Below are 57671 nucleotides of genomic sequence, written 5' to 3'. Positions count from 1 at the left end.
GGAACTGGTGGTGTCGCTGTTGGCGGTGATGAAGTGCGCTGCCGCCTACCTGCCGCTGGACCCGCAATACCCGCAGGAACGCCTGCGCTACATGATGGCCAACAGCGACATGCGCTTGCTGCTGACCCAGGAGCGGCTGCGCGATTCGGCGCAGCTTGATCCCGGCACGGTCATGGTCGCGGTGGACGGCCTGGACCTCGACATCGCCGTGCCGACGCCGCAATGCGCCGTGCACGCCGAGCAACTGGCCTACCTGATCTACACCTCCGGTTCGACCGGCAAACCAAAAAGCGTCGCCGTGGCCCACGGGCCTTTGAGCATGCACGTGCAAGCCATCGCCGAGTTGTACGAGATGGACCCGGACAATCGCGAACTGCATTTCATGTCGTTCGCCTTCGATGGCGCCCACGAACGCTGGATCACCGCGCTGATCAGCGGCTCGACGCTGGTGATCCGCGACAATACGTTGTGGACCGCCGAGCAGACCCTGACGGTGCTGCACCGTCAGCGCATCAGCGTCGCCTGCTTCCCGCCGGCGTACCTGCTGCAACTGGCCGAGCACGCCGAGTTGCAGGGCGGTGATCCGCCGCCGGTACGCATCTATTGCTTCGGTGGCGATGCGGTGCCGGACGCGACGTTCGAGCGGGTCAAACACAGGCTCAAGCCGCAATATCTGGTCAATGGCTACGGGCCGACGGAAACCGTGGTCACGCCGCTGCTATGGAAAATCGCCGCCGACGGCCATTGCCAGGCGATGTACGCGCCGATTGGTCAACGCGTCGGCAGCCGCAGCCTGCATGTGCTGGACATGGACCTCAACCCGCTGCCGGTGGGCATGGTCGGTGAGCTGTACATTGGCGGACGGGGTGTCGCGCGCGGCTACCATCGTCACCCGTGGCAGAGCGCCGAGCGCTTCGTCGCCGATCCTTTCAGCACCGAAGGCGGGCGCCTGTACCGCACTGGCGACCTGGTGCGCCGCCGCGAGGATGGCGTGTTCGATTACGTCGGGCGCATCGACCATCAGGTCAAGGTGCGCGGCTTTCGCATCGAGCTGGGCGAAATCGAAGCCCGCTTGCGCGAGCAGGCCGGGGTCAACGATGCGCTGGCGGTGGTGCGTGACAACGGGCAGGGGTCGCAACTGGTGGGCTATGTGGTGGCGGCGCAAGACGATGGCCTTGGCCCGCGTTGCCAGGCGGCATTGCGCGAGAGCCTGCCCGACTACATGGTGCCCACTCAGGTCGTGGTGCTGCCGCGTTTCCCGCTGACCCCCAATGGCAAGCTCGACCGCAAGGCCTTGCCGGATCCGGCCTTCAGCGGTCGCGACTACGTGGCACCGCGCACGCCACTGGAATGGGCGCTGGCGGACATCTGGCAACAGGTGCTGGGCATCGAGAAGGTCGGCATCACCGACAACTTCTTCGAGCTGGGTGGCGATTCGCTGCGCACCCTCAAGGTGATCTCGAAAGTGCGTGCCCTGAATGAGCCGGGCTTCCAGTTGAAATTGCGCGACATGATGGCCAAACCGACGATTGCCGGGCTGTCCGGTGTCGATGAGCAGCCGCTGCGGCAGCGCCCGCAACCGCTGTTGCTGCTCAATCAGGTGGTGGATGATCAGCCGGCACTGTTCTGCCTGCACGCCGGTTTCGGCACGGTGTTCGATTACGAGCCATTGGCCCGGCGCCTGGAGGGCGAGCGCACGGTGTACGGCGTGCAATGCCGGATGCTGCTCGATCGGCAGTGGCACGACACCTCGCTTGCGCAGATGGCCGCCGACTACGTCGAGGCGATTCGAGCCAGGCAACCTCAGGGGCCGTACCACGTGCTGGGCTGGTCGCTGGGCGGGGCGTTGGCGTTGCTGGTGAGTGACCTGTTCGAACAGCAAGGCCAGCGTGTGGCATTCGTCGGCCTGGTGGACAGTTTTGTACCGACCCAGGCCAATGCCGTCGCCAGCCCGGATGAGTGGCGTGTGGATCTGGCCGGGTTCCTCGGCGCAACGTTGGGCATGGATGGCGAGGTGATTGACCGGGCGTTGAGTAGTGAATCGGCGGGAGACCACGACGCGGTGGCGCGGATCATTCGCGCGGTGATCGACAGCGAAAGCGATCAGGCCAGCGGGTACGCGCTGCTCGGTGCCGATGAATTGGCCCAGACGTTCATGGTCAGCACGCGCTTGAAGGCGCTGTCGCGGCAGGTCGAGACCTTGCCGATTCCTCAGGCCGAGCTGCATTGCTGGTGGGCCGATGGCAACCCGACGGCCGAACGTGCGACCCTGGAGCGTCAGCAACCACGGCTGCGCAAGGTGCAGACGGTGTCAGCCGGTCACTTCGACATACTGCAACAGGACGAATGCCTGGGCGCTGTGGTGGCGCTGCTTGGCCGGGAGGAGGTGCCGCTGCTCTAGGGCTTGCCCGCGACAACAACAGGCTCGCCCTAATGAACGGTCCTCACGGTTCGTTTATTGGGCGAGCCTGTTTATTTTTGGAGACTACCGCCCATGGCACTGCACCCGGACATCGAGGGATTTCTAGAGCTGGCCGAATTCGGCCGCTTCAGCGGCAAAAGCCAAGCCATGCATGAGCTGAGCCCGAGCGAAGCGCGACAGCAATTCGAACAGACGTCGCAGTTGCTTGATGCGGCTCCGACGGGGGTGTTGACGGTGTCTGCGCTCAGCATTACGGCGCGGGACGGGCATGTGCTCAACGCGCGGCTGTACGCCAAGCCGCAACCGGACAGCGAGCCGCGCCCGGTGTTGTTGTACTTCCATGGCGGCGGGTACGTGGTGGGCAGCCTCGATTCCCACGACACCCTGTGCCGGCGTCTGGCGCTGGCAGGGGAATTTGCCGTGTTGTCGGCGGACTATCGCTTGGCGCCGGAACACCGTTTTCCAACGGCTTACAACGATGCCGAAGACATCACGCGTTGGCTGGCCATTACCGGTGCCAAAGCATTGGGCCTGGACGCGAGGCGGATCGCACTGGCCGGGGACAGCGTCGGCGGCAGCCTGGTGGCATCGCTGTGTATCGCCATCGCCCAGGACCCGTTGGGATGGCCGCTTGTACCGCGTCTGCAAGTGCTGCTGTACCCGGTGATCGACGCGGTAAAGAAACGCCCGTCACTGCAGCGGTTCGCCGAAGGCTATCTGCTGGAAGCCACCACGCTGGAATGGTTCTACCAGCAATACCAACGCAGTGAAGCCGACCGTAGCGACTGGCGTTTTTCACCGCTGTACGCCGAGCGTTTGCAACGTCTGACACCCACCGTCCTGTGGCTGGCCGAGTACGACCCGTTGCTCGATGAAGGCCTGGCCTGGGCCGAGAAACTGCGTACTGCGGGGCAACCCGTGGTGCTGGACGTGAAGACCGGCATGACCCACGACTTTGCGCGCATGGGCGAGATGGTCCAGGAAGTGCCGGGGATGCTGGCGCAACTGGCGGCGCAGATCAGCGAAAGCCTGGCCTGACTTGTGGCGGGTTGATCAGCTACGCCATACCCCTGTGGGAGCGAGCCTGCTCGCGAAAGCAGTGTATCTGCCAACATCAGCATTGGATGTGAATCCGTATTCGCGAGCAGGCTCGCTCCCACAGGTTGTTTTGCGCTGACTCAGATAACTAGGGCGGATCAAGCCGATCCAGCGCGCGATTCACCGCCAGTTCCCCCAGCATGATCACCTGCGCAATTCCCAAAAGCGCATTGCGGCTTGTCCCCTGCAGATGATCCACCAGATCGTTGGTCATGACATTGGCCGACGCCAGCGACGACAGCGATCCCGGAGGTCAATGTGAGCACCGAACATGCCGCCAGCTATGACCGCTGGTTCCGCACCAAGGTGCAAGCCTCGCTCAACGGCCCGTCCCCGAACGTCCCGCATGATCAGGTAATGGTTGATATGCGAGCTCTTCTCGAATCAAAGTCTAATGAACACGGTAGTGATTGAGTTGTGATCGCTGCGTGGTCCAGTTGTCTAACTACTACTTCTTCGATACTTGGCCCAACACTGCTAGATTCACCGCTCGATTGGCACGACAAGGAATGTTCGTTCATGAAATTTGGCTACCTGATCATCTACGTCAAGGATGTAGAGGCCTCTCTCAAGTTCTTCTCATCCGCCTTCGGGCTCGGCGTTCGGTTCATTCATGAGTCTGGCACCTATGGCGAACTGGAAACCGGCGAAACCGCGCTGGCATTCGCCGCCGATGAACTGGCCGCATCGAACTTCAGCACCGGCCATGTCCCGGCGCACTCATCCCTCATACCGTTAGGCATCGAAGTCGGGCTGGTGACCGAGGATGTCCCCGCTGCCCATGCCAAAGCGATTCAAGCAGGCGCCAGCGAAATCGCTGCCCCGACTACCAAGCCCTGGGGGCAAACCGTGTCTTACGTTCGATGCCCTGACGGAACGCTGGTTGAGCTGTGCACACCGGTAAACGCTAGCGAGAGTGGGTCTTGAAAGCCGGGTGCGAAGCGAACCACGCAGACAAGTCTGGCAGTAACCTGCAATCGGTCACGTCAACGGACCCATTGGCGATACTTGCAATCTCGGGGATCACGCAGCAAATCCGGGAGCTGGAAACGCAGGCCGTTGCCGAAGGCTTCAGGTTCCTCTCCCGGTTGATCGAGGAATGGGAAAGCGGTGCCAATCGATTCGATCAGCAGGGCGAGGGTCTTTTCGGAGCGTTCCGGGACGGGCGGCTGATTGCCGTTGGAGGTCTTTCATCAGACCCATTTGCCGAACCGGATGTAGGGCGATTACGGCGGGTCTACGTCGCACGTGCATCAAGGGGCCAGAACGTGGGTAAAGCGATGGTGCAGCACCTGCTGGAATTGGCGTCTGAGCATTTCCGCATTGTGCGACTGTCCACGGACACACCCGAGGGCGCTGCCTTTTACCTGCGCTGCGGGTTCCGGCCGATACAGGATGATTTTGCGACGCATATGAAGTCATTGGTGGATGTGACATAGCCAATGGGGCATTTCTTTTGAAGTGCCTAACCCACTTTTTCGCCCGATAACGGCTGTGTATGATCATTACGGCCCGATGCTGCCCGCCGCTCGATCCCGCTGGGAAAGGTGAAAGTATCTCCTCCTTATTGATCAGCCGTTGCGAACCGGGGCGACCCGGTCCGCTTTGAACCACGACGATTCGCCACCGGTATTAAGGACGGACAGGTTATGACCACGCAGAACACTTCGCTACAAGATATCGCCGCGCCTGAAGGCGTTTGTTATGGCTGCGGCAGCCAGAATCCGCACGGGCTGCACATCAAGAGCTTCTGGCATGAAGACGGGGTGCATGTCATGGCGGAGCATATGCCCGATGACAAGTATTGCGGCTGGCCGGATCTGGTTTACGGCGGTTTGATCGCGATGCTGGTGGATTGTCATTCCAACTGGGCAGCGATGGCTTATCACTACCGGGCAGAACAGCGCGAGGTGGGGAGCCTGCCCCACGTCACCTGCGTCACCGGTAACCTCGGCATCAAGTTCATCAAGCCCACCCCGATGGGGGTGCGCCTGACGCTGCGTGCAAAAGTCGAGGGCGATGTCGGGCGCAAAAGCCGGGTCATCTGCGAGGTGTTCGCCGGGGATGTCCTGACCGCTGTCGGGGACTCCATCTTTGTCCGCGCCGATACCGAGCAACTCAGGGCCGCCGCGCAAGCAGAAAACAAAACCGGACCACTGTAGGAGCGAGCTTGCTCGCGATGGATTCATAGGCGCTGCGTTCAACCAGTGAACACGCGTTATCGTTAACGACCATCGTCGGAACGCCGCCCGGAGCAAGCTCGCTCCTACAAATGGAAGCTGCCGTCCATTAGTAATGCGCGCGCAGGCTCAGGGTCACGGTGCGCGGGTCGCCGTAGAAGTTGGTGCCCCAGGAGGCATCAACGCGGTCGTAGTACTTGCGGTCGAACAGGTTGTTGGCGGTCAGTGTCGACGACAGGTTTTCGTTGAACTTGTAGCCGACCTGCGCCGTGGTGACGGCAAAGCCGCCTTGTTGGAACTTCACGTCACGCTGGAAATAGGTTTCGCTGACCACACGCACGCCACCGCCGACGCTGAAGTCCTTGAGCGGACCGTCGGTGAACTCGTACTTGGTCCACAGGTTGTAGTTGTGCTTGGGCGTGATCGTGCTGAAGGTCTTGCCTTTGTTGGCCTGGTCGCCGTCCAGGAACTTGGTGGAGGTGTAGGCGTAACCGGTGACGATGCTCCAGTTATCGGTCAGGTTGCCGCTCAGCTCGGTCTCCCAACCCTGGCTGCGTGCCTTGCCTTCGGTCATGTAGGCACCGGAGGTGTTGTCGTATTCGGCGCGGTTTTCATCGTAGATGCGGAAGGCGGCGATGCTGGCGTTCAGGCGACCGTCGTAGAATTCGCGCTTGAGGCCGATCTCGTACTGCTTGCCTTCACGCGGGCCGACCGGCTCGCCGTTCGTTCCGATTTCGCTCTGCGGTTTGAACACGCCGGTGTAGCTGAAGTAGGTTGACAGTTCCGGGGTGATCTTGCCGATGACGGCGCCGTACGGCACGACCTTGCGGTTGATGCTGGTGTGGGCCTGGCCGAAGTTGTTGAAGAAGGCGTTGGCGTTCTTCGCGTCGCTTTCGTACCAGGTCACACGGCTGCCGCCGATGACATCGAGCCAGTCGGTGACGTCGAACTTGGCGCGGGTGTAGACGCCATACTGATCGGACTTGGACCAGTTGCCGTTGACGTGCGCATAGTCCTTGCGGGGAATGTCGATGCTGCCCGGATCGAATACGTTGATCGGGAAGTACTCGCCGCCGCCGTAGGTGAAGTCCTTGTCCAGGTGTTGGTACTCGGTGCCCAGGGTGAACTCGTGCCGGCGATTGGCGAACTCGAACGGCGTGGTCACGAAGCTGTCGACACCGATGGTCTTGATGTGGGTGTAGTAGTCGTAGGCCACGGCCGAGCTGTCACCGGTGGCCGGGTCGACCGCGCCGTCGACCCAGGTGAAATTACGCTCCGGGGTTTCGGCGTCGCGGTAGGTCAGGGTGGTCTTGAACTGACCGCCGTTGTCCAGTTCGTGGTCGAGTTCGGCGAAGGTTTCCCAGACTTTTTCGTTGAGGGTGTTCCACTTGGCATCGAGGAAGGTCGAGCGAGGAACGTCGAGCAGTTTGCCGTCGGCGTAGGCCGGCAAACCGAACGCCGGGGTGGAGTTGTTCTTCTGGTAAGCGCCACCGACCGACAGGGTGGTGACCGGGTCGAGGTCGAATTCCAGGCGGCCGTAGACCATCGGGCGTTCGTTCTTCGCGTAATCGACGAAGGACTTGTTGTTCTCGTAGGCGGTGATGAAGCGACCGCGCACGGTGCCCTCGTCGTTCAACGGGCCGGTGACGTCCACCGAAGAACGGTAGCGATCATAGGAACCGGCGGCCAGTTCACCACCGAGGGCGAATTGGCTCAGGGCGCGCTTGCGTACCACGTTGATCGTGCCGCCGGGTTCGCCAGCGCCCTGGTACAGGCCCGACGGGCCGCGCAGCACTTCGATGCGGTCGTACATCGCCAGGTCGAAACTGGTGGCCATGTCGCCCTGGGCGGTCGGCTGCGAGACGCCGTCGACCTGCACCTGGTCAACGAGGAAGCCGCGCATGAAGATGTCGTTGAGGCTGGAGCCGGAGTTGTAGGTCTTGATGGTCACGCCGGTGACCTGGCGCATGGCGTCCTGCAAGCTGTTCAGGTTCTGGTCGTCCATGCGTTGGCGCGTGACGACGGACACCGACTGCGGGATGTCCTTGAGCTTGATGTTGCCTTTGCCGATGGTGACTTCATTGGTGGTATAGGAGTGCGAGCCTTCGGTGGTCGGCCCCAGCGCCAGGCCGGTAATGGACGTCGCACCCAACTGCAATGCACTGGAGTCACCGGCCGATGACATCAGCGACACGGTGTTGCCATTCAACTGAAAATGGATGCCGCTCCCCAGCAGCAAGGTTTTCAGTGCCTGTTCCGGTTCCATGTTGCCGGTCACCGCCGTGGACTTGATGCCGTTGACCAGGTCCTGGCTGTAGAGAATCTGCAGGTTGGTCTGCTGGCCCAGTTGGCGCAATGCACTGGCCAGCGGCTGGGACGGCACATTGACGTTCACCGGAGCAGCCTCGACCTGGGAAGTACCCAGCAGCAACAGGGTCAACAGCGCGCCCGGCACGATCGTTCGGAGTTTCTTTTGCCGTTCGATGGCTAATGCCAACGGTGCGCGGGACAGGGTAGGGCTATGCATTGCTCGAATCGCTCCAGAATGGTGTGTGCAGTTTTTTAGTTAATGATAATTATTATTAGACGTACCACTTTGGCTAAACCGGAAAACAAACTTCAAAAAACAATGCTCTGCGCGCGACAATGACCGTCAGGCCGTTGTGCGCTCGGTGACGACCCGGCCCGATTCCATGCGCACCAGTTGATCGGCCATGTCGAAATAGCGGTCGTCGTGGGAGATGACGATGATGGTCTTGCCCAGGCGTTTGAGGTCCGGCAGCAGCTCGGTGTAGAAGATGCGGCGGAAGGTCGGGTCCTGGTCGGCGGCCCATTCGTCGAACACCAGCACCGGGCGTTCCTCCAGCCAGGCATTGACCAGCGCCAGGCGCTTGCGCTGGCCGGTGGACAGGTCGGTGGTGGTGAAACGGCCGTCCCTGACGCTGACCTTGTGTGCGATCTCCAGCCGTTGCAGGTAGGCGTTGGCATCTTCGGGGATGTGCCGGTCGCCCTGTACCACGTCATCGAACAGGTAGTAGTCGGCAAAAATCGTGGTGAACAACTGGCGGTAGTCGTCGCGATTGTGCGCATCGATGCCTTGGCCGTTGAGCAGGATCGAACCCTGTTGTGGCGCGTAGAGCCCCAGCAGCAACTTGATCAGGGTGGTCTTGCCGCAGCCGTTTTCGCCGACGATGAAAATGATGTCGCCCTGCTCGATGGTCAGGTTCACCGGCCCCAGGCGAAAGGCGTCGCTGCCCGGTGCGGCGGGGAAGGCGTAGCTGACGTTGTTCAACTGCAGGCTGTCGACCACGGTCGGCGAGGTGCCTTTGTCGTTGAGCAGCAGGTGCGGCTCCGGCGAGGAAAACTGGCTCGACAACTCGGCGATACGGCGGAAGGCAATCCGTGCGCGACTCACGATCGGCAAGGTGCTGACCAGATGCTCGATCGGGCCTTTCATATACAACAGTACCAGCACGAAGCCGCTCATCACCGCTTTGTCGGCGCTGGGCCAGAAGGATTGCAGGGCCAGCGCCAGGCCGATGACCACGAAGAACAGCATCGAGCCCAGGGTCTTGGCGATCACGAAGGTGTTGATCGAACGCACCTGGGTGTCGCAGATGAAATCGGCGGTGCCCTGGATGCCCTTGACGAACATGCGCTGGCGACGCAGGCGGTGGATGCGCAATTCCTTGGCGCCGCCGGCAATGGCGTTGTAGTGCTTTTGCAAATCGTCTTCGGCGTCGCGGGCGGCCATGAAACCCTGGATGCCCTTGGCCTGCGCGTAGAACTGGATGCCGGTGCCGATGGCAATCGCCAGCACCATCATCAGGAACATCGGCCACGACAACAGCGCCAGATAACCCATGCAACCGAGGGTCACAGTCAAGGAAATCGCCAACGGCGCGAAGGCGAAGGCGAAGTCGCTGATGGTGTCGACGTCGTGGGTCAGCACCGGGATCAGCCGGTGGCTGCGGTAGCGCTCGATCTGCTCGATAGGTGCCGAAAGGACTTTCTCCCCAAGCGTTTTGCGCAGCCTGGCAATGATGTGCTGGCCGACATGGTTGGTGCCGATATCCGAGCAGATCGAACTGCCCAGGGCCAGCAGGCACAGACCGCCGAACAGCGCAACCACGCCTTGGGTCAGGCCGTCCGGCGAGTGCAGCGCATTGTTGATGGTCGCCAGTAGCACCGTCACGCTCAGGCCGCCGACCATGCCCAGGACAATGGACGCGGCGACGATCAGTCGAAACGGTTTCAACAGGGCCAGTAATTCGCCGATGGCGCCTCGGGTAGGCTGGGTCATGGCAGGCAGTTCCTTGGGTCGTAAGGCAGATACCCAGTAGAACGTCTGGTGAAGGGCTTAATTTAAACGGTGGGAGACTGGTGGCGGGGCTCGGTTCACTGACAGGGTACAAAACACTGTGGGAGCGAGCAGGCTCGCTCCCACAAGGGGAGAGGGAGGTCAGAGAGTGCGTACGACGCGGAAACCGATCCAGTCGCCACGGGTTTGCGGGTCGATGTCATTGCGGTTGCCCGAGCGGGAAAACACCGGTGCTTCGCCCCAGTCGTTGCCACGGATGCGCAGGGTGTCGCAATCGGGTTCGGTCCAGGCGCTGCCGTCGGTGGGCGCGCCGACATAGTCAGGGTGGTAGCAATCGGCGATCCATTCGTAGACGTTGCCATGCATGTCGTACATACCGAAGGCATTCGCTGGATAGCTACCAACCGGAGATGTATGGCTGTAGCCGTCGGTAGGCCCGTAGGTGTTGGCGTGGGTGGCGATGCTGTACTCGGTGCCGGGGTCGAACGGGAAGGGGAACGGTCCCGTTGACCCGGCACGGGCCGCGTACTCGCGTTGGGCCTCGCTGACGATGTGGTAATGTTGGCCGGTTTTGTGCGACAGCCAGGCGACATACGCCGTGACTTCGGCGAAGTTCATGCACACCGCCGGCTGACGCGGCCCTTGGGGGTAACTCGGTTTGCCATTGGTGCATGCCCGACCGGGGCGGGTATCGCCATCGGGCAGGGTGACCCCGGTTTCCTTCATGTATTGGGCCCATTCGCCGGCAGTGATCTGGTAACGGCTCATGGCGAAGGGTTTGTCGAAGGTCACTTCATGCATCGGGCCTTCATCCGGCTCGCGGCCGACTTCGCCTTCCGGGGTGCCCATGGTGAAGGTGCCGGCGGGCAGCACCACCATTTCCGGACAGTGGCGGCAATCCTTGAAGACCTTGCCCGGCAGCGGCGCCGTGTACGCCTGGGCGAGGCTCGGTACGGCACTGCCGAGCAATGCCAGCAGCATCAGGGCGCCCAGGCGTTGAAGGGGCTGCCGGTACAGGATGTTTTTCATAAGGGTTCTCGCTAAAGGTAGTCGGCGGTTCAGAGCTTGCTGGCCATCAGCTCCATCAACTGGTCGATGTGCGCTTCGGTATTGAGCAGCCCCGGTGAAACACGAATGACCGGCCCGACATCACGGTCCACGGCATCACACACCACGCGGCGATCCATCAGGAAATTGGCGACTTCGTCGCAGTCCTGGTGCTTGATGCGGAAGAAGGTGAAACCGGCGGAATGCTCCGGTGACAGCGGTGTGACCAGTTCCACCGACGGGTGTGCCTGCAAGCGTTTTTTCAGGTAGCTGTTGATGTCGTGAATGCGCGTCGCGACCTCGGCCTTGCCCAGTTCCAGATGCAGTTTGAAGGCTTCAGTCAGCGCCCAGCGGTGTTCGAACGAGTGGTAGCCGCCGTAGGTCATCACGGTGGAGAACCGGGTGGCTTCGGAGAAGGTCGGGATGGTCGGGGTCACATCCTTGAGCTCGTCGGAGCGGGCGCAGATGATCCCGGTGCCCCGTGGGCCGAACATCCATTTGTGGGTGCCGGCGATGAAGAAGTCGCAATGCATGTCCGGAAAATCGACGTTCTCCACGCCGAAGCCGTGTACGCCATCGATCACGTAGAGGATGCGGTCCTTGTCTGCGCGGCCACGGTTTTTCTCGGCCACCAGTTTACCGATCTCGCCGATGGGCAGCTTCACGCCGCTGCCGGAATGTACCCAGGTCATGCCAAGTACACGGGTCTCGGGGCGGATGTTGCGCTCAATCGCGGCCAGCACTTCGGCGGTCGAGACCTTGTAAGGGTCTTCGAACAATTTGATCTTGCGAACCTTGGTGCCGTCCTTCTGGGTGCGGAACTCGAACACGCTGTTGGCGGCGTAGTGTTCGTGTTCGCTGGTGAGGATTTCCTGGTCCGGGCGCACGTGGATGCCGGCGTAGATCATCGCCAGGCCTTCGGTGGTGCTGCCGGTCAGGGCGATCTGCGACGGCTTGGCTTTCAGGTAGCGACCGGCCCACACGCGCACGTCCTCTTCACGGCGTTCGGTTTCGCCGCGATGCCAGTCCATGGCCAGGCCGGGGTTGCGATCGAGGTTGGCGCGGTGCATCTCGATGGCTTCACGCACCGGGCGCGGGTGCGAGGTCACCAGGAAGTTGGCGAAGTGCAGGTAGTTCGGGTCCTGCGTGAACAGTTGGCGCAACTGGTCCCATTTGTCCCTGGGTAACGGCGCGGGGCTTGCGGCCCGTGCGGGCAGGTTGACGGCCGAGGCCAGGGGAATGCCGGCCGCCAGAATGCCGGCCTGCTTGAGGAATGAACGACGGTTGGTCATGGGTTCGGTTCGCTTTGGCAAAAGGAAAAATCAGTTCTGCACCACAGGCCGGGAAGACTTCTGCACCTGGTCCCAGACCCGCAGGAAGTTGCCGCCCCAGAGCTTGGCGATGTCGGCTTCACTGTAGCCGCGGCTGATCAATTCGGCGGTCACGTTGCGGGCTTCGCTGACGTCTTTCCAGCCGTCGAGGCCGCCGCCGTCGTTGAAGTCGGAACTGATGCCGACGTGGTCGATGCCGATTTTCTTCACGGCATAATCGATCGCATCGCCGTAGTCCTTGAGGGAGGCCTTGGGTTCTTCGTCGAGGATCGAGTAGAGCTGGCTGGCGTATTCGCCGAAACGCTGTTCGGGCCAGACGGTGATCACCGGATCGCCGGGCATCAGGGCCATCTCCAGGCCTTGCAGCGGTTGCAGGTCGAAGCGCGCGCGCAAGGCGTTGAGCTTGGCGAGGGTGGCCTGGCTCAGCGGGCGGATATAGGTCGGGAAGCCGACAATCTGCACCACGCCGCCGCTGTTCTTGATCAACTGCATTTCCGGGTCGCTGAGGTTGCGCGGGATGTCCACCAGCGCTCGGGGAGCCGAGTGGGAGGCGACCATCGGCGTACGGCTCAGTTGCGCGACCTGCTCCAGGGCCTTGGTCGACATCTGCGACACATCGATGATCACGCCCAGGTCATTGAGGCGATGGACCGCCTGCTTGCCAATCTCCGACAGCCCGCCGAGGGCATCGCGCGAGTCATTGAAGAACGGCAGCGGTCGCGACGAATCGGCCCAGGCGTTGTTGCCCACGTAGCTGAAGCCGAACATGCGCATGCCTCGCGCTGCCCACTTGTCCAGGGCGTTGAGGTCATTTCCCAGCGGGTAGGCGTTGAGCATGCTGATGAAGATCGCGAACTTGCCTTCGCCATGCAGGCGCCGGAAGTCGTCGGGGGTGTAGGCGATGGCCACTTGATTGGGGAAGTCACGCACCATCGCGCTGATGATCCTGTAGCGGGTTTCCTGCTCAAAGCGGGCCTCGTCGACGAAGCCGGCAGTAGGGCGATGGGGGGCGTTGGCGCCGTTCCATATTTCCGGCCAGCCGAAGATCGTCAGCGCCGCACCGGACAGGCGCCCGCGGCCGGTCTTGACCAGGTCGAACTGGCCCTCGCCGTCCTTGTCGACTTCGTTGCCGGCGGTGCCGAAGTCCATGGGCACGGTGATGTGGCTGTCGAACGAGAGGATGCGCTCCTGCAATTGATCGGCCTGTTTCATCACCTTGACCGGGTAGCCGGGATTGTCCTTGAACCCGTAATCCCAGGCTGCAAGGCCTGCACCCGCACTGATCGCCAGGGCCAGCGGCAGGCCGATGAAAAGAGCCTTTGTCGAACGTGGTTTTGTCATTGCCGTCTCAGTCAGGTTCGCCGTCGAGGATCAGGCGCAGGGGCCTTTGCTATCTGGGGGGAACGTATGGCTGGCCGGAAAATTTAGCGCGGCTGATGGCCTCATCGCGAGCAAGCTCGCTCCCACACTGATCGAGTGAACACTGGAGATCCCCTGTGGGAGCGAGCTTGTTCGCGATGCTCTTAAATTCTGCGGCGCAACAATCGTCCTAGCTTGGATAAAGCCTGCTCCATGGCTGACACAGGTAGGGCAATGACGATTTCTCGACGATGGTTCCTCGCAGGTCTGGCGCTGACCGGTGCCGCCGTGCCGGCGGTGTATTACGGGCATCGCGAACTGACCAGGCCGGATCCGACGATCACCCCCGGCGAAGCCTCGTTCGACGTGGCGGATGTTGCTGGCCAGCGGTTGGCGGACACCTTGCGCGGGGTCTGGCAGATTCGCTTCGAAGGTCGTGACGCCGGTATCGAAGGCTTGCCGCTGGAGGGGCTGGAAGTGTTCCTCGATATCGGGCACAAGGGCCGCGGTGTCAGTGGGTATCTCGACACCGCCGAGCGTTTGCGCTCCACGCAAGAGCCCCGTTACCGGGTGCTGGGCGATCTGTCCGGGGCCAACCCGAAGCAGCTTGGCTGGCGACTGCTGGGTGCCAGCGGCTGCTGCGAGTACGAGTTCGACATGACCCTGGACGAGGTCTGGGCCGGTTTCGGCAACGCCGGCAGCGGCAGTCTCAGCGGGCGCGTGCTGGACCTGAAGCGGCCGCTGATGCTGACGGCTCAGGACAATCGATTCATTGCCGTCAAACGGGTATTCCCTGAAGCCCGCGAGCGTACCGGCCTCAATCCGGTCCTGCTGGCCTGGCTGGTATCGTCGGAGCACCGGTTGTTCCACCAGCTCTGGCATGCCTCCCGGGATAAATGGCACAAGCTGTCCGAAGACCAGCGCGGCGCCTTGCGCGGCCTTGGCTGGCAACCCGGCCCACGGGACAAGGAGCGCGACGCCCGAGGGGCGCGCAAGGATCGCAACGGTTCGGGCGTGGACTTTTTCTTCATGCACCGGCACATGCTCGGCACTGCACGTTCGATGCAGGACTTGCCCTCCTGGACGCATTTCCCGTTGCCGCAGCCGGAGCTGGCGCGGGATCGGCCCGGCTTTGCGCGTTATTTCGACAACCACGACGGCACCGCGCTGCCACCGACCTGGCTGGCCGAGGACGATGACGAGTACACGCAGTGGGTCAGCGACATCAAGAGTGCTGAGACGTATCACAGCAATTTCCAGGTATGGGAATCGCGCTACCGTGATCCACGCTACCTGTCGACGCTGACCCTCGGCCAGTTCGGCTCGGAGGTCGAACTGGGTCTGCACGACTGGCTGCACATGCGCTGGGCTTCGGTGCCGCGTGATCCGTCGAACGGTCAGCCGGTGCCCTTTGCCCGTGATCCGGCGGACTTTTCCGCACGCTGGTTCGCCGCGGAAAACGACTTCCTCGGCGACCCGTTTTCCTCCCATGTGAACCCGGTTTTCTGGCACTTCCACGGCTGGATCGACGATCGCCTGGAGGACTGGTTCCGCGCCCACGAACGCTTCCATCCGGGGCAGGTCAGCCGGCTCCAGGTCAACGGTGTGCAATGGTTTGCGCCTGGGCGCTGGGTCGAGATCGATGACCCCTGGCTCGGCCCGATCACCCACGGTTGCAGTACCACGCCGGGGTTGCAGGCCGGCAAGTCAGTGGAAATGGACCCGGAAACCATGAAACTGGCGTTGCGCATTACCTTCGGCGAGGACGAGAAAAAACTGGCGGGGCTGTTGCGCAAGGTGCCGCAACGGCCTTGGTATGCGCGGCATTTGAAGGCTAAACAGAGCCAGGCCTGAAACCGCGTAATCGTTCAATCGCTGGCAAGCCAGCTCCCACAGGATTAGTGGGTGTACGCGAAATCTGCGAACAACAAAAAACCTGTGGGAGCGGGCTTGCCCGCGATGGCGGTTTCCCAGTCACCTACAAAACCTGCCACCCCCCACCCAACGCCTTGTACAGGGCAATACTGGCCTGCATCCGCGACAACCGCAGTTGCACGTTCAAATCCTGCGCCGCGTACAGCGTGCGCTGGGTTTCCAGCACTGTCAGCAAGTCCTCGGCCCCGGCCTGATAACGGCTTTGCGCGATGTTGAACGCGGTCTGCGCCTGGCTCAGTTCTTCACTCTGCCACTGGCGCTGCTCATCCAGTCCGCGAATGCTGTTGAGGGCTTTTTCGACGTCGGCGAAGCCGTTGATGATCGCGCCGCGATAGGCCTCTAGCAGCTCTTCCTGGCGCGCCGTCGCCTTGTCGCGCTGGGCACCGAGGCGGCCGTTGTTGAACACCGGCGCGAGCAGCCCGGCGGTGAGGTTGTAGAAGGGGCTACGCAGAATATCATCGGCCCGGTCGGCACCGGAGCCGACTTCGGCGGTGAGCGTCACGGTCGGCAGCATCGCGGCCCGGGCGACGCTGACATCGGCTTGGGCGGCGGCCAGTTGCGCCTCGGCCCGGGCAATGTCCGGGCGGCGGTTGAGCAACTGGCTGGGCACCCCGGCGTCGATGACGGGCCAGGTCAATTGATCGAAGTGTTCCTGCCCCAGCGATAGCGCCTGAACCGGGCGGCCGAGCAGGGCGGCGAGGCTGATTCGCGCATCCTCGGCCTGTTGCTGCACCAGCGGCAACTGGCGTTGCTGCGCCGCCACCAGGCTTTTTTGCTGCGCCAGTTCAAGGGCGGTGGCCGAGCCCGAATCGAAACGGGTCTGCACCAGTTTCAGCACGCTCTGGGCATTGGCCAGGTTCAACCCGGCAATGCGGCTCTGCTCCTGCAACGACAAGGCTTGTGCGTAACCATTGGCCACGGCGCTGAGCAACGTCAACTCCACGGTGGCCTGGTCGAACTCGCTGGCTTGCAGACTGAACTGAGCACTGTCGCGGCTGGCCCGCTGGCCACCCCAGAAATCGATTTCGTAGCTGGCCACAAGGTTCGCAGTGAAGTAATCGACGGCGTTGTTATCGCTGTCGGCATCGAGCTGACTGTAGCCGCTGCCCCGCAGCAATTTCTGGCGGTTGGCGTTGACCGCAGCCTTGACCTCGGGCAGTTGCGAGCCGCCGGCAATCACCGTATCGGCCCGGGCCTGGCGCACTCTCGCGATGGCCGCGGCAAAATCGTAACTGCCGAGCCGCGCCTGTTCGATCAGGCGACCCAGTTGCGGGCTGCCGAAGCGGTTCCACCATTGTCGGTTGGTATCTGTAACGCCTGCGGTGTGCGGCGATTGCCAGGCGGCCGGAGGCTCGATGCCGCTGTCGGGGCGCTGGGCCGGACTGCCGCAGGCGCCGAGTAACAGGCACAGGGTTAACACACTGAGTGGCGGCTTCATAAATCGATCATTCACTGGTAAGGGCCGTGACCGGGTCGAGTCGGGCAGCTTTGCGGGCCGGCATGTAGCCGAAGACAACACCGGTGACCAGGGCGCAGCCGAAGGCACCCAGTACCGCTATCAGGGAGAAGGCGACAGCGACATCGCCGAAAATCAGCACGCCACCGACGATCAGCGCCAGGGCAATCCCGGTGAGGCCGCCCACTACCGAAAGCATCACCGCTTCGGTGAGGAACTGGCGCAGGATGTCGCGCTGGCGGGCACCGGTGGCCATGCGGATACCGATCTCCCGGGTACGCTCGCGCACGGTCATGAGCATGATGTTCATCACACCGATCCCGCCTACCAGCAACGAAATCGCTGCAATCGACCCGAGCATCAGCGACAGGGTGTTTTGCGTGCGTGCCTCGGCCTGGATCATCGCCGCGTTGTTGGTCAGCTCGAAATCGTGCTTGCCGTCGTGCAGGCGCAGCATCAGTTGCTCGATGGCTTTTTCAGTCTCCTTGACCTTGCGCGCATCGGCGGCGGCAATGGCGATGTACTCGGGGTTGTGGCTGCCGAACAGGCGCACGCTCGCGGCGGAGTAGGGGATGGCGATGCGGTCGTCGCTGTCGGAGTCGCCGGAGCTGGCGCCTTTTTCCGCGAGCACGCCGACCACCTGGAAGGGTACGTTTTCGATCAGGATGTACTGGCCGATCGGGTTGGCCACGTCCTTGAGCAATTTGGTCCGCACCTTGTGCCCGATCACCGCGACGGCGGCGGCGTTCTGCTCATCAGCATGGGTGAAGTAGCTGCCTTCGACCACCGGCCAGTTGAAAATGGCCGGGAAGTTGGTGTCGTTGCCGCCGACGTAGCTCAAGTGATCGAGGTTGCCAAAGCGCACCCCGGCCTCCTGGCCGTTGACCGGCATGATCCGCATCACCTGGGGCAGGCTGGCAATCGCCGCGACCTCATCGAGGGTGATGATGCCCATCGGCGTGCGCGGGTTGGGGGCCGAGCCGCTGAGGTAAATGATGTTGGAGCCGAAGGCGCCCATCTGTGCCATCACCTGGCGCTTGCTGCCTTCGCCCACAGCCAGCATCACCACCACCGAGGCCACGCCTATGATGATTCCGAGCAGGGTCAGCGCGGTACGAAACCTGTTGATCCACATCACCCGCCACGCCGCGTGCACGGCATCGACCAATTCACCTTTCCACGCGCCAGTCGCTTCGGCGCCTTCACTCAGGCGCTTGCGCAGGTCGACGGCTTGTAGCGCACCGGGTGTGGCGGAATTTTGCGCGGTCGGATTTTCGTCGGCGCTGTCGCTGATGATCAGGCCGTCGCGGATCTCGATGATGCGCTTGGCCCGGGCTGCCACTTCGCGGTCGTGGGTGATGAGGATGACCACGTGGCCCTGGCTGGCCAGCTCGTCGAGCAGGGTCATGACCTCGGCGCCGCTGTGGCTGTCGAGGGCGCCGGTGGGTTCGTCGGCAAGGATGATGTGGCCACCGTTCATCAGGGCGCGGGCAATCGACACCCGTTGCTGCTGACCGCCGGAGAGTTGGTGCGGACGGTTGCCGGTGCGCGAAGCCAGGCCGAGGCGGTCGAGCAGGGCAGCGGCGCGGGCGTGGCGTTCGGCGGCCGGTAAGCCTGCGTAGATGGCCGGCATCTCGACGTTTTCCTGGGCCGAGCCGGAGGGAATCAGGTGGTAGCCCTGGAACACGAAGCCGAAGGCTTCACGACGCAGCCAGGCCAGTTCGTCACTGTCCAGGGCCGCGACGTTCTCCCCGGCAAAGCGGTATTCGCCCGAGGTCGGGCGGTCGAGGCAGCCGAGGATGTTCATCAGTGTCGATTTGCCGGAACCGGAGGCACCGACGATCGCCACGAACTCCCCGGCATGGATCGACAGGTCGATGCCGCGCAATACGTGAACTTCAGGGGCGTCGCCACCGCCGTAGGCTTTACGGATGTCCTGCAATTCGATCAGGGGCGTCTGCATTCAGCCGCCACTCCCGTCGACCGGGCCGATCAACAGGTGATCGCCTTCCTGCAGGCCATCGAGGATCTGCACCCGCAGGCGGTCACTGATACCGGTACGCACGCTGCGCTGCTCGATGCGGCCATTGCTGGCGACCACTTGCGCCGTCTGCAGGTCTGCCTGCGCACCGACCTGCAGGGCAGCGATGGGCGCGGTGAGTACGTTCTGTGCCTGATTGGCGACGAAAAATACCTGGGTGGTCATTTCCGCCATCAAGGCGTTGTCGGCGTTGTCGACGTCCAGCAACACGGTGTACAGCACCACGCGGGCACTCCCGCTTTTGCTGGTGCTGGCGGGGCTGCCGCCACCCTGGCTGGTCTGGTCCAGTGGCTTGGGCGGGACGGGGAGGATTTGCCGCACGGTGCTGGTCCAGCGACGGGTGCCGCCGCTCAGAGTGGTGAACCAGGCGTGCATGCCGGGTTTGACGTGACCGATGTCGGCCTCCGAGACCTCGGCCCACACGGTCATCGGCGACAGCTTGGCGATGCGCAGGATCAGCGGCGTCTGCTGCTGGGCGTTGAGGGTCTGGCCTTCACGGGCATCCAGCGCTACCACGGTGCCGGCCATCGGCGCATAAATCCGCGTGTAGCCCAACTCGGCCTGATCGCTGCGCAGGCTGGCTTCGGCCTGGCGGATCTGCGCCTGGAACATGTCGATGCGCGCCTGGGTCACGCGCAATTCGGCCTGGGCGGTCTGTACGTCTTCTTCACGGGTGGCACCGCCGGCGGCGAGGTTCTGTTGGCGCTGGTATTTCTGCCGGGCCAGTTCGTGTTGCGCCCGTTGTTCCTGCAACTGCGCCTTGAGGTTTTCGATGGAGAAGCGCCCGGCATCGAGTTTGGCCTGTTGCGTGGACGGGTCGATTTCCACCAGCAACTGGCCTTCCTTGACCAGGTCGCCGACTTCCACGTGGATCTTGTGGATTTGCCCGGAAGCCTGGGCGCCGACGTCGACATAGCGCCGCGGTTGCAGGGTGCCCAATGCCGTGACGCTGCTTTCGATGTCGGCGCGGCTGACCTGGACGGTGGCGAGCCGGTCGCGGCCGGGCGGGATGAATTGCCAGGCGGCGACGGCGATGACGGGGATCAGGCAGAGTGCTGCAAACACGACACGTCGGGTTTGTCGGGAACGTTTCATTCGGGGTTCCGGCCAAAGGAAATCGGCCCGTCGTTCAGCGGCGCAGGCGGGCAGAGACGGGGAGCTGTCCTGTAAACGATGAGCCGGACGCAGAATTTAGCCGACAACACGAACCCCAGTAGGAGCGACTAAATGCCAGGCAAGTTGAAGCAGTACTTTAAATCTATATGAGAATTACTATAAATTACGCCACTCAATCTGCCACTATCGTGCCACTGCGTGATTCAGCGGGCGCCGAAACGGCTCAAGGACAGAAACCGCACCCCCGTGCGGACGGGAGTCATGTTGGAAAACTACTATCGCGAGCTGGTGTGTTTCCTGAACGCCAGGCTGGGCAACCGCCAGGTGGCCGAAGATGTGGTTCATGACGCTTATCTGCGCGTGCTGGAACGGACCAGCGATGCGCCGATCGAGCAACCCCGCGCCTTCCTTTATCGCACCGCATTGAACCTGGTCATCGATGATCACCGCCGCAACGCCTTGCGTCGCGCCGAGCCGCTGGAGGTGCTCGACAGCGAGGAACGCTACTTCACGCCTTCGCCCCACAAGGTCCTCGATCACGGCCAGCGCCTGGACATGCTCCAGCGTGCCTTGGCGGAGTTGCCACGGTTGTGCCGCGAGAGCTTTCTGTTGCGCAAGATCGAAGGCCTGTCCCATCCGCAGATCGCCGAACAACTGGGCATTTCCCGTGCACTGGTGGAAAAGCACATCGTCAATGCCATGAAGCACTGCCGTGTGCGGATGCGCCAATGGGAAGGCCACTGATCCCCTGGATTCATCAAGCCTCGTTAAATTTTGTTTCATTGTCCTCGTTCCTACTCAACAGACGACCTGTTGTGCGGCCCAAGGCCTGTCAGGTCACTTAGGTTCAATGCCCCGCTTTTGCGGGGAACATCCAGAGGACACTGGAAATGACTCAGGCAATTGCATCGCCCCTCGTTCACGACCTGATCGGCGTCGGATTCGGCCCGTCGAACCTGGCACTGGCCATCGCGCTGCAAGAGCGCGGGGCGAGCCAGGGCGACCTGGATGTGCTGTTCCTCGACAAGCAGGCTGACTACCGCTGGCACGGCAACACACTGGTGACCCAGAGCGAATTGCAGATTTCCTTCCTCAAGGACCTGGTGACCCTGCGCAATCCGACCAGCCCTTACTCGTTCGTCAATTACCTCAAGGCCCACGGGCGCCTGGTGGACTTCATCAACCTGGGCACCTTCTATCCATGCCGCATGGAGTACAACGACTACCTGCGCTGGGTCGCCGGGCAGTTCACTGCGCAAAGCCGTTACGGCGAAGAAGTGCTGACCATCGAGCCGGTGTTGCACAACCATCAGGTCGAGGCGTTGCGGGTGATCTCCCGCGATGCGACCGGGCATCAGCATGTGCGGACTACCCGTTCGGTGGTGGTCAGCGCCGGTGGCACGCCGCGTATTCCCGAGGTGTTCAAGGCGCTCAAGGATGACGGCCGGGTGTTCCACCATTCCCAGTACCTGGCGCAGATGGCCAGACAGCCGTGTGTGGACAATCGGCCGATGAGCATTGCGATCATCGGTGGCGGACAGAGTGCGGCAGAGGCCTTCATCGATTTGAACGACAGCTTCCCGTCGGTGCAGGTGGACATGATCCTGCGCGGCTCGGCACTGAAGCCGGCCGACGACAGCCCCTTCGTCAACGAAGTGTTCTCGCCGGAGTTCACCGACCTGGTGTTCCAGCAGCCTGACAGCGAGCGCGAGCGTCTGGTGAACGAGTACCACAACACCAACTACTCGGTAGTGGACATCGATCTGATCGAGCGCATCTACGGCATTTTCTACCGGCAGAAAGTCTCGGGCATCGCCCGGCATGCGTTCCACACGCTGACCACTATCGAAAAAGCCACAGCCAACGAACGCGGCATCGATCTGGTGCTGCGCAACAACGCCACCGGTGAAGTCTCGGTGCGTCACTACGACGCCGTGGTATTGGCCACCGGTTACGAGCGGCAGATGCACCGCAAACTGCTGGCACCGCTGGAAGAGTACCTGGGCGATTTCGAGGTCGATCGCAACTACAGGCTGATCACCAACGAGCGCTGCAAGGCCGGCCTCTACATGCAGGGTTTCTGCCAGGCCAGCCACGGCTTGAGCGACACCTTGCTGTCGATCCTGCCGATTCGCGCCGATGAGATTGCCGCTTCGCTGTATGAGCATGGCAGGCATTGCGGGCATGGGCGGTCGGTGGTGGACTTGTTGTTGGCGACTGCCAGCTGAGTCAGTAAAGCCGCCTTCGCGAACAGGCTCGCTCCCACACAGGTTCTGTGAACACAGGCCCATTGTGGGAGCGAGCCTGTTCGCGAAGGGGCCAGAAAGAACCCCGCAAACATTGAATCCTGAACCCTTCCTGAAGAGCCGCGCATTTCCCCCGGCAAGCTTTTGTAACGGGTTTACTCTCCAAACATCGGGGCGTAAGCTTCGCGCGTTTTCATCCATTACGGAGACCCAAAGTGGGTACTTGTTCGAGTGACAGTTGTCGGCCGGTCTCGGTAACCGGCATTTTCTCGGCCAGATAACGCGCAGTCTCCTGTGCCGTTGTCTCGCCGAAAAGCGAGCAGCGGCATCCTGATCATGGCCAGTCCTGGCCGTGTCCCGACGTCCCTCTCATCGACGCTGAACAGTGTGTGGTTTCGACTTTTTGTCGTGGCCGCCGCCCTATCGACACGCCTGTCATTTGTGACCGGCGCGCCAAGCCTTGCTTTGCCGGTTGTTCCGGCGGCACAGGCATGGACTTGCCTGCTCGACGGTTTCCCGGCTGACCAAAGGGGCACCAGCCATGAAACTTACCCTCAAGGAACTCTTCGCAGGTTTCCTGCGTAACCGCCACATCGCCCGGCACTTCCGTCGCCTGGCGTTGCTGGAAACCTTCACCGACACCACGGTCAGCCGTGAAGTCCCGCCGACCCTGGCGCAAACCCTGGTGGCCGCCGCCGGTAGCGACACGGGTCAACTGCTCAACAATCTGGGCAGTCACACCGATGGCTTGAGCGAGCTTGAAGCCGATGCCCTGCGCGAGCAATTCGGTCTCAATGAAGTCGAGCATGAACAACCGCTGCCCTGGTGGACGCACCTGTGGCACTGCTACAAAAACCCGTTCAACCTGCTGCTGACGCTGCTTGCAGTCATCTCGTGGCTGACCGAAGACATGAAAGCCGCCATCGTGATTTTCTCCATGGTGGTGCTCTCGACCTTGCTGCGCTTCTGGCAGGAAACCAAATCCAACCAGGCCGCCGATGCCCTCAAGGCCATGGTCAGCAACACCGCCACTGTGATGCGCCGGGACCTTGAGGACCACAGCGCGCAGCGCATCGAATTGCCGATCAGGCAACTGGTGCCGGGCGATCTGATCGTGCTGTCTGCCGGTGACATGATTCCCGCCGATTGCCGGGTGCTCAACGCCAAGGACCTGTTCGTCAGCCAGGCGGCCATGACCGGTGAGTCGATGCCGGTGGAGAAGTTTCCCCGTCAGCAGGACCGCGACACACTCAACCCCCTGGACCTGGACAACATCCTGTTCATGGGTACCAACGTGGTGTCCGGCACGGCCATGGCGGTGATTCTCACCACCGGTAACAGCACCTATTTCGGTGCCCTGGCCCAACGGGTCGGCGCCACTGACCGGGCACCGACCTCGTTCCAGACCGGGGTCAACAAAGTCAGCTGGCTGTTGATCCGCTTCATGTTCGTGATGGCGCCGCTGGTGTTGTTCATCAACGGTTTCACCAAGGGCGACTGGACCGAAGCGCTGCTGTTCGCGCTGTCGATTGCCGTGGGCCTGACCCCGGAAATGCTGCCGATGATCGTCACCTCGACCCTGGCCAAGGGCGCGGTGTTCCTGTCGCGCAAAAAAGTCATCGTCAAACGCCTCGACGCCATCCAGAACTTCGGCGCCATGGACGTGTTGTGCACCGACAAGACCGGTACCCTGACCCAGGACAGGATCTTCCTGGCGCGCAACGTCGATGTCTGGGGCAATGATTCCGATGACGTGCTGGAAATGGCCTACCTCAACAGCTACTACCAGACCGGTCTGAAAAACCTGCTGGATGTGGCGGTGCTCGAGCACGTCGAAATCCATCGTCAATTGAAAGTCGGCACGGCGTTTCGCAAGGTCGACGAGATTCCGTTCGACTTCACCCGGCGGCGCATGTCGGTAGTGGTCGCCGAGCGCGATCAACCTCATCTGCTGATCTGCAAGGGCGCGGTGGAGGAGGTGCTGGCCGTCTGCTCGCGAGTGCGACACGGCGAAGTCGATGAAGCCTTGACCGAAGAGTTGCTGGCGCGCATTCGTCAGGTCACGGCCATGTTCAATGCCGAAGGCTTGCGTGTCGTGGCGGTAGCGGCACGGCCGATGAGCGAAGGACGCGACACCTACAGCCTGGCTGATGAGCAGGCACTGACGCTGATCGGTTATGTGGCGTTCCTCGACCCGCCCAAGGAAAGCACTGCGCCGGCACTCAAGGCGTTGGCAGCCCACGGCGTGGCGGTGAAAGTGCTGACCGGCGACAACGAACTGGTGACGGCGAAAATCTGCCGCGAAGTCGGCCTGGAACAGCAGGGCCTGCTGATGGGCAACGACATCGAACGCATGACGGATGTCGAGCTGGCGAAAGCCGTGGAAACCACCAATGTCTTTGCCAAACTGACGCCCTCGCACAAGGAACGCATCGTCCGTCTGCTCAAGGGCAACGGCCATGTGGTCGGTTTCATGGGCGACGGCATCAACGATGCCCCGGCCCTGCGCACCGCCGACATCGGTATTTCCGTGGACAGCGCCGTGGATATCGCCAAGGAAGCCGCCGACATCATCCTTCTGGAAAAGAGCCTGATGGTGCTGGAGGAGGGCGTGCTGGAAGGGCGCCGGACCTTCGCCAACATGCTCAAGTACATCAAGATGACCGCCAGTTCGAACTTCGGCAACGTGTTCTCGGTGTTGGTGGCCAGTGCGTTCATCCCGTTCCTGCCGATGCTGCCGATGCACCTGCTGGTGCAGAACCTGCTCTACGACATTTCGCAGATTGCCATCCCGTTCGATAACGTCGATGACGAAATGCTCAAGCAACCGCAGCGCTGGCAGCCGGCGGATGTCGGGCGCTTCATGCTGTTTTTCGGGCCGATCAGTTCGATCTTCGACATCACGACATTCGCTTTGATGTGGTACGTGTTCGATGCCAGTACCCCGGATCATCAGACCCTGTTCCAGTCTGGCTGGTTCGTGGTCGGGTTGCTGACCCAGACACTGATCGTGCACATGATCCGCACGCCGAAGATACCGTTCCTGCAGAGCCGTGCGGCCATGCCGTTGCTGGTGATGACCGGACTGATCATGGCAGTGGGGATTTTCCTGCCGATGGGACCGTTGGCCCATTACTTCAAGCTGCAGGCATTGCCGTCGCTGTATTTCGTGTTCCTGCCGATGATCCTGCTGGCGTACATGGCACTCACCCAGGCGGTGAAAGGGTTCTACATCCGGCGGTTCGGTTGGCAGTAAAGGACACCCCTGTAGGAGCGTGTGTTTTTCAAGGAGTTTGATATGCAAGCCATCAACAACCTCAATCTGACTTCGCTGCTCGACACCCTGGTCAGCCTCAGTGCGGCTTTCATCCTCGGTGGCCTGATCGGTTTCGAGCGTCAGTACCGGCAGCGCACCGCCGGCCTGCGCACCAACGTGCTGGTGGCGGTGGGCGCGGCAATTTTCGTCGACATGGCCAACCGTCTCGGCGGGGCTGAAGGCGCTGTGCGGGTCGTGGCGTATGTGGTCTCCGGTATCGGCTTTCTCGGTGCCGGGGTGATCATGCGTGAAGAGGGCAATGTGCGCGGCCTCAATACCGCCGCAACCCTCTGGACCTCGGCGGCAGTCGGCGCCTGCGCCGGTGCCGACCTGCTGGCCGAAGCGTTGCTCGGCACGCTGTTCGTGCTCGCGGCCAATACCTTGCTGCGGCCGATCGTCAACAACATCAACCGTCAGCCGCTGGATGTGATTTCTGCGGAAGTCACCAACATCGTCTATGTCATCGCCCGGCGTACGCAGCGAAAAACCGTGCTGGCCTTGCTCGAAGCCGAGCTGGAGCGCAGCAACTATCCGGCCAGCGATGTCGATGTGCATGCCTTTGGCACGGATGAAATTGAAATCGAAGCCACCCTGGCGACCACCTCGGTCGATGGTGATGAACTGGATGCACTGGTGGCACGGATTTCGATGTCGGCCCTGGTGGTGCAGGCGTTCTGGAGTCCGAGTACCACGGAGTAAAGGCCAAGGGTTCCGGGGCGAGGCGCGCTTGCGTTTCCCAAGCAAGAGTCAGACTAACCCACATGGATTTAGGAATATTCCTACATAAACCTAGGGTGGTCTTCCGTAGGCTTTGCGACCTCTTGAAACCGACATCCTTTTGGAGGTCACCTTGGCGAACAAATCCTTGCGCATCCTGATCGCCGATGCGCAGCACTTCAACCGCCTGCGGATCGAGCGGCTGTTCAACCAGCTCGGCTACTTTCGGGTGGCGCCGGTGCAGAGCCTCGACGAGCTCCTTCCACTGGTGGAGTACGGTTGCACGCCTCTGGATCTGGTGCTCGTCAATGGGGCGATGGCCAACGGAGTGCTGGAGCTGTTCAATTTCCTTGCCGACAACCCGCAGGTTCATCACGGGTTTATTTTCAATGAACAACAGGCGCCATTGCCGCCAGTCTCAGGCAAAGTCCAGGTCAGCCGGGCCGCTCTGCCTGACCTGGCGACAATCACGCAGTTGATGAGCGCCGTCGATCATCCGCTACCGTTCGTCGGAACTGTCATTTCTGTCAGGTAGTTCCTTCCGGCCTTCCATGCCAAAGTCTATGCGCAGCGTTGTGCCCAACCGCTGCGGTGCCTGGAGGGCATTTTTTGCCCGAACGTGTGGTTTTGCACGGGAGTTGTCATGAAGTCAGCACTGATTGTGGAAGATCATCCGGTGGTTCGCTCCATGATCAAACTCGTACTCAAGGGTGAGGGATTCAAGCAGATTTACGAGGCCTCCCGTGGCGATGAGGTGTTGTCGTTGATCCGGGAGCATCAACCGGATGTCGTGTTGCTTGATCTGGGCCTTCCTGGTGTGGCGGGGCTTGAGGTGATGGACCGTATCAAGGCCGAGAACACGCAATGTCGCGTAGTGGTGTTCACCTCGCTGGAGGCCCAGTTTTATCAGGATCGCTGCATGCGGGCCGGGGCTGTTGCCTATGTTTCCAAGAGCAAGGACCTGGACGACTTGAAGGCGGCGGTGAATTCGGTGATGGCCGGCTACACCTATTTCGCCCAGATATCTTCGAGTTCCGTGTTGGCGGGGGATTTGCAACGCAGTGAAAAGCAACTGATCGACAAACTCTCCAATCGTGAGTTGACCATTCTGCAGTACCTGGCCCGGGGCTCGAAAAACCTGGAAATCGCCGAGCTCATGCACCTGAGCTACAAGACCGTCAGCACCTACAAGACCCGACTCACCCTCAAGCTCAACGTGAGTTCGTCGGTGCACTTGAGGGATTTCGCCTTGCGCAATCATTTGATCTGAATGAACGGTCCAAGGCGACTGGCAGGTTGGGTACTGACTGGCCTTCTTCTATGGGCATCGACGGCCTGTGCGCAACAGTCGTTGACCCTATTGGGGCGCTCGAGTGCCGAAGGTCTGAGCGTCAGGTTGTCGGACGCCGAGTTGCGCTGGCTGCAGCAAAAAGGCCGATTGGTGCTGGCTGTTTCGACGCCGGACTATCCCCCCTTCGAGTTCAACACGGCGGGCAAAGTGTTCGAAGGTGTGACAGCCGATTACGCCGGGTTGCTCGAACAAATGTTGAACGTTGGCATTGAGGTCGAACGTTATCCGTCGCGGGCCGATGCGGTGCAGGCCATCAAGGAGGGGCGGGCAGACCTGCTGGGAACGGCCAATCGATTTGAAGCCGAAGATCCACAGCTGCAGATGTCCAGCGCCTACGCGGTCGATCAGCCGGTGCTGGTCACGCGTACCGATTTCCCTCCGGTGCTCGACCCGACACTGGCCGGCAAGCGGCTGGCGATGCAGTATCACTACTTGCCCGAATACAGCGTGCAACAGTTCTATTCCAAGGCGCAGGTCCAGCTGTTTCCCTCGACACTGGCGGCAATGGGCGCCGTGGCATTCGGCCAGGCCGATGTCTATCTGGGCGATGCGATCAATGCCCATTATCTGATCAGCAGGAACAACCTGAGCAACGTGCATCTGACGGACTTCTCGCCCATGGAGTCCGGGCGTTTTGCCTTTGCGATGGCCCGCGACAACGTTTCGCTATTGCGCATCGTCAACAAGGCGTTGGCGGTCATCACCACTAATGAACAAATGAATATCCTGCGTCGTTGGGGGGCAAACGGGGTCTCTATCCCGGGCACCGAGTCATTGCAATTGAGCGTGGCCGAACAGCGCTGGCTCGAACGCCACCCGCGGGTGAAGGTGGCGATCAACGAAAACATTCCGCCAATTACATTCATCGACAGTGAAGGAACATTTCGCGGTATTGGCGTCGATGTGCTGACGAAAATCAGTTCGCGTACCGGGCTGCAATTTGACATCCAGGGCGTGAAGTCGGTGGCCGAAATGATGACCGGCATCTCCAGCGGACAGATCGATGTGCTGGCCGGTATCGGCCTCAGTTCCCAGCGTGACGACGAACTGCTGTTCACTCGGGCGTTTCTGAGCAGCCCTTCGGTGCTGGTGACCCGCGCGGCTGCGGACAGTCCCAGGACACTGGATGACATGGCGGGAAAGACCTTGGCGCTGACCCGGGGCAACGTTGTCAGCGAGTACATTCGCCAGCATTACCCGCTGATCCGGGTGGTGGATGCGCCACTGTCGACGGACGCCATGGAAATGGTCGCCCAGGGCAAGGCACAGGGCGGCATCAACTCGCTGATCAGCGCCCGTTACCTGATTTCCCGGCAGTATCGCGATCGCCTGCAAGTGACCAGCACCGTGGGCACCCACCCCGCCCGAAGTACCCTGGCAACCAGTCGCGAGGCCAGCGAACTGCATTCGATTCTGGACAAGGCGCTATTGAGCATCCCTCCCGAAGAAATCGACGAACTGACCCAACCCTGGCGCTATGACTCGATGGTCGAACAGAGCTACTGGCTGCGACACCGGCAGGCGATCGTGCAGGCGTTTGCGGTGGCGGGTGTCTTGCTGTTGCTCGCGTTGGCCGGGATCGTCTGGCAGCGCCGGCAGATTCGCCAGCGTCAGCAATTGCTCGGGCAATTGCAGGAAGCCAAGGACGCGGCGGACGACGCCAACCGGGCCAAGACCACGTTCCTGGCCACCATGAGCCATGAAATCCGTACGCCGATGAACGCATTGATCGGCATGCTCGAGCTGGCGTTGAAACGGGCCGACGAAGGTGTGACCGACCGCGCCGCCATCGAGGTCGCGTCCAACGCCGGGCAGCAGTTGCTGGATTTGATCGGCGACATTCTGGACGTCGCCCGGATTGAATCCGGGCATTTGTCGCTGGCGCCGGAGCGGGTCAATCTGCACGCGTTGGTGACGTCGGTCTGCCGGGTGTTCGAAGGGCTGGCGATGCAGAAGAATCTGCAGTGGCGGGTCGAGCTCGACGAACACAGTGACCGCGACGTGATGCTCGACCCCACGCGTTTCAAACAAGTGCTATCCAACCTGCTGAGCAATGCGATCAAGTTCACCCGTGAAGGCCAGGTGGGCCTGGTACTGCGCGTGCAGCCTCAAGCCCCGGCGCATCTCGCCGTCAGCGTACAGATTGAGGACAGCGGCATCGGTATCAGCGCTTTCGACCAGCAACGCCTGTTCAGCCCTTTCGTGCAGGCGGGCAACAGTCGGCAGAGCGCCCGGCAAGGTTCCGGCCTGGGCCTGGTGATCAGTCGTACCCTGTGCGAAACGATGGGCGGCCAGTTGCAACTCGACAGTGAACCTGGGCGCGGGACGAGGGTGGATATCAACCTGGTGCTGCCCGCCCTGCAAGCATTACCCGCGGCGGGGGGGCCCCAGGATCCGGCGCAGCTCACGACCCGGGCGTTGTCGATTCTGGTGGTCGACGATTATCCGGCCAATCGTCTGTTGCTCTCGCGGCAGCTGAGCTACCTGGGCCATCGTGTGGTGCTGGCTGAAGACGGGGCACAGGGGCTTGAACAGTGGCGCGCAGGCGGGTTCGATCTGGTCATTACCGACTGCAACATGCCGGTGCTCAGTGGTTATGAGCTGGCGGGCGCGATACGTGAGCAAGAGCAGGTGCAGGGGCTGTCGTCGACGCCGATACTGGGCTTTACCGCCAATGCGCAGGTCGAGGAGAAGGCCCGGTGTCAGGCGGCGGGCATGGATGATTGCCTGTTCAAACCCATTCGCCTGGTGGATTTGCAGGCGTGGCTGGCCCAGCGGTTTTCCAGCGTACCCTCAGCGGTAACTGACGACCGTGGCTTCGCCGAGTTCGATTTGAGTGGGCTGGAGCACTATGCGGATTCGGACCGTGAGCTGATCGATCAACTGAAGCACGATCTGGCGCTGACCAATCGCGAGGACCGCGTGCATTTGCTGGCCTTGCACGCCAGGGGCAATCGTCCCGGATTGCAGGAACTGGCACACCGGATCAAGGGCGGGGCGATGATGGTACGAGCGCTTGGCCTGGTCGAGTGTTGCGAACGACTGGAGCAGGCGTGCCATGACGGCCGTGCGGCACTGGTCGACGACGCCGTCGACCAGTTGCAGCAAGCCATGACCCGCCTGGACCAGAGTCTCGGGCAGGGTTGAGGTTCAATCCCAGCTCGGAGCGATGCCTTTGGGGCTGGTCAACCGGTGGCCGCGATCCAGTGTTGCGATCAACGCCATGTCGGCCTCGCTCAAGGTCAGCTCGCGCGCCTTCAAGTTGCTTTCGAGGTTGGCCCGACGAGTGGAAGACGGGATCACTGCGTAACCCGATTGCATGGCCCAGGCCAGGGTGACCTGAGCCGGCGTCGCTTGCAGGCGTTCGGCGATCTGCTGGATGAGCGGGTCGTTGAGGGCTTCACCGTAAGCCAGGGTCATGTATGACGTGATGCCGATCCCCTGGCTCTGGGCGAACGCGACGACATTGCGGTTTTGCAGGTACGGGTGCAGTTCGATCTGATTGGTAGCGATGTGCTCGGCACCGATGGCCGCTATCGCTTGCTGCATCAGGTCGATGGTGAAGTTGGACACGCCGATCTGTCGGGTCAGGCCCAGGCGCTTGGCTTCGAGCAGGGCGCCCATGAACGCCTCGACCGGCACCTGATCTTCCGGCGACGGCCAGTGGATCAGGGTCAGGTCCAGGTAATCGGTCTGCAGTTTACGCAGGCTTTCCTTCAGGCTTTCGATCAGGCGATCACCCGCCAGGTTGGCGACCCAGATCTTGCTGGTGATGAACAGTTCTTCACGGGCAATGCCGCTGGCAGCGATAGCTTCGCCGACATCGGCTTCGTTCTCGTAGATTTGTGCGGTATCGATCACCCGGTAGCCGAGCGCCAGGCCGGTGCTCACCGAATCGATGACCACCTGGCCTTGCAAGCGAAACGTACCCAGGCCGAAGGCGGGAATGGACATTGATGACTCCAGAGGTTGCAGTGGGAATGGGCGGCAGTATCCGCGCCTGCATCCGTGAGAAAAACCGCTGGAACGGCAAAGCAATGTTTACCGGAAATCATGAATCACCGGCAGTCTGGTTTGGTGATGGTGTCTGATCCACCGCCTTCGCGAGCAGGCAGTGACTCGGTCTAAAGCCTTGCCCCGGCCCCTAAGCAATATCACTGCGGCTGAATTCTTCCCCGAGGAAGTCGATCAACGTGCGCACCGATGGCAGCAACCCCCGACGTGAGGGGAAGATCGCATGGATGACACCGCTTTTCGGTGCCCAGCCCGGTACCAGCTCCACCAGTTGACCGGCGGCAATTTCGTCACGCACTACCACGCTGGGCAGGTGCACGATGCCGATCCCGGCGAGCGCCGCATGGCGCAAGGCCAACAGATCGTCGGTGACCATTCTCGGTGCATGACGAATCATCGCCGTGCTGCCGTCGGCGGCGAACAGTTCCCACTGATATTCGCGCTGCGCCGCGCCCCAGTGCAGGCTCGGCAAGCCACTGAGGTCGGCCGGGGAGGCCGGTGTCGACAGACGCGATAAAAAGGCCGGACTGCCGACCACGCTCTGGGTGCTGTTGCCCAGTACCTTCATCACCATGTCGGTGTTTTCCAGCGGCGGAAAGCGTACCCGCAACGCAATGTCGAAGCCTTCGTGAATCAGGTCGACCCGGCGATTGGTGCTCTCGATGAACAATTCCACCAATGGATACTTGAGCATATAGCGAGTCAGCATCGGCCCGACCCAGGAGTTGAGCAACGCCGTCGGGCAACTGACACGCACCAGGCCCTGAGGCTCGGAGCGATTGCGCTCGATCAGTTCGGCGGCGCTTTCCGCCTCCACCCGCATGGCCAGACAACGCTGGTAGTAGGCCTGGCCGATTTCCGTCAAAGAGCAATGCCGGCTGGTGCGGTGCAGCAGGCGCACACCCAGTCGGTCTTCGAGTTCGGCAATGCGTCGGCTGAGCTTGGACTTGGGCATGTCCAGTGCCCGGCCCGCCGCCGCGAAACCGTGATGTTCCACCACCTGGGTGAAGTAGTAGAGGGTGTTGAGGTCTTCCACCATCGTTCTCCAAATAGAACGCTAAGGCTGATTTTTGCAGTCTAGCGCAGCAAAGGTCACGCTTTTAAGCTTTCTCCATGGCTTCACTCACCTCACCAGGAGACACCATGAAAAACATCATCGGTATCTACACCAGTCCACGGACCCATTGGGTTGGCGACGGTTTTCCGGTTCGCACGCTGTTTTCCTACGACAACCTGGGCAAACACATCAGCCCGTTCCTGTTGCTGGATCACGCTGGCCCCGCTGAATTCACCCCGACCACCGAACGGCGTGGCGTTGGTCAGCATCCTCATCGTGGTTTCGAAACCGTGACTATCGTTTACAAAGGCGAACTGGAGCATCGGGACTCCACCGGTAGTGGCGGCAAGATCGGCCCCGGTGACGTGCAATGGATGACCGCTGCCTCGGGCATCCTGCATGAAGAGTTCCACTCCGAAGGATTCGCCAGGAGCGGTGGCACCCTGGAGATGGTGCAACTGTGGGTGAACCTGCCGGCCAGGGACAAGATGGCCGACCCCGGCTACCAGACGATCCTCGACCGCGACATCCCGAGCATCGCCTTGCAGGGCAACGCCGGCAGCCTGCGCCTGATCGCCGGTGAGTTCGCCGGCCGCCAGGGCCCGGCGCGCACCTTCACCCCGGTCGACGTGTGGGACATTCGTTTGAATGCTGGCAAGTTGCTCACCCTGGATCTGCATGAAGGGCGCAACACCGCACTGGTGGTTTTGCGTGGCACGGTTCAGGTCAATGGCCTGGAGTCGGTGCGCCAGGGGCAGTTGGCCCTGTTCGATCGCAAGGGCGATCAACTGACCCTTGAGGCTAGCGAAGACGCGGTGGTGCTGTTGCTCAGCGGCGAGCCGATCGATGAACCGATCGTCGGTCACGGGCCGTTCGTGATGAACACCGAGCAGGAAATCCACCAGGCCTTCGCCGACTTCCAGTCCGGTCGCTTCGGCCGGATGCACGCTTAACCCGTTCCGTTTCAACAACCCGCTCTACACAGGATGCGTAGGTCGGTCCGAGGCCAGGGATGGCTGTTGCCTGAAAGAAAGAGGAATTGCCTATGAATACAGTCAATGCTGCCAACTTCGATGGCAAGAAACCCACCATTGACCCCAACGACGCCGCGATGTTGTTGATCGACCACCAGAGCGGACTGTTCCAGATCGTCAAGGACATGGACGTGCCACAACTGCGCGCCAACGCCATCGCCCTGGCCAAGGCTGCAACGTTGCTGAAAATGCCGGTGATCACCACTGCCTCGGTTCCGCAAGGGCCGAACGGGCCGCTGATTCCGGAAATCCACCAGGCCGCGCCTCATGCGCAATACGTGGCACGCAAAGGTGAAATCAACGCCTGGGACAACCCGGAGTTTCACGCGGCGGTCGAGGCCACCGGCAAGAAAACCCTGGTGATCGCCGGCACCTTGACCAGCGTGTGCCTGGCGTTCCCGTCCATCGCCGCCGTGCATGAAGGCTACAAGGTGTTCGCAGTAGTCGACGCCTCCGGCAATCACTCGAAACTGGCCACTGATCTGACCGTTGCCCGTTTGGCCCAGGCCGGGGTGGTACCGATCGACATCATGGCTACGCTCTCTGAGCTGCAAGGCTCGTGGAACCGCCCGGATGCCGAGCAGTGGGCCGCTGTCTACGCCCAGGCCATGCCGCATTATCAATTGCTGATCGAGAGTTACCTCAAGGCCCAGCAAGTGGCGAACGAACACGAAGTGCTGGACTCCCGGCGCTGACCGGTTACCCCCACGCCGATTTTCACTCGGCATCGATAACACGCGAGGACTACTGCAATGACCACTTCCTACAAGCGTCTCGACAAAGACAACGCCGCCGTGCTGCTGGTGGATCATCAGACCGGCCTGCTGTCATTGGTACGCGACATCGATCCGGATCGTTTCAAGAACAACGTGCTGGCCCTGGCCGACCTGGCCAAATACTTCAAGCTGCCAACCATCCTCACCACCAGTTTCGAGACCGGTCCCAACGGTCCGCTGGTGCCCGAGCTCAAGGCCCAGTTCCCGAACGCGCCGTACATCGCCCGTCCTGGCCAGATCAATGCCTGGGACAACGAAGATTTCGTCAAGGCGATCAAGGCCACCGGCAAGAAGCAGTTGATCATCGCCGGTGTGGTGACCGAGGTGTGCGTGGCGTTCCCGGCCCTCTCGGCGTTGGCTGAAGGCTTTGACGTGTTCGTGGTCACCGATGCATCCGGGACTTTCAACGAACTGACCCGTGAATCGGCGTGGAGCCGTATGACCGCTCAGGGCGCGCAATTGATGACCTGGTTCGGCCTGGCCTGTGAACTGCACCGCGACTGGCGCAACGATATCGAAGGATTGGGCACACTGTTCTCCAACCATATTCCGGATTACCGAAACCTGATGACCAGCTACAGCACGCTGACCAACAGCAAGTAATCCAGCCAACATGCTTTCCCCTGCGGGAGCGAGCTTGCTCGCGATGACGGACTGACAGCCACTACATCAGTGCCTGTTGTATCGCCATCGCGAGCAAGCTCGCTCCCACGGGTTTTTTGGGGTGTCCAGCCAGACGCGCTCGTCCAGCGAAATCAATTGCTCCTACACTATGGCCAATCCATGCGATCTTCGCGTTATTGGCCCTGGCTGGAGTTGCTTGATGCTGTCATTGCTTACTGAACATCCACTGATCTGCGCAATGGCGCTGATCCTGATCGATCTTGGGTTGTGGTACCTGCTCAGTGCACTGGGCAGTGCCTGGAGACTGTTGGTGCGGGTGGTGATTTTTTCGTTGTTCAGCCTCCTGCTGTTCAACGAAGGCCTGAACCCGATGGAGCCGCCGCCCTGGGCCGACAACGTACCCTTGCACCTGGCGGCCACCGGTTTGCAGATCGGCTGGTGGCTGTTCGGCGCGCGGACCCTGACCGTGCTGATCGGCGCGGTGATGATGCAACGGGTCGGGCATACGGGGCGATTGCTCCAGGATTTGCTCGGCGCGGTGATTTTCCTGATCGCGGTCATTGCCGCCCTGGCCTATGTACTCGATCTGCCGGTCAAGGGCGTACTGGCGACATCCGGTGCGTTGGCGATCATTGTCGGTCTGGCGTTGCAAAGTACCCTCAGTGACGTGTTTTCCGGGATCGTCCTGAACACCACCAAACCCTACCAACTGGATGACTACATCTCCATCGACGGCATGGAGGGCAAGGTAACCGACATCGACTGGCGCGCCACACGCCTGCAAACCTCCCAGGGCTGCATGGCAGTGATTCCCAACTCGTTGGCGGCCAAGGCCAAGATCATCAATTTCAGCAGGCCGAGCGATATGTTCGGCATTTCCGTCTCGCTGGAAGTGAGTCCCCACGCGAGGCCGAACACGGTGATCGATGCTTTGGAGCGGGCCATTCAAGGTTGTCGTGCGTTGCTCGATACACCGTCGCCAAGTGTCGGCCTGAAAACCACCAGCAACACCGGGGCGGTCTACGAAATCAGCGGCTTTGTCGCGTCGATGGACGAGAAACGTTCAGTGCGCAACCAGCTGTACGACCTGGCCTATCGGCACTTGCAGGCATCCGGGGTCAATTTGTTGTCGAGCGTGGAGCCCAGCCCGCCGATCAACTCGACACGCAAACGGGCGTTGCTGGATAGCTCGCCGATTTTCTCCACCCTGCGCCAGGAAGAGAAAGACACGTTCAGCCAGAACATGACCTTGCAAACCTTTCGCGCCGGGGAGGTGATCCTGGAGGCGGGGGAGGTCAGCGATCACTTGTTCATTATCGAATCCGGCGTGATCTCGGTGACCTTGATGCGTCACGGAGCGCCATATGAATCCGGACGCATGGGGCCGGGGGAGGTGTTCGGCGAGGCGGGTATTCTCACCGACAGTGCGCTGCCTGCGCAGTTTACCGCCAAGACTTTCTGTGGCCTCTACCGCATCGAAAAGTCATACCTCAAGCCGTGCCTGGATGCCCGTCACGACATCAACGATTCAATGAAAGCCTTGCTCGATTACCGCCTGCAAAAAGCGAAAACCCTGACTCAGGACCTGCCGGTGGTGGTGGAGAAAAAGGGCTTCCTGCGATGGTTGCGCAATCGGGTGTGAATGGCCGCTGCGCGGATCGCGAGCAGTTCTCGGATAGCCCTTTCTTTCAAGGAGGCACCGCCAGTGGCCTCCTCGACTTCTGAAATATTGGCTATTTGTGTAAACCAGCCTCGGGACTAACGTAGTCACACACTCACTTGCCCTGGAGCACGCCATGAAAACCCGTATCGATTTCTACACCGCTTCGCCTGACGCCCTCAAAGCGATGATCGCGTTGGAAACAGCGGTATCGAAACTGCCGCTGGAAAAAAACCTGATCGAACTGGTCAAGCTGCGTGCCTCGCAAATCAACGGCTGCGCCTTCTGTCTGGACATGCACAGCGCCGATGCACGCAAGGGCGGTGAGTCCGAGCGTCGTCTGGCCACACTGTCGGCCTGGCGCGAAACGCCGTTCTTCACCGAACGTGAACGCGCCGCCCTGGCCTGGACCGAATCCCTGACCCTGATCAGCCAGACCCATGCCCCGGACGAGGACTATGAGCTGGCCAGCGCTCAGTTCGATGCCAGGGAATTGGTCGACCTGACCGTCGCCATCACCACCATCAATGCCTGGAATCGCCTGGCTATCGGCTTTCGCAAAATGCCTCAGGCCTGACCCGCACAGGCATCAATGCGCATCGGCACTCGGCGCGGCCGGTGGTTGCACCTTGCGCATCAAGGGTACCATCGCCGTGGCGATGATGAAGCAGACCATGATCATCAAAAACGCGTCGCCGTAGGTTTGTGTCTGGGCTTCGCGATAGGTCAATAACCATAGCTGATGCAGGCTGGCGGTGGCCCCGGCGTCACCGCTCTGGCCGAGGGCGGCGAAGTTGTTGCCGACCTGGGACAGCCATTGGTTGAGCGCCTCGTTGGTGCTGTTGAGGTTCTCCGCCAACCGGGTGAAATGCAGGTTGGTGCGGTCATTGAGAATGGTCGCGCACGCCGCGATGCCGATAGCCCCGCCCAGGTTGCGCATCAGATTGAACAACCCCGACGCATGTTTGAGCCTTGCCGGCGCCAGGCCGCCAAGGGTCAGCGTCACGGTGGGCGGCACCGCCAATTGCTGGGCAATCCCGCGCAAGGCTTGCGGCAGCATCAATTCCCTGGCCCCCCAGTCATGGGTGATCGGGCTGAAATCCCACATCGACAAGGCGAACAGCCCAAGGCCGGTCATCATGATCCAGCGCAGGTCAATGCGGTTGGCCAGAAAGGCATACAGCGGAATCGCCATGATCTGGAACACCCCGGTGGAGAAAACCGCCAGACCAATGTCCAGCGCACCGTAGCCCCGCACCCGGCCGAGAAACAGTGGCGTCAGGTAAATGGTGGCGAACAGGCCGATACCGGTGACGAACGAGAAGAAGCAGCCAAGGGCAAAGTTGCGATCTTTCAAGGCGCGCAGATCGACAATCGGATTGGCCACATGCAAGGTCCGGCCGATGAACGCCAGCCCGGCGATGCCGCTGATCCATGCGGTGGTCAGGATCGTGCGGTCGCTGAACCAGTTCCAGCGCGGTCCTTCTTCGAGGGTGTATTCCAGGCAGCCGAGGAACAGCGCCAGAAACACCATGCTCAGATAATCCGCGCCCTTGAGCAGCGACAGTTCCGGCTGGTCGATTTTCACCAGCATCGGCACGGCCACGGCGACAAAGATGCCGGGGACCAGGTTGATGTAGAACAGCCAGTGCCAGGACGAGATGTCGGTGATCCAGCCGCCGATCACCGGTCCCAGGGTCGGTGCCAGGGACGCCACCGCGCCGATGGTCGCGGCGGCGATGACCCGTTGTTTGCCGCTGAAGAACACGAAGGCCGTGGTGAACACCATCGGGATCATCGAACCGCCCAGAAAGCCTTGCAGGGCGCGGAAAACGATCATGCTCTGGATGTTCCAGGCCACGCCGCACAACAGGCTGGTCAGGGTAAAGCCCACTGCCGACGCACAAAACAGCCAGCGCGTGGAAAACACCCGGGAGAGCCAGCCCGACAGCGGGATCACGATGATTTCGGCGATTAGGTAACTGGTCTGTACCCACGCGGTTTCATCGGTGCCGGCGGAGAGCCCGCCGCCGATGTCACGCAACGAAGCCGAGACAATCTGGATATCCAGTAGCGCAATGAACATGCCGATGCACATGCTGGCAAAGGCGAAGACCTTGGTCGCCGTGGCCATGCTCGCGGCATTGAACGGTTGCGCCGGGGCGGCGAGGGCGCGGCTCATGGCGCGCTGGCCACGACTGGCGCTTCAGGCTCCTTGCGCGTGTCGACTTCGGCGGTGACGGACAGGCCTGGACGCAGGTGGCCGAGCATGCTGTCCGCCGGATCGAGGTGGATGCGCACCGGCACCCGCTGCACGATCTTGGTGAAATTGCCGGTGGCGTTTTCCGGTGGCAACACGCTGAATTGCGAACCGCTGGCGGGGGCGAGGCTGTCCAGATGACCATGAAATTCCTGCCCGGCAAGCACGTCGGCATGAATCACCACCCGTTGCCCCGGCACCATGCGCGCCAGTTGGTCTTCCTTGAAGTTGGCATCGACCCACAGACCGCTGGTCGGCACCACCGAGAGCAATTGCGAGCCGGCCTGGGCATAGGCGCCGACCCGGGCCCGACGATTGCCGATCACACCGTCAACCGGTGCCTTCAGTTCGGTGTAGCCGACATTCAATTGCGCCAGATCGCGCTCGGCCTTGGCCTGGATCAGGGCGGCCCGGGCCTGTTGTTTCTGGGTGTCGATCACATTCAACTGACGTTGCGCGGCCAGCAATTCAGCCTGGGCACGGTTGCTTTGGGCCTGGGCCGTCTTGAACGTGGTGTTGGCGCGCTGGGCGCTTTCCACCGAGACGGCGTTGGTGATCACCAGTTTTTTGTAGCGGGCATCGTCATCGCGCGAACGGGCGGCTTCGGCACCGGCGGCGTCGATGCCAGCGCGGGCCTGGCCGATGACGGCCTGTTGCAGTTGTTCGGTGGCGTCAAGGTTGGCCAGCAAGGCTTCCTGGGCGGCCACTGCACCTTCGGCCTTGGCCAGGTTGGCACGGTAGTCACGCGAGTCGAGGCGGATCAGCACATCGCCCGCCTTGACCTTCTGGTTGTCGGTCACCAGCACTTCGTCGATATAACCCGCCACTTTCGGCCCAATCACCGTTACGTCGCCACCAATATAGGCGTCATCGGTTTCTTCGATAAAACGCCCGGCGCTCCACCAATGCGCGCCATACACGCCAGCCAGCACCAGCGCTGCGATTCCCATGGTGGGCAACAGCAGGCGTTTGAACAGGGGAGGTTTGGCGGCAGTCACCGGGGCAGCCAGGTCGGGTTCAACGGTGGGCATGCTGGTCATGGAGGATTACCTGTTGAAGCGAGGTCATTTATGATGGCTGTAATATGACGTATATAATATTTTGTGGCAAATGGTTTTTGCTGCCGGTCGTCAGCTGGTTTGTTCCGAGAAGATGAGTTTCTGTGTGCGCTGGAGAAGCCTTGTGGGAGCGAGCAGGCCTGCTCACACAAGGGATTCCTGACGAGCTGGCCGATAGCGGCAATCCATGCCGTTTCCCGTCAAGTGCGCGCAAGGCGTCGCTCTACACTGCCAGCAACCGATCAACATCCGGGGGAGCACGGGATGAATCAACCTGTCGAGCAACTGCGTATCCGCCTGGCCTGTGCGTTCCGCTGGGCGGCGCGGCTGAACCTGCACGAGTCCATCGCCAATCACTTCAGCGTCGCGGTGTCGGGGGACGGCCGGGAGTTCCTGATCAACCCTTACGGCAAGCACTTCTCGCGGATCAAGGCCAGCGACTTGCTGCTGGTCAACGCCGATGAGCCCGCCAGCCTCGATCGCCCGGACGCACCGGACATCACCGCATGGGCCTTGCACAGTGCCTTGCACCGCAATCAGCCCCACGCCCGCTGCATCCTCCATACCCACTCGAAATACGCGACGGCCCTGGCCTGTCTGGCGGATTCGCGCTTGCCGCCGATCGAGCAGAACTGCATGCGTTTTTTCGAGCGTGTGGCGATCGACGAAGGCTTCGACGGCATGGGCCTGGGAGAAGAGGCGGAGCGCGTCAGCCACCTGCTGGGGGATAAGCCGATTCTGCTGATGGGCAATCACGGCCTGCTGGTGGCGGCACCGAGCATCGCCCAGGCGTTCGATGATCTGTACTACTTCGAACGCGCCTGCGAGACCTACATCACTGCACTTTCCACCGGCCGCGAGCTGCGCATCGCCAGTGATGAAATCGCGTGCAAGACCCGTCGGCAATGGCTCGACTATCCGGACTTTGCCGACAAGCATTTCAATGCGCTGATGGGGATTCTCGACGAAGAAGAACCGGCTTATCGCCTGTGAGTCAGTCCGCCTCGACCGGCCGATGCTCCTTGCGCAGCGGCTGGCGCATCACCGGGGCGGTCCACACCTGGCTGCGGTCTTCGCTGGGCGGACAGCCGAAGCGGGCGCGATAGGTACGGGAAAAGTGCTCCAGCGAACCGAAGCCCGAGCAGGCTGCCACCTGGGCAACGCTCAGGCGCGTCTGTTGCAGCAGACTGTGGGCCTTGGCCAGGCGCAGGGTGATGTAGTACTTGAGTGGCGACAGGCCGGTCTGATGCTTGAATTGCCGCTCCAGTTGCCGCCGTGAAAGGCCGACCTGAGCGGCAATCGCTTCGCAATCCAGCGGTTCTTCCAGGGCTTGCTCCATCAAGCCGATGGCACGGCGGATCTTGTTGCCGTACAGCCCGGTGTTGGTCAGGCCGCCTTCCAGTTGATTGTCGGCCGGTGCGCGCACTTGGCCCATCAACAGGTGCATGCCGATTTCCCGGGCCAATTCGCTGTCCAGGCTCTGGCCGATCCAGCCCAGCAGCATGTCCAGGGTCGTGGTGGCGCCGGCGCAGGTCATGCGCTGGCGTTCCAGGGTATAGAGCTGCGGCCTGGCGTGGACCCGTGGATAACTTTCCTGAAAACCCTGCAGGTTGTCCCAGTGCACGGCGGCTTCGTAACCGTCGAGCACGCCGGCGGCGGCGAGCAGTTCGGTACCGGTTTCCACGCCCATCAGCACGGCGCCGAACAACGCCTGCTTGCGCAACCAGCTTTTGAGCGCGAGGTTGCGGCTGTGTTTGTGCACATCGAAACTGGCGAGCACCACGCACACATCGAAACCCTGATCGGTCTTCAAGCCGTCATTGGCGACCGTGGTCAAGCCATTGCTGGCTTGCACCGGTTCACCGTCCATGGACAGCAGCGTCCACTCGAACACAGTGCGCTGAGTCAGCCAGTTGGCGATGGCCAGCGGTTCCAGCACGGCCGCCAGACCGAAGTTGGAAAACGACGGCAACAACAGCACCGCGACACGCAACGGCGCGACGTCGCCGCGCCGCCAGGTGAAAGGTGCATCGGTGCTGTTGGACGACTGACTGCTCATGGGTGATCTCTATCGTTGCTGCGTTTGCCATTGTGGGTGAATCCACACCGGGGCATCGATGGCCGGCAGAGGTGGCAGGCCGCGAATCAGGTCGCTGGCCTTTTCCGCGATCATCACCGTCGGCGCATTGGTGTTGCCGCTGACGATCACCGGCATGATCGAGGCGTCCACTACCCGTAATCCATCGAGGCCATGCACCCGCAGTTGCGGATCGACCACAGCTTCGGCATCGCCCGCCAGCCCCATCTTGCAAGTGCCGCTGGCATGGTAGCCGGTTTCCGTGACCTGCCTGGCCCAGGCGTCCAGCGCTTCATCACTTTGCGCTTGCGGGCCAGGCACCAGCTCTTCACCACGATAAGCGGCCATGGCCGGTTGCGCGATGATCTCGCGCACCAGCCGTGCGCCGGCGCGCATGTCGGCTCGATCCTGCTCGGTTTTCAGGTAATTGAACAGGATGCGCGGCGGCTGCCTGGGGTCGGCGCTGTTGAGCGTGACGCTGCCCAGGCTGGTGGGGCGCATCAGGTCGATGTGGATCTGGAACGCGTGGCCTGGCACCAGGTCGACACTGCCGGGTTTGACCGCCAGGGGCATGAAAGTCAGTTGCAGGTCGGGAAACTCGACCCCGGCCCGGGAGCGGATGAACGCCCCGGCCTCGAAATGGTTGCTCGCCGCCAGCCCGTCTTGGGTGGCAAACCAGCGTGCGCCGATCCACCATTTGCCCGGCGCGGTGGTCCACGGGTAAAGCGACACGGGCTGCCTGCACAGGTATTGCACCACCGTGTCCGGGTGATCGTTGAGGCGCCGGCCAACGCCGGGCAGGTCGTGCCTGACCTCGATCCCCAGGTCCCGCAGTTCCGCCGCCGGGCCGATACCGGACAGCAGCAGTAATTGCGCTGAGTTGATGGCCCCGGCGCTCAGCAACACTTCACGCCGGGCGAAGGCCTGGTGGACCTCGCCGTTGTGCTCGTACTCAATGCCGGCGGCGCGTTTGCCGTCGAACAGAATGCGCAGCGCCAGCGCGTCAGTACGCACCTGAACGTTGCCCCGGGCCAGCGCTTCACGCAGATAACCGCGGGAGGTACTCCAGCGCCGCCCGGCGCGGGTGGTGCGATCCACCGGGCCGAAGGCTTCCTGGCGATAACCGTTCAAATCGTCGCTCAGGCCATATCCGGCCTGCGCGCCGGCCGCCAGAAACGCCGCGCACAACGGCGTCGTCGTATCGCCGGGAGTGACGTGCAGATGACCCGTCGCCCCACGGTAATCGTCCGCACCATCGGCATGGGTTTGGGCGCGTTTGAAATATGGCAGTACATCCTGATAACCCCAGCCGTCGCAGCCTTGTTCGGCCCAGCCGTCGTAGTCCCGGGCATGGCCACGGATGTAGACCATGCCATTGATCGACGACGAGCCGCCCAACGTGCGGCCTCGCGGCGTGCCGATCCGACGGCCGTCCAGAAAGGGTTCCGGCTCGGAACTGTAGCTCCAGTTGTAGCGCGTGCCGCCGACCACCAGTCCCACGGCGGACGGCATGTCGATGGTCCAGCTCCGGTCCGCCGGCCCGGCCTCCAGCAGCAGAATCCGCACCGCCGGGTCTTCGCCCAAGCGGTTGGCCAACACGCAGCCGGCTGATCCTGCGCCGACGATCAGGTAATCAAACGCATGGTTGGGCATGGTTCGGGGTGCTCCATAGATGAAAGGACACAACACCTCACCTGCAGGAGCGAAGCTTGCTCGCGAAAAACGTGAAGGCAACGCAGGTATTCAAACAGCCTGCGTCATCGTTGACGTCCATCGCGAGCAAGCTCGCTCCTACAGGGATCGGGGTGGTTCAGATCGCGGAACCACCATGAATCCCGTTAAACACCAATCGGTGAAAGTGATGCACCAGGTGCTCGCTTTCATTGCTGCGCTGGGCATCGATCATGTAGCGCCCCTGGTCGTAACCGAGCGAGCGCAGGCCTTTCTGCACCGAGATGTTCAGTGCGATGTCCTCCGGCCCCAGGTCCTCGTTCATCCACTTCATGCACGATGTACTGACCTGTGCGGTCTCGGCATTGCTGGAGTAGTAACCGAAGCGCAGCAGCGAGCGTTCGGCGTCCAGCGGGATCATGATGAACGAGCCCAGGAACTCTGAGAACGGAAAGGTATAGAAGGTGTTGTTCGGCCACATGCCGATATTGAAGAAGCATTCGTCCGGGTTCAGGTCCTTGCGCAGGGGCACGCCGTAGGCTTCGGTTACCGACAGGTTGGCCGGGGCGATGTAGGTCCACCAGTTGTCGCGTTTGCTCAACTGATAGCCCTTGAAGTCGATCAATTTCGCCAGGTCGATATGGCATGGCCCGGACAGCTTGAAGTGATAACCCTCGATGGAGTTGTCCATGATCACCTTCCAGTTGGCCGGCACGATCACGTCCTGTTCCTCGATCAGGCGCATGTTGGCCAGGTCCGGAAACACCCGGCGCATTTCCTCGTCGGCGCCGGGGAACAAGTCCCGCAGGGACGGCGCGGTCGGGTCGAGATTGAAATAGATGAAGCCGCCCATTTCTTCGGTGCGAATCTGCGGGATGTTGAACTGCTGCAATTCGAAGTTCTTCATCTTCTCGCAACGGGGTGCGCTGCGCAGGCTGCCGTCCATTTCGTAGCACCACGAGTGATAGGCGCAACGCACCACGCCGCCGGTGGTGCCGCGCCGTTCTTCGAGCAAGCGATTGCCGCGATGCTGGCAAACATTGTGGAAAGCATGGATCTGGCCCTGGCGGTTTTTTGCCACCACCACGCTCTGGTCGAACAGATCCGTGACCACGTACTGACCCGGTTCGGCAAATTCACTGACGTGTCCGGCCACGTGCCAGGCATGCATGAAAATGTTGTCGCGCTCGGCCTTGAACAGGGTTTCGTCATAGAAGTAACGCGAGGGCAGGGTGAAGGCTTCTTCCGGGTCCTGGTGGTCCCAGCCGTCGATCGGGCTCTGCTGTTTGCGGTTGTGGAAACTGTGCATGGGGCGATCTCCTCAGTGACTGGCCGCGCGGAACGGCTGCGTGTTCTGGGAGCTAATCTAGGGGGCAGAGAGACGGGTGGATTGATGGAAAGCGACCAGTTGGCGAGAAAAAACATCAAGCAGGTTCGCGGCCCTGGTGGGGGGATTGTTGTGAGGTGGGATGTTTATTGGGTTGTGTACATATCCGTTTCTGCGGTAACGCCTGCTGATGGTTTCGCCCTGACGGCGGGTCACTTTGGGGCTTTTCCAAAGTGACCCGCCGTCAGGGCGGAACCATAAGCCGCCGTAACCTCGGCAATGGATATGCACGCGGTCAAAGCACCATGAAAGGCCCTATCAAACCCGCTCAAAAATCGCCGCAATCCCCTGGCCACCACCGATGCACATGGTCACCAGCGCGTAACGACCGCCAGTGCGGTGCAGTTCGTGGATGGCCTTGGTGGCGATGATTGCGCCGGTTGCGCCCACCGGGTGGCCCAGGGCGATGCCGGAGCCGTTCGGGTTGACCTTGGCCGGGTCGAGGTCCAGTTCCTGGCTGACGGCGCAGGCCTGGGCGGCGAAGGCGATGTTGGCTTCGATCACGTCCAGGTCGGCGATGGTCAGGCCGGCGCGCTTGAGCGCCAGGCGCGTGGCCGGAATCGGGCCCAGGCCCATGAATTCCGGTTCGACGCCGGCGTGGGCGTAGCTGACCAGGCGGGCAAGTGGTTTCAGGTTATTGGTCTGAACCGCGTTGCCGGTGGCCATGACCAGTGCGGCGGCGCCGTCGTTCAGGCCCGAGGCGTTGCCGGCGGTGACCGAGCCGTCCTTCTTGAACGCCGGCTTCATTGCCGCCAGCTGTTCCAGGGACGTGGCGCGCGGATGCTCGTCGACGCTGAACAGTTTGGTGCCCTTGCGATCCTGGATTTCCACGGTTGCGATCTGCTCGCTGAAGTAGCCGTTGGCAATCGCATGGGCGGCGCGTTTCTGGTCTTCCAGGGCCAGGGCGTCCTGCATTTCGCGGGTGATGCCATTGCGCTCAGCGACGTTCTCGGCGGTGATGCCCATGTGGATGCCATGGAACGGGTCATGCAGGATCCCGAGCATGTAGTCGATGACCTGGGCGTTGCCCATGCGCGAACCCCAACGGGCCGAAGGCATCAGGTATGGACCGCGGCTCATGGATTCGGCACCGGCACCCACGACGATGTCGGCATCGCCCAGCAGCAGTGTCTGCGCAGCGTTGATGATGGCTTGCAGGCCCGAACCGCACAGGCGGTTGACGTTATAGGCCGGGGTTTCCTTCGGGATGCCGGCGTTCATCGCCGCGACGCGGGAGATGTAGGCGTCGCGGGTTTCGGTCGGGATCACGTTGCCCATCACCAGATGGCCAACGAGCGCCGGGTCGACGGCGGCCCGTTGCAGGGCCGTTTTCACGGCCGTGGTCGCCAGGTCGGCCAGTGGCACGTCCTTGAGCGAACCGCCGAAGGTACCGATGGCGGTACGGGCGGCGCTGACGACGTAGATTTCCGGAGTGTTCATGGCTGGTTTCCTTTCAGTGGATTCTTATCTGTACTGCGATTGAGCAGGGCGTTCAAGGCGGTTTTCGCCTCGTCGGTGTTCAGGCGCTGAATGAACAGTGTGTTTTCTTCGCGCAGGGTGGCTTCCAGTTCGGCCAGGGAAGCCTGTTTCATCAGTTGTCGCGATTGGCGCAAGGCTTGCTGGGGCATGGCCAGAAAGCGCCGGGCGATTGTGGTGGCCGCCGCCAGGCATTGTTCGCCGTCATCGAAGGCTTCGTTGGCCAGGCCCCAGGCCACCGCTTCGTTGCCGTCAAAACCGTTGCCCAGCAGGAGTAGGCTCGCGGCGCGGGCATGGCCGAGCCGGCGTGGCAGCAACAGGCTGGCGCCAAATTCGGGGCACAGGCCGATGTTGACGAACGGCATGCGCAACCTGGCGTTGCGGGTAACCAGCACCTGATCGCAATGCAACAGCAACGTGGTGCCGATGCCGATGGCGGCCCCACAGACTGCCGCGATCAGCGGCTTTTGCAGGCGCGTGACGACTTTCATCAGACGGAACGCCGGGGCGTCCAGATGCGTCGGCGGATGCTGGAGGAAATCCACCAGGTCGTTGCCGCTGGTAAAGCAGGCCGGGCCGCCGGTGAGGATGATCACACCGGTCTGCGCGTCTTCGTCCGCGGCCAGCAACAGGTCGGCCAGTTGCGTGTACATGGCGTTATTCAGCGCGTTGAGCTTGTCCGGGCGGTCGATGGTCAGCGTCAACACGCCGTCGCGTTGCTCGTGTTTGATCAGGTGGGGCATCGCAGGCTCCGCAGGGTCGGTTCAGGCCGCCACTTTAAGCGCCGGACAAACCCCGGATCTATGGCAAAACGGGTCAACTGCGCTGCCGCTTTTTGCCATGCCGGTGAGCCAAAAACGACACACACACCCATTCGGGGTATGGTTCCGCCCGGCGAATCCACCAATAGTGAGGGCATCCGCTCATCCAGAGCCGAACTCGCTATAAGGTGCATTTGCTATGGGCAAGACGCTGCTTAAGGTGATTTCCAGTCTGTTTGTTGTACCGCTGACATTGAATGCCTACGCCGCTCAAGTGGACGACAGCAATACGCTGCGGTTGTACAACTGGGCGGATTACATCGGTGAAAAAACCGTGGCCGACTTCGAAAAGGCCACTGGCATCAAAGTCATTTATGACACCTTCGATGCCTACGAAACGGTGCAGGCCAAATTGCTCACCGGCCACTCCGGTTATGACCTGATCGTGTTGAACGCGTCCCTCGCACCACCGCTGATCAAGGCCAGGGTGTTCCAGCCGCTGGATAAAAAGCTGCTGCCGGGCTGGAACAATCTCGACCCGAAAGTCTTGCAGGACCTGCAGGGGTACGATCCCGGCACCCAGTTCTCCGCGCCCTACACCTGGGGCAGTAACGGCGTCACCTACAACGTAGACAAGATCAAGGAACGCATGCCGGACGCGCCGATCGGCTCGTTGGCGATGATCTTCGATCCGAAAATCGTCTCGCGCTTCGCCGATTGCGGCGTGACCCTGCTCGACGCCCCGACCGAAGTCATCCCCATGGCCTTGAAGTACCTGGGACGCGATCCACGCAGCGCCGCACCGGAGGACCTGAAAGCTGCGCAGGATTTGCTGCTGTCGGTGCGGCCGTACATCCGCAAGTTCGACTCGGTCAATTACCTGACCAGCCTGCCCAACGGCGACGTGTGCATGGCCATGACCTGGTCCGGCGATTACGCCACGGCCATGGCCCGAGCGGCAGAAGCGAGGAAGAAGATCGACCTGGCGTACTTCATCCCCAAGGAAGGCTCGCTGATCTGGTTCGACAACATGTACATCCCGGCGGACGCCCCCCATGTCGCCAATGCCCACAGGTTTCTCGAATACCTGATGCAGCCGCAGGTCATGGCGGATGTGAGCGATTTCATCAATTACGCCAACAGTAACGCCGCGGCGACGCCTTTGTTGAGCGCCGACGTGCGCAACAACCCGGCCATCTACCCCGATGCGCAGACCCGCGAGCGTTTGTTCCCGCAGAAGACCCAGGACGCCAAGGACATGCGGGCCATCACCCGGGTCTGGAGCACCGTGAAAAGCGGCATCTGATTTGTTCGATCGTTAGTCAATTCGGTTAGAGGTTTATTTATGGCGACTCCAACACGCACCGTACTTTCGCCGGCGGATGAGTCCAGACTGGTCAAGGCCGACAAAGCCCATCACATGCACGGCTACCACATGTTCGACGAACATGCCGAACAAGGTTCGTTGAACATCGTTGCTGGCGACGGGGCCTACATCTACGACACCCAGGGCAACCGCTTTCTCGATGCGGTGGGCGGCATGTGGTGCACCAACATCGGCCTGGGGCGCGAGGAAATGGCCGAGGCCATCGCCGACCAGGTGCGCCAGTTGGCCTATTCGAACCCGTTTTCCGACATGTCGAACAACGTCGCCATCCAGCTATGCGAAAAACTCGCCAGCCTGGCCCCGGGCGATCTTGACCATGTGTTCCTGACCACTGGCGGCTCCACCGCCGTGGACACCGCGTACCGGCTGATCCAGTACTACCAGAACTGCCGTGGCAAACCCGAGAAGAAGCACGTCATCGCCCGGTTCAACGCCTATCACGGCTCCACCACCCTGACCATGTCGATCGGCAACAAGGCCGCCGACCGCGTGCCGGAGTTCGATTACGCCAACCCGCTGATCCACCACGTCTCCAACCCGAACCCGTACCGCGCGCCCGACGGCATGGACGAGACGCAGTTCCTCGAGTTCCTGGTCAAGGAGTTCGAAGACAAGATCCTGTCGGTTGGCGCGGACAAGGTCGCCGGATTTTTCGCCGAGCCGATCATGGGCTCGGGCGGGGTGATTATTCCGCCCCAGGGCTATCTCAGGCGCATGTGGGACGTCTGCCAGCGCCACGACATCCTGTTCGTCGCCGACGAAGTGGTGACCTCGTTCGGGCGCCTGGGCAAGTTTTTCGCCTCCCATGATGTGTTTGACGTGCTGCCTGACATCATCACCACCGCCAAGGGCCTGACCTCGGCCTACCTGCCGCTGGGCGCGTGTATCTTTTCCGAGCGCATCTGGAAAGTCATCGCCGAGCCGGGCAAGGGCCGCTGTTTCACCCACGGCTTCACCTACAGCGGCCACCCGGTGTGCTGCACGGCGGCGCTGAAGAACATCGAAATCATCGAGCGGGAAAACCTGCTGGCCCATGTCGACACGGTGGGGGCGTATCTGGAAGAGCGCCTGGCAACCCTGCGGGACTTGCCACTGGTGGGCGATGTGCGCTGCCAGAAACTCATGGCCTGCGTGGAATTCGTCGCCGATAAACGCACCAAGGCGCTGTTCCCTGACGAGATCAACATCGGCGAGAAAATCCACTCGCGGGCCCAGGCCCGGGGACTGCTGGTGCGGCCGATCATGCACCTCAACGTGATGTCGCCGCCGTTGATCCTGACGTTTGCCCAAGTCGATGAAATCGTCGAGACCCTGCGGGTGTGCATCCTGGAAGTGGCGGCCGAGCTTGAGCAGAGCGGCCAGTATTTCGGCCAATGACTTCATCCGTCAGGCTTTTACCAAGGCCCTGTTCACCCGCTAGACTGCGGGGCATGAGCAAACCAGACGACGATACGCTGATCGCAATGCCCTTCGGGGCATTGCACAAATGGCATGGGGGAATGTGCGAGGCATTCGCCCATATCGATGAGCCTGACGCCTTGCAATACCTGGCGTCAGCGTTGGCGCAGCTGGTGTCCGTCGAGTCGATGATGATCAGCCTGGAGCGCAAGGACCGCGCGCCACAGTTGCTGCATCAGCGCGGGATTGCGCAGGAGTATCAGGTCTCGATCCTGGAACGCTATTTTTCCGGCGGTTATCTGCTCGACCCGTTTTGCCTGGCGGTGGAGCAGGGATTGGCGCAAGGGTTCTATCATCTGGAGGAAATCGCGCCGGACAACTTCTTCGACAGCGACTACTACAAGACCTATTACCTGAATGCAGGCTGTTCGGAAGACAGCTACTACATCGTCGATACCGGCAATGACACGAAGATTTCGGTCAGCCTTTTTCAAGGTTTTGGCGGTGAATGCCTGTGCGCCGAACAGCTGAACCTGCTGCGCGCCGTCGAACCGCTGGTGCGTGAATTCATCAGCGAATTCAGTCAACGCGGAATGCTGCGCAGCCGCCAGATCCAGTGCGATAAAGACCAGGGCATGCGCGATGATCTCAAGCACCGGGTGCAATCGGCCTTCGAGCATTTCGGCAGCGACTTGCTCACCGAGCGCGAGCGGGAAGTGGCGCACATGGTCCTGCGCGGGCATTCGGTGAAATCCACGGCAAGCCAGATGAGCATCTCACCGGAAACCGTGCGCATGCACCGCAAGAACCTGTACTTGAAACTGGAAGTGGGTTCGCAGTCGGAGTTGTTTGCGCTGTTTATCGAGTGGTTGCGCAAGCATTAAGTATTTCAGTCAACACAAACCACTGTGGGAGCGAGCCTGCTCGCGAAAGCAGTGTGTCAGCCAACACTCATGTCGACTGACATTCCCTCTTCGCGAGCAGGCTCGCCCCCACATTTGATTTGTAGTTGACCACAAGATCTGTGGTCAACCAGAAGCCCTGATCAATCCTCGCGTTTCACCACCAAGGTGAGAATGTCATAGCTTGCCACCAGTTCACCCAACTGGTTGGTCACTTCCACATCCCACGCCACCACCCCTTGCGGGATGCCTTGCGGGCTCTTCTTGCCCTGGTCGATCTTGCGCTTGCAGGTCAGACGCGCCTGGATGGTGTCGCCGATGCCCACCGGGTTGATGAAACGCAGGGTGTCGAGGCCGTAGTTGGCCAGCACCGGGCCGGGCGCCGGCGATACAAACAGACCGGCCGCTGCCGACAGCACGAAGTAACCGTGGGCGATGCGCTTGCCGAATTGCGACTCTTTGGCCGCGATCTCGTCGAAGTGCATGTAGAAGTGGTCGCCCGACAGGCAACCGAAGTTCACCAGGTCGGCTTCGGTGACGGTGCGGCGGTGGGTCAGCAACGACTCGCCGACCTGCAGGTCCTGGAAGTGGCGACGGAACGGATGAACCTCGGTTTCGATGACCTTGGCGCCACGCACGTACTCGCCGGTGACTGCTGTCAGCATGGTCGGCGAGCCTTGTACCGCGGCACGTTGCAGGTAGTGTTTCACCGCACGCAAACCACCGAGCTCTTCACCACCACCGGCACGACCCGGACCGCCGTGCTTGAGTTGTGGCAGCGGCGAGCCGTGGCCGGTGGATTCGCCGGCGCAGTTGCGGTCCAGCACCAACAGACGACCGTGCAATGCAGCGGCCACCGGAATGGCTTTGGCAGCAATTTGTGGATCCTTGGTCACCAGGCTGGCCACCAGGCTGCCTTTGCCGCGAGCGGCGAGGGCCAATGCTTCGTCGAGATCGTCGTAGGCCATCAAGGTGCTGACAGGGCCGAACGCTTCGATGTCGTGTGCACCACCTTCAGCGTGCGGGTCGCGAGCCTGCAATAGGGTCGGGGCGAAGAATGCGCCCTGGCTGACATTTTCGCCACGCGGTTCGAAACCGTCACGGGCACCGAACAGCATGTCGCTGCTCTGCAGCAGGCTTTCCAGACGCTCGGCCACGTCTTTCTGCTGATCGTGGGACGCCAGCGCACCCATGCGCACGCCTTCCACCGACGGGTCGCCGACCACTACTTTGGCCAAGCGATCGCGCAGGCGCGTGGCCACCGCATCGATGTGTTTGGCCGGCACGATGGCGCGGCGGATGGCGGTGCATTTCTGCCCGGCCTTGGTGGTCATTTCCCGGGCGACTTCCTTGATGAACAGCTCGAATTCTTCGTCGTCCGGGGTCACATCCGGGGCGAGGATCGCGCAGTTCAGCGAGTCGGCTTCGGCGGTGAACGGCACCGAGTTGCGGATCAGGTTCGGGTTGACCCGCAGCTTGGCCGCGGTGTTGGCGGAACCGGTGAAGGTCACCACGTCCTGGCCTTGCAGGCGGTCGAGCAGGTCGCCGGTGCCGCCGATGATCAGTTGCAGGCTGCCCGCTGGCAACAGGCCGGATTCGTCCATCAGGCGCACCACGGCTTCGGTCAGGTAGCTGGTGGCGCTGGCCGGTTTGACGATGCACGGCATGCCGGCTAGGAAACTCGGGGCGAACTTTTCCAGCATGCCCCAGATCGGGAAGTTGAAGGCGTTGATGTGCACCGCCACGCCACCGCGCGGCACCAGGATATGGGTGCCGGCGAAGCTGCCGAGTTTGCTCAACTGCAGCGCCGGGCCTTCGTGGACGACGTTGCCCGACGGCAGTTCCCGCGAGCCGAGGCTGGCGTAGGTGAACAGCGTGCTGTTGCCGCCTTCGATGTCGATCCAGCTGTCGGCACGGGTCGCGCCGCTGTGGTGGGAAATCGCGTAGAGCTGTTCCTTGCGCTCGCTCAGGTACAGGGCCAGGGCCTTGAGACGCTGTGCGCGTTGCTGGAAGTCCAGGGCCATCAGGCCGCTGACGCCTTGGCGGCGACCGTGTTCGATGGCCTCGGCGAAGTCCGGGCGCTCTTCGTGGGTGTATGCAATATCGTGTCCGTCGATAGCGCTGCGCAGGATTTGCGCGCCTTGTTGGCCGATCCAGCGACCGGCGATGAAGCTTTGCAGGGTAGGGGCGTGGGACATGGTATTGACTCTCGAATCAAAAGGATTGAGGGCGCCGCCGAACAACTGTGGGAGCGAGCTTGCTCGCGATGAGGGACTGACAGCCAACTTCTAGGCTGGCTGACCCAACGTTATCGCGAGCAAGCTCGCTCCCACAGGGATTGCGGCGTTCAGAAATTTCAGAGCTGGTCGAAATCCAGCACCACCTTGTCGCTGATCGGGAAGGCCTGGCACGACAGCACGTAGCCGGCGGCCACTTCGTAGTCTTCCAGGGCGTGGTTGCTGTCCATTTCCACTTCGCCTTCGATGACCTTGCACTTGCAGGTCGAGCACACGCCGGCCTTGCACGAGTAGGGCAGCTCCGCACCTTGCTCGTTACCCGCATCGAGGATGCTCTGGCTGTTGCGCGGCAGGTCGAAGGCCAGGGCACGGCCGTCGCTGATCACGGTGATCTGGCTGACCGCCGCATCGACCTGGCGGGCGGCTTCGCGGGCGGCGCGCTTTTGCTCGCTGCCGGCGGCGGCGAACAGTTCGAAATGGATGCGCTCGGGTTGCATGCCCTTGGCCTTGAGGCTGTCGCGCACGGTTTCGGTCATTTCCTGCGGCCCGCAGATGAACGCGGCGTCGAGGGCCTTGACGTCGAGCCAGCGGCTGAACAGCTGCTCGCATTTCTCGGCGTTGATCCGGCCGTTGTACAGGTCGACATCCTGCTGCTCGCGGCTGAACACGAAGATCAGGTTCAGGCGCTGCAGGTAGCGGTTCTTCAAATCTTCAAGCTGTTCGCGGAACAGTGCACCGGAACTGGAACGGTTGCCATACAGCAGGGTGACGCGGCTGTGGGGCTCGGTTTCCAGGGTGGTCTTGATGATCGACAGGATCGGCGTAATGCCGCTGCCCGCCGCCACAGCGAGGTAGTTGCCATGGCGCGCCGGATCGAGTTCGACGCTGAAATGCCCGGCGGGCGGCATGACTTCCAGGCTGTACCCGGCCTTCAGTTGTTCGTTGGCAAACGCGGAGAAACGACCGCCGGCCACACGCTTGATCGCCACGCGCAGTTCACCGTCGTTGACCCCGGTGCAGATCGAGTACGAGCGGCGTACTTCTTCGCCGTCCAGTTGCGTGCGCATCACCAGGTGCTGGCCCTGGGTGAAGTGGAAGCTGTCTTGCAGGTCCTGCGGAATCTCGAAGGCGATGGACACCGCGTCACGGGTCTCGGCGCGCACGTCCTTGATGGTCAGGCTGTGAAATTTGCTCATTGTTGTTCTCCAGCTGGGACGGCCGATTCGCCGCTCAGATGCACTTGAAATAGTCGAACGGTTCCCGGCAATCGACGCAGCGGTACAGGGCCTTGCAGGCGGTGGAACCGAACTCGCTGAGCACCTCGGTGTGGGCGCTGCCGCATTGCGGGCAGACGATCACCGGGCTCTCACCGAGCAGGCTGCGTTTGCTGGTGCTGCCCTCGGGCGGTGCGATGCCGTAGGCACGCAGGCGTTCGCGGCCGCTGTCGCTGATCCAGTCGGTGGTCCAGGCCGGGGTCAACTTGCGCTCCAATTGCGGCGCCTTGAATCCGGCGAGTTCCAGCGCTTCGCGGATATCGCTCTCGATCACTTCGGTGGCGGGGCAGCCGGAGTAGGTCGGGGTGACCACCACGTGCAAGTGACCTGCCTGCCAGTCCAGGTCGCGGACGATGCCCAGGTCGACCACGCTGACCACCGGCACTTCCGGGTCCATGACCTCTGCCAGGATTGCCCACGCAGCAGCCAGGTCGGTCGGTTGAGCCGCCCGGGCGCCGCGGTCGCTGGCGATCAGCTCACCAGGTTGCATCGGGGTACGCTCGTGGCAGGAACTGCATTTCGGCCAGCAGGATGCCCAGGTGTTCGGTGTGCAGACCCTTGCGCGCATTCAGGTAGAAATAGCTCGGTGCGGCGGGCACGGGCAGGGTGGCGCTGGTGAAGATCTGCTCGACTTTGGCTTGCCACTGCGCGGCGACGCTGGCGATGTCCGGAGTGATGCCGGCTGCGCACAGGCGCTGTTCGCTGTCATCGGCGGCGATCAGTTCCACGGTGAAACGCCAGACCTCGGGAATGGCCGCGAGCATGCGCTTGTGGCTTTCCTCGGTGCCGTCGCCCAGACGCTCGACCCACTCGCCGGAGCGGCGCAGGTGATAGGTGACTTCCTTCACCGCTTTGGCGGCGATCCCGGCGATGCGCTCATCGCTGGACTGGCTCAGGCCCTGCAACACCGGCAGGTGCCAGGCGTCATACAGGAACTGCTTGAGGATGGTCACCGCGTAATCGCCGTTGGGCTGTTCCACCAGCAGCAGATTGCGATAGGCACGTTCGTCGCGGCGGAACGCCAGGTGATCGGCATCGCGGCCGTCGTCCAGCAGTTCGGCGGCGTACTCCAGCCAGTTGCGCGCCTGGCCCACCAGGTCGAGGCCGACGTTCATCAACGCCAGTTCCTCTTCCAGTGCCGGTGCCTTGCCGCACCACTGGCACAGGCGCTGGCCCTGGATCAGGGCGCTGTCGCCGAGGCGCAGCAGGTATTCGATCAGATCGGTCTTGTTGTTCATGGTCGACCTCACATGTGCCCGACTTCGGCCGGCAGCTCGTAGAAGCTGGCGTGGCGGTAAACCTTGTCGTCCGACGGGTCGAACAGCGGGTCTTTCTCATCCGGCGACGAAGCGGTGATCAATGCCGAAGGCACCACCCACAGGCTCACGCCTTCGCTGCGACGGGTATAGAGCTCGCGCGCGTTCTCGATGGCCATGGTGGTGTCGGCGGCATGCACGCTGCCGACGTGCTTGTGGTTGAGGCCGTGCTTGCTGCGCACGAAGACTTCGAAGAGGGTCCACTCGGACATTTCAGTTACTCCACATCAGGTGGCCGGATCAGGCGGCGTTCTTGTTTTGTTTTTTGCGGGCGTGGGCGACGGCGGCTTCACGAACCCAGGCACCGTCTTCAATCGCCTTGCGGCGAGTGGCGACACGTTCCTGGTTGCAGGGGCCGTTGCCCTTGAGCACTTCGTAGAATTCGTTCCACTGGATTTCGCCGAAGTCGTAGTGACCGCGCTCGGCGTTCCACTTCAGGTCCGGGTCGGGGCAGGTGCAGCCCAGCAACTCCAGTTGCGGGATGGTCTGGTCGATGAAGCGCTGGCGCAGCTCGTCGTTGCTCTGGCGCTTGATCTTCCAGGCCATGGACTGGGCGCTGTTCGGCGAGTGTTCGTCGCTCGGGCCGAACATCATCAGCGACGGCCACCACAGGCGGTTGATCGCGTCCTGGACCATGTCTTTTTGCGCCTGGGTACCGTGACGCATCATGGTCAGGAGGATTTCGTAGCCCTGGCGCTGGTGGAAGCTCTCTTCCTTGCAGATGCGGATCATCGCCCGCGAATACGGGCCGTAGGAGGTGCGCTGCAGCACCACCTGGTTGACGATCGCCGCGCCATCCACCAGCCAGCCCACCGCCCCCATGTCGGCCCAGTTCAGCGTCGGGTAATTGAAGATGCTCGAGTACTTGGCCTTGCCGCTGTGCAACTTGGCGATCTCTTCATCGCGGTCGGCGCCTAGGGTTTCCATGGCGCTGTACAGGTACAGGCCGTGGCCGGCTTCGTCCTGGATCTTGGCCATCAGTTGCAGTTTGCGTTTGAGCGACGGCGCGCGGGTGACCCAGTTGCCTTCGGGCAGCATGCCGACGATTTCGGAGTGTGCGTGCTGGGAAATCTGCCGGATCAGGGTCTGGCGGTAGGCATCTGGCATCCAGTTCTTGGCTTCGATCTTGATTTCTGAATCGATTTTTTCCTGGAAGGCGCGTTCCTCTTCGGACATTTCCGACAGGTCTTTTATGCGCTTGACGCCTGTTTCTACTAGCTGTGCGTACATTTCGGTCTCCGGCCTCTTTTTTGTTCAGGGGCATTTCGAGGGCATGGAGAACTTTATAAGCGATACAGAAATTAATATCAAACACAAAATGACGTGTCGTATTTGTTTTTTGTATCGCTTTGGGGTGGGTGGGGGG

47 protein-coding genes and 1 pseudogene (1 of these 48 running past the window's edge) are annotated in these 57671 nt (G+C 61.7%); 24 read left to right on the top strand and 24 right to left on the bottom strand.

What is annotated here, in order from left to right; all coding sequences use genetic code 11:
• Together CAF65_RS24265 and CAF65_RS24260 are read left to right on the top strand one after the other, a co-directional pair.
• Positions 1 to 2401, top strand: the end of a protein-coding gene (locus tag CAF65_RS24265; RefSeq protein ID WP_085718548.1) for a non-ribosomal peptide synthetase. Its footprint begins 9404 nt before the window's first position; 2401 of the gene's 11805 nt are visible here — the last part of the coding sequence; the start codon falls outside the window, past its left edge; the stop codon is at positions 2399 to 2401.
• Between the two features lie 93 nt (positions 2402 to 2494).
• Positions 2495 to 3460 (top strand): alpha/beta hydrolase, encoded by a 966-nt coding sequence (locus tag CAF65_RS24260; protein WP_085718547.1) that lies wholly within the window; start codon positions 2495 to 2497, stop codon positions 3458 to 3460.
• Between the two features lie 148 nt (positions 3461 to 3608).
• Here CAF65_RS24260 and CAF65_RS28910 read toward each other — a convergent pair.
• A pseudogene (locus CAF65_RS28910) lies at positions 3609 to 3755 on the bottom strand (DUF6124 family protein); the annotation flags it as partial.
• Between the two features lie 23 nt (positions 3756 to 3778).
• Here CAF65_RS28910 and CAF65_RS28275 point away from each other — a divergent pair.
• The 4 genes from CAF65_RS28275 to CAF65_RS24240 all read left to right on the top strand — a co-directional run bounded on the left by CAF65_RS28275 (position 3779) and on the right by CAF65_RS24240 (position 5682).
• Entirely contained in the window at positions 3779 to 3934 is a 156-nt protein-coding gene (locus tag CAF65_RS28275; RefSeq protein ID WP_256578718.1) for an antitoxin, read from the top strand.
• Positions 3935 to 4039: 105 nt separating this feature from the next.
• On the top strand, positions 4040 to 4447 hold the full coding sequence (locus tag CAF65_RS24250; RefSeq protein ID WP_085718546.1) for a VOC family protein: 408 nt from the start codon (positions 4040 to 4042) through the stop codon (positions 4445 to 4447).
• Complete coding sequence (locus tag CAF65_RS24245) at positions 4444 to 4959, top strand: GNAT family N-acetyltransferase (protein ID WP_085718545.1); 516 nt, start codon at positions 4444 to 4446, stop codon at positions 4957 to 4959. The genes CAF65_RS24250 and CAF65_RS24245 overlap by 4 nt, the downstream gene beginning before the upstream one ends.
• Positions 4960 to 5169: 210 nt before the next feature.
• Positions 5170 to 5682: a PaaI family thioesterase gene (locus CAF65_RS24240; protein WP_085718544.1), complete on the top strand. Its 513-nt coding sequence runs from the start codon at positions 5170 to 5172 to the stop codon at positions 5680 to 5682.
• 127 nt (positions 5683 to 5809) lie between these two features.
• Here CAF65_RS24240 and CAF65_RS24235 read toward each other — a convergent pair whose 3' ends face one another.
• From CAF65_RS24235 to pvdM, 5 genes are all read right to left on the bottom strand, one after another.
• Complete coding sequence (locus tag CAF65_RS24235; RefSeq protein WP_085718543.1) at positions 5810 to 8227, bottom strand: TonB-dependent siderophore receptor; 2418 nt, start codon at positions 8225 to 8227, stop codon at positions 5810 to 5812.
• 126 nt (positions 8228 to 8353) lie between these two features.
• Complete coding sequence (locus tag CAF65_RS24230) at positions 8354 to 10003, bottom strand: cyclic peptide export ABC transporter (protein WP_085718542.1); 1650 nt, start codon at positions 10001 to 10003, stop codon at positions 8354 to 8356.
• A gap of 159 nt (positions 10004 to 10162) precedes the next feature.
• Positions 10163 to 11050 carry a formylglycine-generating enzyme family protein gene (locus CAF65_RS24225; protein ID WP_085718541.1) on the bottom strand — a complete coding sequence of 296 codons (888 nt, stop codon included), beginning with the start codon at positions 11048 to 11050 and terminating at the stop codon, positions 10163 to 10165.
• A gap of 29 nt (positions 11051 to 11079) precedes the next feature.
• Positions 11080 to 12360 (bottom strand): aminotransferase class V-fold PLP-dependent enzyme, encoded by a 1281-nt coding sequence (locus tag CAF65_RS24220; protein WP_085718540.1) that lies wholly within the window; start codon positions 12358 to 12360, stop codon positions 11080 to 11082.
• Positions 12361 to 12390: 30 nt separating this feature from the next.
• Entirely contained in the window at positions 12391 to 13740 is a 1350-nt protein-coding gene (gene pvdM / locus CAF65_RS24215; protein ID WP_085718539.1) for a pyoverdine-tailoring dipeptidase-like protein PvdM, read from the bottom strand.
• A 252-nt stretch (positions 13741 to 13992) separates the two neighbouring features.
• Here pvdM and CAF65_RS24210 point away from each other — a divergent pair, with 252 nt between their 5' ends.
• A complete protein-coding gene (locus CAF65_RS24210) occupies positions 13993 to 15612 on the top strand; it encodes a PvdJ/PvdD/PvdP-like protein (protein WP_085718538.1) in 1620 nt (539 codons plus the stop codon).
• A 124-nt stretch (positions 15613 to 15736) separates the two neighbouring features.
• Here CAF65_RS24210 and CAF65_RS24205 read toward each other — a convergent pair whose 3' ends face one another.
• From CAF65_RS24205 to CAF65_RS24195, 3 genes are read right to left on the bottom strand one after another with little or no spacing between them, the layout of a single operon-like run.
• A complete protein-coding gene (locus CAF65_RS24205) occupies positions 15737 to 17131 on the bottom strand; it encodes an efflux transporter outer membrane subunit (protein ID WP_085718537.1) in 1395 nt (464 codons plus the stop codon).
• A gap of 7 nt (positions 17132 to 17138) precedes the next feature.
• A complete protein-coding gene (locus CAF65_RS24200) occupies positions 17139 to 19112 on the bottom strand; it encodes a MacB family efflux pump subunit (RefSeq protein WP_085718536.1) in 1974 nt (657 codons plus the stop codon).
• Entirely contained in the window at positions 19113 to 20285 is a 1173-nt protein-coding gene (locus CAF65_RS24195; RefSeq protein ID WP_085718535.1) for an efflux RND transporter periplasmic adaptor subunit, read from the bottom strand.
• Positions 20286 to 20567: 282 nt separating this feature from the next.
• On the opposite strand from CAF65_RS24195, the gene CAF65_RS24190 reads away from it, so the two are divergent.
• The 7 genes from CAF65_RS24190 (at position 20568) to CAF65_RS24160 (ending at position 31083) form a co-directional block, all read left to right on the top strand.
• Positions 20568 to 21050 (top strand): sigma-70 family RNA polymerase sigma factor, encoded by a 483-nt coding sequence (locus CAF65_RS24190; RefSeq protein WP_085718534.1) that lies wholly within the window; start codon positions 20568 to 20570, stop codon positions 21048 to 21050.
• 146 nt (positions 21051 to 21196) lie between these two features.
• Positions 21197 to 22534, top strand: a complete 1338-nt coding sequence (locus tag CAF65_RS24185) for a lysine N(6)-hydroxylase/L-ornithine N(5)-oxygenase family protein (RefSeq protein WP_085718533.1) — start codon at positions 21197 to 21199, stop codon at positions 22532 to 22534.
• A gap of 559 nt (positions 22535 to 23093) precedes the next feature.
• Positions 23094 to 25808 (top strand): magnesium-translocating P-type ATPase, encoded by a 2715-nt coding sequence (gene mgtA / locus CAF65_RS24180; RefSeq protein WP_085718532.1) that lies wholly within the window; start codon positions 23094 to 23096, stop codon positions 25806 to 25808.
• Positions 25809 to 25850: 42 nt separating this feature from the next.
• On the top strand, positions 25851 to 26567 hold the full coding sequence (locus tag CAF65_RS24175; RefSeq protein WP_085718531.1) for an MgtC/SapB family protein: 717 nt from the start codon (positions 25851 to 25853) through the stop codon (positions 26565 to 26567).
• A gap of 151 nt (positions 26568 to 26718) precedes the next feature.
• Positions 26719 to 27120, top strand: a complete 402-nt coding sequence (locus CAF65_RS24170) for a chemotaxis protein CheY (protein WP_085718608.1) — start codon at positions 26719 to 26721, stop codon at positions 27118 to 27120.
• 108 nt (positions 27121 to 27228) lie between these two features.
• Positions 27229 to 27855, top strand: a complete 627-nt coding sequence (locus CAF65_RS24165) for a response regulator transcription factor (protein WP_085718530.1) — start codon at positions 27229 to 27231, stop codon at positions 27853 to 27855.
• Positions 27856 to 31083 (top strand): transporter substrate-binding domain-containing protein, encoded by a 3228-nt coding sequence (locus CAF65_RS24160; RefSeq protein ID WP_085718529.1) that lies wholly within the window; start codon positions 27856 to 27858, stop codon positions 31081 to 31083. It begins immediately after the preceding gene.
• 3 nt (positions 31084 to 31086) lie between these two features.
• Here CAF65_RS24160 and dkgB read toward each other — a convergent pair whose 3' ends face one another.
• Positions 31087 to 31890, bottom strand: coding sequence for a 2,5-didehydrogluconate reductase DkgB (gene dkgB / locus CAF65_RS24155; protein ID WP_085718528.1), 804 nt, complete (start codon positions 31888 to 31890; stop codon positions 31087 to 31089).
• Positions 31891 to 31892: 2 nt separating this feature from the next.
• Here dkgB and CAF65_RS28905 point away from each other — a divergent pair, with 2 nt between their 5' ends.
• A complete protein-coding gene (locus tag CAF65_RS28905) occupies positions 31893 to 32027 on the top strand; it encodes a hypothetical protein (RefSeq protein ID WP_256578717.1) in 135 nt (44 codons plus the stop codon).
• A gap of 53 nt (positions 32028 to 32080) precedes the next feature.
• On the opposite strand, the gene CAF65_RS24150 is transcribed toward CAF65_RS28905, so the two are convergent.
• Positions 32081 to 32989: a LysR substrate-binding domain-containing protein gene (locus tag CAF65_RS24150; RefSeq protein WP_085718527.1), complete on the bottom strand. Its 909-nt coding sequence runs from the start codon at positions 32987 to 32989 to the stop codon at positions 32081 to 32083.
• Positions 32990 to 33093: 104 nt separating this feature from the next.
• On the opposite strand from CAF65_RS24150, the gene CAF65_RS24145 reads away from it, so the two are divergent.
• The 5 genes from CAF65_RS24145 (at position 33094) to CAF65_RS24125 (ending at position 37678) form a co-directional block, all read left to right on the top strand.
• The gene (locus tag CAF65_RS24145) at positions 33094 to 33960 is read left to right on the top strand and encodes a pirin family protein (protein ID WP_085718526.1); all 867 of its coding nucleotides are present in this window, start codon (positions 33094 to 33096) and stop codon (positions 33958 to 33960) included.
• A 92-nt stretch (positions 33961 to 34052) separates the two neighbouring features.
• The gene (locus tag CAF65_RS24140) at positions 34053 to 34736 is read left to right on the top strand and encodes an isochorismatase family protein (RefSeq protein ID WP_085718525.1); all 684 of its coding nucleotides are present in this window, start codon (positions 34053 to 34055) and stop codon (positions 34734 to 34736) included.
• A gap of 57 nt (positions 34737 to 34793) precedes the next feature.
• Positions 34794 to 35420, top strand: coding sequence for an isochorismate family cysteine hydrolase YcaC (gene ycaC, locus CAF65_RS24135; RefSeq protein ID WP_085718524.1), 627 nt, complete (start codon positions 34794 to 34796; stop codon positions 35418 to 35420).
• Between the two features lie 220 nt (positions 35421 to 35640).
• Positions 35641 to 37083, top strand: a complete 1443-nt coding sequence (locus CAF65_RS24130) for a mechanosensitive ion channel family protein (RefSeq protein ID WP_085718523.1) — start codon at positions 35641 to 35643, stop codon at positions 37081 to 37083.
• 154 nt (positions 37084 to 37237) lie between these two features.
• A complete protein-coding gene (locus tag CAF65_RS24125; protein ID WP_085718522.1) occupies positions 37238 to 37678 on the top strand; it encodes a carboxymuconolactone decarboxylase family protein in 441 nt (146 codons plus the stop codon).
• Positions 37679 to 37690: 12 nt separating this feature from the next.
• Here the strand turns inward: CAF65_RS24125 and CAF65_RS24120 are convergent, their stop codons facing one another.
• Complete coding sequence (locus tag CAF65_RS24120) at positions 37691 to 39283, bottom strand: DHA2 family efflux MFS transporter permease subunit (RefSeq protein ID WP_085718521.1); 1593 nt, start codon at positions 39281 to 39283, stop codon at positions 37691 to 37693.
• The gene (locus CAF65_RS24115) at positions 39280 to 40401 is read right to left on the bottom strand and encodes an HlyD family secretion protein (RefSeq protein ID WP_085718520.1); all 1122 of its coding nucleotides are present in this window, start codon (positions 40399 to 40401) and stop codon (positions 39280 to 39282) included. Before CAF65_RS24115 ends, CAF65_RS24120 begins: the two co-directional genes overlap by 4 nt.
• A gap of 282 nt (positions 40402 to 40683) precedes the next feature.
• Here CAF65_RS24115 and CAF65_RS24110 point away from each other — a divergent pair, with 282 nt between their 5' ends.
• Positions 40684 to 41412 (top strand): class II aldolase and adducin N-terminal domain-containing protein, encoded by a 729-nt coding sequence (locus tag CAF65_RS24110; RefSeq protein WP_085718519.1) that lies wholly within the window; start codon positions 40684 to 40686, stop codon positions 41410 to 41412.
• 1 nt (position 41413) lies between these two features.
• On the opposite strand, the gene CAF65_RS24105 is transcribed toward CAF65_RS24110, so the two are convergent.
• The 5 genes from CAF65_RS24105 to CAF65_RS24085 form a co-directional block, all read right to left on the bottom strand.
• Complete coding sequence (locus tag CAF65_RS24105) at positions 41414 to 42478, bottom strand: GlxA family transcriptional regulator (protein WP_085718518.1); 1065 nt, start codon at positions 42476 to 42478, stop codon at positions 41414 to 41416.
• 9 nt (positions 42479 to 42487) lie between these two features.
• Entirely contained in the window at positions 42488 to 44149 is a 1662-nt protein-coding gene (locus tag CAF65_RS24100; RefSeq protein ID WP_085718517.1) for a choline dehydrogenase, read from the bottom strand.
• Between the two features lie 157 nt (positions 44150 to 44306).
• Entirely contained in the window at positions 44307 to 45476 is a 1170-nt protein-coding gene (locus tag CAF65_RS24095; RefSeq protein ID WP_085718516.1) for an aromatic ring-hydroxylating dioxygenase subunit alpha, read from the bottom strand.
• A 336-nt stretch (positions 45477 to 45812) separates the two neighbouring features.
• A complete protein-coding gene (locus tag CAF65_RS24090) occupies positions 45813 to 46994 on the bottom strand; it encodes an acetyl-CoA C-acyltransferase family protein (protein ID WP_085718515.1) in 1182 nt (393 codons plus the stop codon).
• On the bottom strand, positions 46991 to 47773 hold the full coding sequence (locus CAF65_RS24085) for an enoyl-CoA hydratase (RefSeq protein WP_085718514.1): 783 nt from the start codon (positions 47771 to 47773) through the stop codon (positions 46991 to 46993). Before CAF65_RS24085 ends, CAF65_RS24090 begins: the two co-directional genes overlap by 4 nt.
• Before the next feature lie 217 nt (positions 47774 to 47990).
• On the opposite strand from CAF65_RS24085, the gene CAF65_RS24080 reads away from it, so the two are divergent.
• From CAF65_RS24080 to CAF65_RS24070, 3 genes are read left to right on the top strand one after another with little or no spacing between them, the layout of a single operon-like run.
• Positions 47991 to 49097: a polyamine ABC transporter substrate-binding protein gene (locus CAF65_RS24080; protein WP_085718513.1), complete on the top strand. Its 1107-nt coding sequence runs from the start codon at positions 47991 to 47993 to the stop codon at positions 49095 to 49097.
• Positions 49098 to 49136: 39 nt separating this feature from the next.
• Positions 49137 to 50555, top strand: coding sequence for an aminotransferase (locus tag CAF65_RS24075; RefSeq protein WP_085718512.1), 1419 nt, complete (start codon positions 49137 to 49139; stop codon positions 50553 to 50555).
• Positions 50552 to 51460: a helix-turn-helix transcriptional regulator gene (locus CAF65_RS24070; protein ID WP_085718511.1), complete on the top strand. Its 909-nt coding sequence runs from the start codon at positions 50552 to 50554 to the stop codon at positions 51458 to 51460. Before CAF65_RS24075 ends, CAF65_RS24070 begins: the two co-directional genes overlap by 4 nt.
• A gap of 161 nt (positions 51461 to 51621) precedes the next feature.
• Here the strand turns inward: CAF65_RS24070 and paaZ are convergent, their stop codons facing one another.
• The 6 genes from paaZ to paaA all read right to left on the bottom strand — a co-directional run bounded on the left by paaZ (position 51622) and on the right by paaA (position 57535).
• Entirely contained in the window at positions 51622 to 53676 is a 2055-nt protein-coding gene (gene paaZ / locus CAF65_RS24065; RefSeq protein WP_085718510.1) for a phenylacetic acid degradation bifunctional protein PaaZ, read from the bottom strand.
• A 158-nt stretch (positions 53677 to 53834) separates the two neighbouring features.
• Entirely contained in the window at positions 53835 to 54911 is a 1077-nt protein-coding gene (gene paaE / locus CAF65_RS24060) for a 1,2-phenylacetyl-CoA epoxidase subunit PaaE (RefSeq protein WP_085718509.1), read from the bottom strand.
• A gap of 34 nt (positions 54912 to 54945) precedes the next feature.
• On the bottom strand, positions 54946 to 55479 hold the full coding sequence (paaD, locus tag CAF65_RS24055) for a 1,2-phenylacetyl-CoA epoxidase subunit PaaD (RefSeq protein ID WP_085718508.1): 534 nt from the start codon (positions 55477 to 55479) through the stop codon (positions 54946 to 54948).
• Positions 55466 to 56227 (bottom strand): 1,2-phenylacetyl-CoA epoxidase subunit PaaC, encoded by a 762-nt coding sequence (paaC, locus tag CAF65_RS24050; RefSeq protein ID WP_085718507.1) that lies wholly within the window; start codon positions 56225 to 56227, stop codon positions 55466 to 55468. The genes paaD and paaC overlap by 14 nt, the downstream gene beginning before the upstream one ends.
• An 8-nt stretch (positions 56228 to 56235) precedes the next feature.
• A complete protein-coding gene (paaB, locus tag CAF65_RS24045) occupies positions 56236 to 56517 on the bottom strand; it encodes a 1,2-phenylacetyl-CoA epoxidase subunit PaaB (protein ID WP_007943393.1) in 282 nt (93 codons plus the stop codon).
• Between the two features lie 28 nt (positions 56518 to 56545).
• Positions 56546 to 57535 (bottom strand): 1,2-phenylacetyl-CoA epoxidase subunit PaaA, encoded by a 990-nt coding sequence (gene paaA / locus CAF65_RS24040; protein WP_085718506.1) that lies wholly within the window; start codon positions 57533 to 57535, stop codon positions 56546 to 56548.
• Between the last annotated feature and the right edge of the window lie 136 nt (positions 57536 to 57671).

Source organism: Pseudomonas sp. B28(2017) (assembly GCF_002113025.1).
In the GTDB taxonomy this organism is placed as follows: domain Bacteria; phylum Pseudomonadota; class Gammaproteobacteria; order Pseudomonadales; family Pseudomonadaceae; genus Aquipseudomonas.
This window is presented reverse-complemented; position numbering and strand designations above follow the sequence as displayed.

Excerpts from the sequence above, each read along its gene's own strand:
- CAF65_RS28905 (WP_256578717.1), top strand. The coding sequence starts at position 31,893 with ATGACTCCAGAGGTTGCAGTGGGAATGGGCGGCAGTATCCGCGCCTGC.
- CAF65_RS24210 (WP_085718538.1), top strand. The coding sequence starts at position 13,993 with ATGACGATTTCTCGACGATGGTTCCTCGCAGGTCTGGCGCTGACCGGT.
- CAF65_RS24105 (WP_085718518.1), bottom strand. The coding sequence starts at position 42,478 with ATGAGCAGTCAGTCGTCCAACAGCACCGATGCACCTTTCACCTGGCGG.
- ycaC (WP_085718524.1), top strand. The coding sequence starts at position 34,794 with ATGACCACTTCCTACAAGCGTCTCGACAAAGACAACGCCGCCGTGCTG.
- CAF65_RS24175 (WP_085718531.1), top strand. The coding sequence starts at position 25,851 with ATGCAAGCCATCAACAACCTCAATCTGACTTCGCTGCTCGACACCCTG.
- CAF65_RS24125 (WP_085718522.1), top strand. The coding sequence starts at position 37,238 with ATGAAAACCCGTATCGATTTCTACACCGCTTCGCCTGACGCCCTCAAA.
- CAF65_RS24235 (WP_085718543.1), bottom strand. The coding sequence starts at position 8,227 with ATGCATAGCCCTACCCTGTCCCGCGCACCGTTGGCATTAGCCATCGAA.
- paaD (WP_085718508.1), bottom strand. The coding sequence starts at position 55,479 with ATGCAACCTGGTGAGCTGATCGCCAGCGACCGCGGCGCCCGGGCGGCT.
- CAF65_RS24200 (WP_085718536.1), bottom strand. The coding sequence starts at position 19,112 with ATGCAGACGCCCCTGATCGAATTGCAGGACATCCGTAAAGCCTACGGC.
- CAF65_RS24080 (WP_085718513.1), top strand. The coding sequence starts at position 47,991 with ATGGGCAAGACGCTGCTTAAGGTGATTTCCAGTCTGTTTGTTGTACCG.
- CAF65_RS24090 (WP_085718515.1), bottom strand. The coding sequence starts at position 46,994 with ATGAACACTCCGGAAATCTACGTCGTCAGCGCCGCCCGTACCGCCATC.
- CAF65_RS24120 (WP_085718521.1), bottom strand. The coding sequence starts at position 39,283 with ATGAGCCGCGCCCTCGCCGCCCCGGCGCAACCGTTCAATGCCGCGAGC.
- CAF65_RS24220 (WP_085718540.1), bottom strand. The coding sequence starts at position 12,360 with ATGACCAACCGTCGTTCATTCCTCAAGCAGGCCGGCATTCTGGCGGCC.
- CAF65_RS24240 (WP_085718544.1), top strand. The coding sequence starts at position 5,170 with ATGACCACGCAGAACACTTCGCTACAAGATATCGCCGCGCCTGAAGGC.
- CAF65_RS24260 (WP_085718547.1), top strand. The coding sequence starts at position 2,495 with ATGGCACTGCACCCGGACATCGAGGGATTTCTAGAGCTGGCCGAATTC.
- dkgB (WP_085718528.1), bottom strand. The coding sequence starts at position 31,890 with ATGTCCATTCCCGCCTTCGGCCTGGGTACGTTTCGCTTGCAAGGCCAG.
- CAF65_RS24185 (WP_085718533.1), top strand. The coding sequence starts at position 21,197 with ATGACTCAGGCAATTGCATCGCCCCTCGTTCACGACCTGATCGGCGTC.
- CAF65_RS24190 (WP_085718534.1), top strand. The coding sequence starts at position 20,568 with ATGTTGGAAAACTACTATCGCGAGCTGGTGTGTTTCCTGAACGCCAGG.
- CAF65_RS24205 (WP_085718537.1), bottom strand. The coding sequence starts at position 17,131 with ATGAAGCCGCCACTCAGTGTGTTAACCCTGTGCCTGTTACTCGGCGCC.
- CAF65_RS24110 (WP_085718519.1), top strand. The coding sequence starts at position 40,684 with ATGAATCAACCTGTCGAGCAACTGCGTATCCGCCTGGCCTGTGCGTTC.
- pvdM (WP_085718539.1), bottom strand. The coding sequence starts at position 13,740 with ATGACAAAACCACGTTCGACAAAGGCTCTTTTCATCGGCCTGCCGCTG.
- CAF65_RS24230 (WP_085718542.1), bottom strand. The coding sequence starts at position 10,003 with ATGACCCAGCCTACCCGAGGCGCCATCGGCGAATTACTGGCCCTGTTG.
- CAF65_RS24085 (WP_085718514.1), bottom strand. The coding sequence starts at position 47,773 with ATGCCCCACCTGATCAAACACGAGCAACGCGACGGCGTGTTGACGCTG.
- CAF65_RS24165 (WP_085718530.1), top strand. The coding sequence starts at position 27,229 with ATGAAGTCAGCACTGATTGTGGAAGATCATCCGGTGGTTCGCTCCATG.
- CAF65_RS24250 (WP_085718546.1), top strand. The coding sequence starts at position 4,040 with ATGAAATTTGGCTACCTGATCATCTACGTCAAGGATGTAGAGGCCTCT.
- paaC (WP_085718507.1), bottom strand. The coding sequence starts at position 56,227 with ATGAACAACAAGACCGATCTGATCGAATACCTGCTGCGCCTCGGCGAC.
- paaB (WP_007943393.1), bottom strand. The coding sequence starts at position 56,517 with ATGTCCGAGTGGACCCTCTTCGAAGTCTTCGTGCGCAGCAAGCACGGC.
- CAF65_RS24100 (WP_085718517.1), bottom strand. The coding sequence starts at position 44,149 with ATGCCCAACCATGCGTTTGATTACCTGATCGTCGGCGCAGGATCAGCC.
- CAF65_RS24160 (WP_085718529.1), top strand. The coding sequence starts at position 27,856 with ATGAACGGTCCAAGGCGACTGGCAGGTTGGGTACTGACTGGCCTTCTT.
- CAF65_RS24225 (WP_085718541.1), bottom strand. The coding sequence starts at position 11,050 with ATGAAAAACATCCTGTACCGGCAGCCCCTTCAACGCCTGGGCGCCCTG.
- mgtA (WP_085718532.1), top strand. The coding sequence starts at position 23,094 with ATGAAACTTACCCTCAAGGAACTCTTCGCAGGTTTCCTGCGTAACCGC.
- paaE (WP_085718509.1), bottom strand. The coding sequence starts at position 54,911 with ATGAGCAAATTTCACAGCCTGACCATCAAGGACGTGCGCGCCGAGACC.
- CAF65_RS24075 (WP_085718512.1), top strand. The coding sequence starts at position 49,137 with ATGGCGACTCCAACACGCACCGTACTTTCGCCGGCGGATGAGTCCAGA.
- paaZ (WP_085718510.1), bottom strand. The coding sequence starts at position 53,676 with ATGTCCCACGCCCCTACCCTGCAAAGCTTCATCGCCGGTCGCTGGATC.
- CAF65_RS24140 (WP_085718525.1), top strand. The coding sequence starts at position 34,053 with ATGAATACAGTCAATGCTGCCAACTTCGATGGCAAGAAACCCACCATT.
- CAF65_RS24145 (WP_085718526.1), top strand. The coding sequence starts at position 33,094 with ATGAAAAACATCATCGGTATCTACACCAGTCCACGGACCCATTGGGTT.
- CAF65_RS24195 (WP_085718535.1), bottom strand. The coding sequence starts at position 20,285 with ATGAAACGTTCCCGACAAACCCGACGTGTCGTGTTTGCAGCACTCTGC.
- CAF65_RS24070 (WP_085718511.1), top strand. The coding sequence starts at position 50,552 with ATGACTTCATCCGTCAGGCTTTTACCAAGGCCCTGTTCACCCGCTAGA.
- CAF65_RS24150 (WP_085718527.1), bottom strand. The coding sequence starts at position 32,989 with ATGGTGGAAGACCTCAACACCCTCTACTACTTCACCCAGGTGGTGGAA.
- CAF65_RS24115 (WP_085718520.1), bottom strand. The coding sequence starts at position 40,401 with ATGACCAGCATGCCCACCGTTGAACCCGACCTGGCTGCCCCGGTGACT.
- CAF65_RS24130 (WP_085718523.1), top strand. The coding sequence starts at position 35,641 with ATGCTGTCATTGCTTACTGAACATCCACTGATCTGCGCAATGGCGCTG.
- CAF65_RS24095 (WP_085718516.1), bottom strand. The coding sequence starts at position 45,476 with ATGCACAGTTTCCACAACCGCAAACAGCAGAGCCCGATCGACGGCTGG.
- paaA (WP_085718506.1), bottom strand. The coding sequence starts at position 57,535 with ATGTACGCACAGCTAGTAGAAACAGGCGTCAAGCGCATAAAAGACCTG.